This is a genomic window from Mycobacterium senriense (genome assembly GCF_019668465.1).
Lineage (GTDB): Bacteria > Actinomycetota > Actinomycetes > Mycobacteriales > Mycobacteriaceae > Mycobacterium > Mycobacterium senriense.
The window spans coordinates 4857405-4912998 of record NZ_AP024828.1 but is presented as its reverse complement, the minus strand read 5'-3'; the positions used below and the strand labels follow the sequence as shown (position 1 = coordinate 4912998).

The 55594-nt window shown below is 64.5% G+C and carries 60 protein-coding genes, 1 tRNA gene and 2 pseudogenes (2 of these 63 only partly in view); 30 read left to right on the top strand and 33 right to left on the bottom strand.

Annotated elements, in window-relative coordinates; all coding sequences use genetic code 11:
• The 3 genes in view from pyrG to xerD are tightly spaced (each overlapping or abutting the next) and all read left to right on the top strand, a layout consistent with a single transcriptional unit that may run on beyond the window.
• A protein-coding gene (pyrG, locus tag MTY59_RS22950; protein WP_221043188.1) for a CTP synthase crosses the window boundary here: on the top strand, positions 1–1018 show its 3' portion. Its footprint begins 725 nt before the window's first position; 1018 of the gene's 1743 nt are visible here — the last part of the coding sequence; its start codon lies off the left edge, out of view; the stop codon is at positions 1016–1018.
• A complete protein-coding gene (locus tag MTY59_RS22945; RefSeq protein WP_221043187.1) occupies positions 1011–1634 on the top strand; it encodes an NUDIX domain-containing protein in 624 nt (207 codons plus the stop codon). The genes pyrG and MTY59_RS22945 overlap by 8 nt, the downstream gene beginning before the upstream one ends.
• Positions 1631–2569: a site-specific tyrosine recombinase XerD gene (xerD, locus tag MTY59_RS22940; RefSeq protein WP_415822091.1), complete on the top strand. Its 939-nt coding sequence runs from the start codon at positions 1631–1633 to the stop codon at positions 2567–2569. Before MTY59_RS22945 ends, xerD begins: the two co-directional genes overlap by 4 nt.
• 4 nt (positions 2570–2573) lie before the next feature.
• Here xerD and MTY59_RS22935 read toward each other — a convergent pair whose 3' ends face one another.
• A complete protein-coding gene (locus MTY59_RS22935; RefSeq protein ID WP_221043186.1) occupies positions 2574–3329 on the bottom strand; it encodes an O-methyltransferase in 756 nt (251 codons plus the stop codon).
• Between the two features lie 223 nt (positions 3330–3552).
• Between MTY59_RS22935 and MTY59_RS22930 the strand changes: the two genes are divergently transcribed.
• The 7 genes from MTY59_RS22930 to MTY59_RS22900 all read left to right on the top strand — a co-directional run bounded on the left by MTY59_RS22930 (position 3553) and on the right by MTY59_RS22900 (position 9068).
• A complete protein-coding gene (locus tag MTY59_RS22930; protein ID WP_221043185.1) occupies positions 3553–4416 on the top strand; it encodes a ParA family protein in 864 nt (287 codons plus the stop codon).
• Positions 4413–5228 carry a segregation/condensation protein A gene (locus MTY59_RS22925; protein ID WP_221043184.1) on the top strand — a complete coding sequence of 272 codons (816 nt, stop codon included), beginning with the start codon at positions 4413–4415 and terminating at the stop codon, positions 5226–5228. Before MTY59_RS22930 ends, MTY59_RS22925 begins: the two co-directional genes overlap by 4 nt.
• Complete coding sequence (gene scpB / locus MTY59_RS22920; RefSeq protein WP_221043183.1) at positions 5225–5920, top strand: SMC-Scp complex subunit ScpB; 696 nt, start codon at positions 5225–5227, stop codon at positions 5918–5920. Before MTY59_RS22925 ends, scpB begins: the two co-directional genes overlap by 4 nt.
• Positions 5920–6663, top strand: coding sequence for a pseudouridine synthase (locus MTY59_RS22915; RefSeq protein WP_221043182.1), 744 nt, complete (start codon positions 5920–5922; stop codon positions 6661–6663). Before scpB ends, MTY59_RS22915 begins: the two co-directional genes overlap by 1 nt.
• A 56-nt stretch (positions 6664–6719) precedes the next feature.
• Positions 6720–7403, top strand: a complete 684-nt coding sequence (gene cmk, locus MTY59_RS22910) for a (d)CMP kinase (protein WP_221043181.1) — start codon at positions 6720–6722, stop codon at positions 7401–7403.
• Complete coding sequence (der, locus tag MTY59_RS22905; RefSeq protein ID WP_221043180.1) at positions 7400–8800, top strand: ribosome biogenesis GTPase Der; 1401 nt, start codon at positions 7400–7402, stop codon at positions 8798–8800. Before cmk ends, der begins: the two co-directional genes overlap by 4 nt.
• A gap of 194 nt (positions 8801–8994) precedes the next feature.
• Positions 8995–9068: transfer RNA gene (locus MTY59_RS22900), tRNA-Pro, on the top strand.
• Between the two features lie 73 nt (positions 9069–9141).
• Here MTY59_RS22900 and MTY59_RS22895 read toward each other — a convergent pair.
• Positions 9142–10284, bottom strand: a complete 1143-nt coding sequence (locus MTY59_RS22895; RefSeq protein WP_221043179.1) for a tyrosine-type recombinase/integrase — start codon at positions 10282–10284, stop codon at positions 9142–9144.
• Between the two features lie 363 nt (positions 10285–10647).
• On the opposite strand from MTY59_RS22895, the gene MTY59_RS22890 reads away from it, so the two are divergent.
• The 5 genes from MTY59_RS22890 to MTY59_RS22870 all read left to right on the top strand — a co-directional run bounded on the left by MTY59_RS22890 (position 10648) and on the right by MTY59_RS22870 (position 13440).
• Positions 10648–10857 (top strand): helix-turn-helix domain-containing protein, encoded by a 210-nt coding sequence (locus tag MTY59_RS22890; RefSeq protein WP_245843051.1) that lies wholly within the window; start codon positions 10648–10650, stop codon positions 10855–10857.
• Between the two features lie 194 nt (positions 10858–11051).
• Positions 11052–11210 (top strand): hypothetical protein, encoded by a 159-nt coding sequence (locus MTY59_RS27535; protein WP_245843052.1) that lies wholly within the window; start codon positions 11052–11054, stop codon positions 11208–11210.
• Entirely contained in the window at positions 11207–12457 is a 1251-nt protein-coding gene (locus MTY59_RS22880; RefSeq protein ID WP_221043177.1) for an AAA family ATPase, read from the top strand. Before MTY59_RS27535 ends, MTY59_RS22880 begins: the two co-directional genes overlap by 4 nt.
• Before the next feature lie 417 nt (positions 12458–12874).
• The gene (locus tag MTY59_RS22875; protein WP_221043176.1) at positions 12875–13057 is read left to right on the top strand and encodes a hypothetical protein; all 183 of its coding nucleotides are present in this window, start codon (positions 12875–12877) and stop codon (positions 13055–13057) included.
• Positions 13054–13440, top strand: a complete 387-nt coding sequence (locus MTY59_RS22870) for a helix-turn-helix domain-containing protein (RefSeq protein WP_221043175.1) — start codon at positions 13054–13056, stop codon at positions 13438–13440. Before MTY59_RS22875 ends, MTY59_RS22870 begins: the two co-directional genes overlap by 4 nt.
• Before the next feature lie 17 nt (positions 13441–13457).
• Here MTY59_RS22870 and MTY59_RS22865 read toward each other — a convergent pair whose 3' ends face one another.
• A complete protein-coding gene (locus MTY59_RS22865) occupies positions 13458–13640 on the bottom strand; it encodes a hypothetical protein (protein WP_221043174.1) in 183 nt (60 codons plus the stop codon).
• 1 nt (position 13641) lies between these two features.
• On the opposite strand from MTY59_RS22865, the gene MTY59_RS22860 reads away from it, so the two are divergent.
• The 3 genes from MTY59_RS22860 to MTY59_RS22850 all read left to right on the top strand — a co-directional run bounded on the left by MTY59_RS22860 (position 13642) and on the right by MTY59_RS22850 (position 15011).
• Positions 13642–13998 (top strand): hypothetical protein, encoded by a 357-nt coding sequence (locus tag MTY59_RS22860; RefSeq protein WP_221043173.1) that lies wholly within the window; start codon positions 13642–13644, stop codon positions 13996–13998.
• 25 nt (positions 13999–14023) lie between these two features.
• Entirely contained in the window at positions 14024–14584 is a 561-nt protein-coding gene (locus MTY59_RS22855) for a hypothetical protein (RefSeq protein ID WP_221043172.1), read from the top strand.
• Between the two features lie 103 nt (positions 14585–14687).
• Positions 14688–15011 carry a hypothetical protein gene (locus tag MTY59_RS22850; protein WP_221043171.1) on the top strand — a complete coding sequence of 108 codons (324 nt, stop codon included), beginning with the start codon at positions 14688–14690 and terminating at the stop codon, positions 15009–15011.
• Positions 15012–15184: 173 nt separating this feature from the next.
• Here MTY59_RS22850 and MTY59_RS22845 read toward each other — a convergent pair whose 3' ends face one another.
• From MTY59_RS22845 to MTY59_RS22780, 15 genes are all read right to left on the bottom strand, one after another.
• Positions 15185–16351 (bottom strand): restriction endonuclease subunit S domain-containing protein, encoded by a 1167-nt coding sequence (locus tag MTY59_RS22845; protein WP_221043170.1) that lies wholly within the window; start codon positions 16349–16351, stop codon positions 15185–15187.
• Positions 16348–17832 (bottom strand): class I SAM-dependent DNA methyltransferase, encoded by a 1485-nt coding sequence (locus MTY59_RS22840; RefSeq protein WP_250160645.1) that lies wholly within the window; start codon positions 17830–17832, stop codon positions 16348–16350. The genes MTY59_RS22845 and MTY59_RS22840 overlap by 4 nt, the downstream gene beginning before the upstream one ends.
• Before the next feature lie 3 nt (positions 17833–17835).
• Positions 17836–18699: a nucleotidyl transferase AbiEii/AbiGii toxin family protein gene (locus tag MTY59_RS22835; protein ID WP_221043169.1), complete on the bottom strand. Its 864-nt coding sequence runs from the start codon at positions 18697–18699 to the stop codon at positions 17836–17838.
• Positions 18699–19292 (bottom strand): type IV toxin-antitoxin system AbiEi family antitoxin domain-containing protein, encoded by a 594-nt coding sequence (locus MTY59_RS22830; protein ID WP_221043168.1) that lies wholly within the window; start codon positions 19290–19292, stop codon positions 18699–18701. The genes MTY59_RS22835 and MTY59_RS22830 overlap by 1 nt, the downstream gene beginning before the upstream one ends.
• 85 nt (positions 19293–19377) lie before the next feature.
• A complete protein-coding gene (gene hsdR / locus MTY59_RS22825) occupies positions 19378–22335 on the bottom strand; it encodes an EcoAI/FtnUII family type I restriction enzme subunit R (RefSeq protein ID WP_221043167.1) in 2958 nt (985 codons plus the stop codon).
• A 1-nt stretch (position 22336) separates the two neighbouring features.
• Positions 22337–22594: a hypothetical protein gene (locus tag MTY59_RS22820; protein ID WP_250160643.1), complete on the bottom strand. Its 258-nt coding sequence runs from the start codon at positions 22592–22594 to the stop codon at positions 22337–22339.
• Positions 22595–22905: 311 nt separating this feature from the next.
• Positions 22906–23949: a helix-turn-helix domain-containing protein gene (locus MTY59_RS22815; protein ID WP_221043166.1), complete on the bottom strand. Its 1044-nt coding sequence runs from the start codon at positions 23947–23949 to the stop codon at positions 22906–22908.
• Entirely contained in the window at positions 23946–24566 is a 621-nt protein-coding gene (locus tag MTY59_RS22810) for a hypothetical protein (RefSeq protein WP_221046604.1), read from the bottom strand. The genes MTY59_RS22815 and MTY59_RS22810 overlap by 4 nt, the downstream gene beginning before the upstream one ends.
• A gap of 307 nt (positions 24567–24873) precedes the next feature.
• The gene (locus MTY59_RS28085) at positions 24874–25698 is read right to left on the bottom strand and encodes a hypothetical protein (protein ID WP_488656275.1); all 825 of its coding nucleotides are present in this window, start codon (positions 25696–25698) and stop codon (positions 24874–24876) included.
• On the bottom strand, positions 25631–26968 hold the full coding sequence (locus tag MTY59_RS22805) for a low temperature requirement protein A (RefSeq protein WP_250160642.1): 1338 nt from the start codon (positions 26966–26968) through the stop codon (positions 25631–25633). The genes MTY59_RS28085 and MTY59_RS22805 overlap by 68 nt, the downstream gene beginning before the upstream one ends.
• A gap of 83 nt (positions 26969–27051) precedes the next feature.
• Positions 27052–27540 (bottom strand): Dps family protein, encoded by a 489-nt coding sequence (locus MTY59_RS22800; protein ID WP_221046602.1) that lies wholly within the window; start codon positions 27538–27540, stop codon positions 27052–27054.
• A 258-nt stretch (positions 27541–27798) separates the two neighbouring features.
• Positions 27799–28359, bottom strand: a complete 561-nt coding sequence (locus MTY59_RS22795) for a type 1 glutamine amidotransferase domain-containing protein (protein ID WP_221043165.1) — start codon at positions 28357–28359, stop codon at positions 27799–27801.
• Positions 28360–28400: 41 nt separating this feature from the next.
• On the bottom strand, positions 28401–28619 hold the full coding sequence (locus MTY59_RS27525) for an Hsp70 family protein (protein WP_250160640.1): 219 nt from the start codon (positions 28617–28619) through the stop codon (positions 28401–28403).
• A gap of 147 nt (positions 28620–28766) precedes the next feature.
• Positions 28767–29225 (bottom strand): Hsp20/alpha crystallin family protein, encoded by a 459-nt coding sequence (locus MTY59_RS22785; protein WP_221043164.1) that lies wholly within the window; start codon positions 29223–29225, stop codon positions 28767–28769.
• A gap of 445 nt (positions 29226–29670) precedes the next feature.
• Positions 29671–30063 (bottom strand): DUF2267 domain-containing protein, encoded by a 393-nt coding sequence (locus tag MTY59_RS22780; RefSeq protein ID WP_221043163.1) that lies wholly within the window; start codon positions 30061–30063, stop codon positions 29671–29673.
• 256 nt (positions 30064–30319) lie between these two features.
• Here MTY59_RS22780 and MTY59_RS22775 point away from each other — a divergent pair, with 256 nt between their 5' ends.
• The 5 genes from MTY59_RS22775 (at position 30320) to MTY59_RS22755 (ending at position 33198) form a co-directional block, all read left to right on the top strand.
• Positions 30320–31045 (top strand): type 1 glutamine amidotransferase domain-containing protein, encoded by a 726-nt coding sequence (locus tag MTY59_RS22775; RefSeq protein ID WP_221043162.1) that lies wholly within the window; start codon positions 30320–30322, stop codon positions 31043–31045.
• A gap of 17 nt (positions 31046–31062) precedes the next feature.
• Complete coding sequence (locus MTY59_RS22770; protein ID WP_221043161.1) at positions 31063–31674, top strand: hypothetical protein; 612 nt, start codon at positions 31063–31065, stop codon at positions 31672–31674.
• Positions 31675–31939: 265 nt separating this feature from the next.
• Positions 31940–32197, top strand: coding sequence for a hypothetical protein (locus MTY59_RS22765; protein WP_221043160.1), 258 nt, complete (start codon positions 31940–31942; stop codon positions 32195–32197).
• Between the two features lie 41 nt (positions 32198–32238).
• A complete protein-coding gene (locus tag MTY59_RS22760) occupies positions 32239–32499 on the top strand; it encodes a putative quinol monooxygenase (RefSeq protein ID WP_250160639.1) in 261 nt (86 codons plus the stop codon).
• Between the two features lie 216 nt (positions 32500–32715).
• Complete coding sequence (locus MTY59_RS22755) at positions 32716–33198, top strand: copper chaperone PCu(A)C domain-containing protein (RefSeq protein WP_221043159.1); 483 nt, start codon at positions 32716–32718, stop codon at positions 33196–33198.
• Positions 33199–33251: 53 nt separating this feature from the next.
• On the opposite strand, the gene MTY59_RS22750 is transcribed toward MTY59_RS22755, so the two are convergent.
• Entirely contained in the window at positions 33252–33593 is a 342-nt protein-coding gene (locus MTY59_RS22750; RefSeq protein WP_221043158.1) for a putative quinol monooxygenase, read from the bottom strand.
• 389 nt (positions 33594–33982) lie between these two features.
• Between MTY59_RS22750 and MTY59_RS22745 the strand changes: the two genes are divergently transcribed.
• The gene (locus MTY59_RS22745) at positions 33983–34792 is read left to right on the top strand and encodes an inositol monophosphatase family protein (RefSeq protein WP_221046600.1); all 810 of its coding nucleotides are present in this window, start codon (positions 33983–33985) and stop codon (positions 34790–34792) included.
• 165 nt (positions 34793–34957) lie between these two features.
• Complete coding sequence (locus tag MTY59_RS22740; protein WP_221043157.1) at positions 34958–38140, top strand: beta-phosphoglucomutase family hydrolase; 3183 nt, start codon at positions 34958–34960, stop codon at positions 38138–38140.
• A 127-nt stretch (positions 38141–38267) separates the two neighbouring features.
• Here the strand turns inward: MTY59_RS22740 and zwf are convergent, their stop codons facing one another.
• The 8 genes and pseudogenes from zwf to MTY59_RS22700 all read right to left on the bottom strand — a co-directional run bounded on the left by zwf (position 38268) and on the right by MTY59_RS22700 (position 44031).
• Entirely contained in the window at positions 38268–39833 is a 1566-nt protein-coding gene (gene zwf, locus MTY59_RS22735) for a glucose-6-phosphate dehydrogenase (protein ID WP_221043156.1), read from the bottom strand.
• Positions 39830–40960, bottom strand: a complete 1131-nt coding sequence (tal, locus tag MTY59_RS22730; RefSeq protein ID WP_221043155.1) for a transaldolase — start codon at positions 40958–40960, stop codon at positions 39830–39832. Before tal ends, zwf begins: the two co-directional genes overlap by 4 nt.
• A gap of 184 nt (positions 40961–41144) precedes the next feature.
• Positions 41145–41357, bottom strand: a pseudogene (locus MTY59_RS28030) (hypothetical protein); the annotation flags it as partial.
• Positions 41350–41616 carry a UBP-type zinc finger domain-containing protein gene (locus tag MTY59_RS22720; RefSeq protein WP_221043154.1) on the bottom strand — a complete coding sequence of 89 codons (267 nt, stop codon included), beginning with the start codon at positions 41614–41616 and terminating at the stop codon, positions 41350–41352. The gene MTY59_RS22720 and the pseudogene MTY59_RS28030, both read right to left, overlap by 8 nt.
• Positions 41613–41777: pseudogene (locus MTY59_RS22715) on the bottom strand (thiol reductase thioredoxin); the annotation flags it as partial. The pseudogene MTY59_RS22715 and the gene MTY59_RS22720, both read right to left, overlap by 4 nt.
• 164 nt (positions 41778–41941) lie before the next feature.
• Positions 41942–42400 (bottom strand): Hsp20/alpha crystallin family protein, encoded by a 459-nt coding sequence (locus MTY59_RS22710; RefSeq protein ID WP_221043152.1) that lies wholly within the window; start codon positions 42398–42400, stop codon positions 41942–41944.
• 447 nt (positions 42401–42847) lie between these two features.
• Complete coding sequence (locus MTY59_RS22705) at positions 42848–43429, bottom strand: DJ-1/PfpI family protein (RefSeq protein ID WP_221043151.1); 582 nt, start codon at positions 43427–43429, stop codon at positions 42848–42850.
• A gap of 137 nt (positions 43430–43566) precedes the next feature.
• Positions 43567–44031: a hypothetical protein gene (locus tag MTY59_RS22700; protein ID WP_221043150.1), complete on the bottom strand. Its 465-nt coding sequence runs from the start codon at positions 44029–44031 to the stop codon at positions 43567–43569.
• Between the two features lie 215 nt (positions 44032–44246).
• Here MTY59_RS22700 and MTY59_RS22695 point away from each other — a divergent pair, with 215 nt between their 5' ends.
• Positions 44247–45470 carry an MFS transporter gene (locus MTY59_RS22695; protein ID WP_221046599.1) on the top strand — a complete coding sequence of 408 codons (1224 nt, stop codon included), beginning with the start codon at positions 44247–44249 and terminating at the stop codon, positions 45468–45470.
• A 248-nt stretch (positions 45471–45718) separates the two neighbouring features.
• The gene (locus MTY59_RS22690) at positions 45719–47374 is read left to right on the top strand and encodes a PucR family transcriptional regulator (RefSeq protein WP_221043149.1); all 1656 of its coding nucleotides are present in this window, start codon (positions 45719–45721) and stop codon (positions 47372–47374) included.
• Between the two features lie 144 nt (positions 47375–47518).
• Here the strand turns inward: MTY59_RS22690 and MTY59_RS27775 are convergent, their stop codons facing one another.
• Positions 47519–47650, bottom strand: a complete 132-nt coding sequence (locus MTY59_RS27775) for a hypothetical protein (RefSeq protein ID WP_284145238.1) — start codon at positions 47648–47650, stop codon at positions 47519–47521.
• Positions 47651–47913: 263 nt separating this feature from the next.
• Positions 47914–48420: a DUF2267 domain-containing protein gene (locus MTY59_RS22685; RefSeq protein ID WP_221043148.1), complete on the bottom strand. Its 507-nt coding sequence runs from the start codon at positions 48418–48420 to the stop codon at positions 47914–47916.
• Between the two features lie 381 nt (positions 48421–48801).
• Between MTY59_RS22685 and MTY59_RS22680 the strand changes: the two genes are divergently transcribed.
• Both MTY59_RS22680 and MTY59_RS22675 read left to right on the top strand, forming a co-directional pair.
• On the top strand, positions 48802–49833 hold the full coding sequence (locus MTY59_RS22680) for a glycosyltransferase family 4 protein (RefSeq protein ID WP_221043147.1): 1032 nt from the start codon (positions 48802–48804) through the stop codon (positions 49831–49833).
• Positions 49830–52034 carry an amylo-alpha-1,6-glucosidase gene (locus MTY59_RS22675; protein ID WP_221043146.1) on the top strand — a complete coding sequence of 735 codons (2205 nt, stop codon included), beginning with the start codon at positions 49830–49832 and terminating at the stop codon, positions 52032–52034. Before MTY59_RS22680 ends, MTY59_RS22675 begins: the two co-directional genes overlap by 4 nt.
• 1 nt (position 52035) lies before the next feature.
• On the opposite strand, the gene MTY59_RS22670 is transcribed toward MTY59_RS22675, so the two are convergent.
• The 4 genes from MTY59_RS22670 to MTY59_RS22660 all read right to left on the bottom strand — a co-directional run bounded on the left by MTY59_RS22670 (position 52036) and on the right by MTY59_RS22660 (position 54423).
• Complete coding sequence (locus MTY59_RS22670) at positions 52036–52494, bottom strand: SRPBCC family protein (RefSeq protein ID WP_221046598.1); 459 nt, start codon at positions 52492–52494, stop codon at positions 52036–52038.
• 34 nt (positions 52495–52528) lie between these two features.
• A complete protein-coding gene (locus MTY59_RS27770) occupies positions 52529–52693 on the bottom strand; it encodes a hypothetical protein (protein ID WP_488656283.1) in 165 nt (54 codons plus the stop codon).
• The gene (locus MTY59_RS28080; RefSeq protein ID WP_488656274.1) at positions 52615–53391 is read right to left on the bottom strand and encodes an AI-2E family transporter; all 777 of its coding nucleotides are present in this window, start codon (positions 53389–53391) and stop codon (positions 52615–52617) included. The genes MTY59_RS27770 and MTY59_RS28080 overlap by 79 nt, the downstream gene beginning before the upstream one ends.
• Before the next feature lie 309 nt (positions 53392–53700).
• On the bottom strand, positions 53701–54423 hold the full coding sequence (locus MTY59_RS22660; protein ID WP_221043145.1) for a GAF and ANTAR domain-containing protein: 723 nt from the start codon (positions 54421–54423) through the stop codon (positions 53701–53703).
• A 332-nt stretch (positions 54424–54755) separates the two neighbouring features.
• Between MTY59_RS22660 and MTY59_RS22655 the strand changes: the two genes are divergently transcribed.
• Positions 54756–55594, top strand: the 5' portion of a protein-coding gene (locus MTY59_RS22655) for an AraC family transcriptional regulator (RefSeq protein WP_347881595.1). It continues 277 nt past the right edge of the window; 839 of the gene's 1116 nt are visible here — the first part of the coding sequence; it begins with the start codon at positions 54756–54758; the stop codon falls past the right edge of the window.

Here is a 55594-nt window from a genome sequence, read left to right as displayed (position 1 = left end):
CGACATCGACGGAGTCATCTCCACGCCGGATGCGCCGTCGATCTATGACATTCCGAAGGTGTTGCACCGCGAGGAACTCGACGCGTACGTGGTGCGCCGGCTGAGCCTGCCGTTCCGGGACGTCGACTGGACCGAGTGGGACGACCTGTTGCGCAGGGTGCACGAGCCGCACGAGACGGTGCGAATCGCGTTGGTGGGCAAGTATGTCGACCTGTCCGACGCTTACCTCTCGGTGACCGAGGCGCTGCGCGCCGGCGGGTTCAAGCATCACGCCAAGGTGGAGCTGGTGTGGGTGCCCTCCGACGACTGCGAGAGCGCGGCCGATGCCGCGTCGGCGCTGGGCGACGTGCACGGCGTGCTGATCCCGGGTGGGTTCGGCATTCGCGGCATCGAGGGCAAGATCGGCGCCATCCAGTACGCCCGCACCCGGGGGCTGCCGGTCTTCGGCCTGTGCCTCGGCCTGCAATGCATCGTGATCGAGGCCGCCCGCTCCGCCGGTCTGACCCAGGCCAACTCGGCCGAATTCGACCCCGAGACGCCCCATCCCGTCATCTCCACGATGGCCGACCAGGTTGACATCGTCGCTGGCGAAGCCGACCTGGGCGGCACCATGCGGCTGGGCGCCTACCCCGCGGTGCTGGAACCGGAATCGATTGTGGCCCAAGCCTATGGCGCAACGGAGGTGTCCGAGCGTCACCGGCACCGCTACGAGGTCAACAACTCCTACCGCGACAAGATCGCGGAGAGCGGGCTGAGGTTCTCCGGGACGTCTCCGGACGGCCATCTGGTGGAGTTCGTCGAGTACCCACCGGACGTACATCCGTTCATCGTCGGCACCCAGGCTCACCCCGAGCTGAAGAGCCGGCCCACCCGGCCGCACCCGTTGTTCGTCGCATTCGTCGGCGCGGCCATCGATTACAAGGCGGGCGAGCGGCTGCCCGTCGAGATACCCGAGCACTCGTCCAACGGCAACCAGGTCAAAGAGCGGTCGCTACCTGAACCCGCAGCCCGTGGCTGAGCACGCCTTCGAGACCACGTCGTCCGAAACCTTATACATCGGAAAGATTTTCGCGCTGCGGCGCGATCAGGTTCGGATGCCGGGCGGTAACGAAGTCACCAGGGAGGTCGTCGAGCACTTCGGCGCCGTCGCCGTGGTGGCGATGGACGACGACGACAACATCCTCATGGTCTATCAGTATCGGCACCCGCTCGGGCGCCGACTGTGGGAGCTGCCGGCCGGGCTGCTCGACGTCCACGGCGAGGCGCCGCATCTGACCGCGGCCAGGGAGCTGCAGGAAGAGGCCGGCCTAAAAGCCGGCGACTGGCGGGTGCTGGTAGATCTGGATTCCACGCCCGGCTTCAGCGACGAATCGGTGCGCGTCTACCTGGCGACCGAATTGAGCCAAGTGGATCGGCCCGAGGCGCATGACGAAGAAGCCGACATGAAGCTGCAGTGGTTTTCCCTGGAGGATGCCGCGCAGCAGGCACTCAACGGTGAGATCGTCAATTCCATTGCCGTCGCTGGGATTATGGCCGCACACGTGGTCACCAGAGAGTTCATGCACACCCGCCCGGTGGACAGCCCGTGGAAAGACAAGCCGACCGCGTTCGCGGCGCGGAAGGCCTCGCAGTGAAAGTTGCCCTGGAGTCACAGCTACAGGGCTACCTCGACCACCTCACGATCGAGCGCGGCGTTGCCGCGAACACCCTGAGCTCGTACAGCCGCGACCTGCGCCGCTACACAAAACACTTGTCGGACCGCGGAATTCACGATCTGGCCAAGGTGGGCGAGAACGACGTGAGCGAGTTCTTGGTGGCGTTGCGCCGCGGCGATCCGGACACCGGGGCCGCCGCGCTGTCCGCGGTGTCGGCGGCGCGGGCGCTGATCGCGGTGCGCGGCCTGCACCGGTTCGCCGCCGCCGAAGGGCTGGCCGAACTCGACGTGGCGCGCGCGGTCCGTCCGCCGACGCCGGGCCGGCGGCTGCCCAAAAGCCTGACCATCGATCAGGTGCTGGCGCTGCTGGAGGCCGCCGGCGGCGAGAGCCCGGCAGACGGCCCGCTGACGCTGCGTAACCGGGCGCTGCTCGAACTCCTGTACTCCACCGGCGCGCGGATCTCCGAAGCCGTCGGCCTCGACGTCGACGACGTGGACACGCACGCCCGGTCGGTGTTGTTGCGCGGCAAAGGCGGCAAGCAGCGGCTGGTGCCGATCGGGCGTCCGGCCGTGGCCGCGCTGGATGCGTATTTGGTGCGGGGCCGTTCAGAGCTGGCCCGCCGCGGGCGCGGGACGCCGGGCATTTTCCTCAATGTGCGCGGCGGGCGGCTGTCGCGGCAGAGCGCGTGGCAGGTCCTGCAGGACGCGGCCGAACGCGCCGGGATCACCTCGGGGGTGTCGCCGCACATGCTGCGGCATTCCTTCGCCACCCACCTGCTGGAGGGCGGCGCCGACGTACGCGTCGTGCAGGAGCTGCTCGGCCACGCCTCGGTGACGACGACGCAGATCTACACGATGGTCACCGTGCACGCGCTGCGCGAAGTGTGGGCCGAGGCCCACCCGCGGGCGCAGTAGCCGCTCAGTCGCCGAGGTAGTCGGACTCCAGCACCAGGTCGGACAGCATCGTCTGGTACTCGAGGTGCGCCTTGTGCTCGACGGTGTTGAATCGCTTGCCCTGCTGGCGGTGCATGTACTCGCGGTACTTCGGCGCGCCCGGCACCCGGACGTTGTCGGCGACCACGATCGAGCCCGGATGCAGCCAGCCGCGCTCCATGACGCTCTTCAGGTCTCCGAGGTAGGCGTCCTTGTCGTGGTCGAGGAACACGAAATCCAGTGTGCCTTCGGCGAACCCGTGCTCGTTGGCCAGCGCGTCCAGGGTGCGCCCGCCGTCGCCGATGGTGCCGACCACGCACGTCACCCGGTCGGCGACGCCGGCGTGCACCCAGATCTGGCGGGCGTTGGCGGCGTTGGCCTCGGCGAGTTCGACGGAGTACACCTTGGCGTTCGGGGCCGCCCTGGCGATCCGCAGCGCGCCGTATCCGACGTAGGTGCCCAACTCCAGTGCCACCGCCGGATTCGCGCGGCGCACCGCGGCGTCGAGCAGCAGCCCCTTCTCGTCGCCGACGTTGATCAGCAGCGATTTCTGGTAGGCGAACTTGTCGATGGTGGCCAGCACGTCGTCGATGTCGCCGGCTCGCGCGTTCGCCAGCACGTACTCGACGGCGGCCGCTTCGCGCCCGTCACCGATCTGGCCCGTCGTGGTGATGTTGCGATTCCCGGTGGCCATGCGCCAGACCGACCAACGCAGTAGAGGTATCCGTCGCTTCAGGCTCATGGACGCCACGATAGGCGGGTGGCGATGCCGCCGGCCCCGCCGCGAGGCCGCACAACTGTCGGAAAGTGGTGCTGCTGTGACTGGAGTGAATAGGCTGTCGGGATGTGCGTTCTACCATCGATTTTTGCCCGTATTGGCTGGTTAATTGCCTGCGGGTTGCCGAGTTTCGCGCGGCGAACCCGTTAGACTTTTCGACGATGTTCACTTCCCGAACACCCCCGCCATGACCGAGCAGCCGGACAACGGCGTCGAGCTCGGTCTGACCGGGCGGCCGCCGCGGGCGATCCCGGAGCCACAGCCGCGCACCTCGCACGGCCCGGCCAAAGTCGTCGCCATGTGCAACCAGAAGGGCGGCGTCGGGAAGACCACGTCGACCATCAACCTGGGTGCCGCGCTCGCCGAGTACGGCCGCCGCGTGCTGCTGGTGGACATGGACCCGCAGGGCGCGCTGTCCGCCGGCCTGGGCGTCCCGCACTACGAGCTGGAAAAGACGATCCATAACGTCCTGGTCGAGCCGCGGGTGTCGATGGACGACGTGCTGCTGCAGACCCGGGTCAAGCACATGGATCTGGTGCCCAGCAACATCGACCTGTCGGCCGCCGAGATCCAGCTGGTCAACGAGGTGGGGCGCGAGCAGACACTGGGCCGCGCGCTGCACCCGGTGCTGGACCGCTACGACTACGTGCTGATCGACTGCCAGCCGTCGCTGGGGCTGCTCACCGTCAACGGCCTGGCCTGCGCCGACGGCGTGGTGATCCCGACCGAGTGCGAGTATTTCTCGCTGCGCGGGCTGGCGCTGCTGACCGACACCGTCGACAAGGTGCGCGACCGGCTGAATCCGAAGCTCGAGATCAGCGGGATCCTGCTGACCCGTTACGACCCGCGCACGGTCAACTCGCGCGAGGTGATGGCCCGGGTGGTGGAGCGCTTCGGGGATCTGGTGTTCGACACCGTGATCACCCGGACCGTCCGGTTCCCGGAGACCAGCGTGGCCGGCGAACCCATCACCACGTGGGCCCCGCGATCCACCGGGGCCGTCGCCTATCGCGCGCTGGCCCGTGAGTTCATTGACCGATTCGGCGCGTGAACGCGACCGAAACCGGTGAGGCGCCACAGCAGAACGGCTTCCAGGTCCGCCTGACCAATTTCGAGGGTCCGTTCGACCTGCTGCTGCAGCTGATCTTCGCGCATCGCCTCGACGTGACCGAGGTGGCGCTCCACCAGGTCACCGACGACTTCATCGCCTACACCCGCGAAATCGGTCCACAGCTGGAGCTGGAGGAGACCACGGCGTTCCTGGTGGTCGCCGCGACCCTGCTGGACCTGAAGGCGGCGCGGCTGCTGCCCGCCGGACAAGTCGACGACGACGAAGACCTCGCGCTGCTGGAGGTGCGGGACCTGCTGTTCGCCCGGCTGCTGCAGTATCGCGCATTCAAGCACGTCGCCGAGATGTTCGCCGAACTCGAGGCCACGGCGCTGCGCAGCTACCCGCGCTCGGTGTCGCTGGAGGACCGGTTCACCGAACTGCTGCCCGAGGTGATGATCGGTGTCGACGCCGAACGGTTCGCCCAGATCGCCGCGATCGCGTTCAGCCCGCGGCCCGTCCCGACCGTGTCGGTCGCGCACCTGCACCAGGTCCAGGTCTCGGTTCCCGAGCAGGCCAAGAAGCTGCTGGCCATCCTGGAAGCGCGGGGCAGCGGGGCGTGGGCGACGTTCTCCGACCTGGTCGCCGACTGTGAGGCGTCGATGGAGGTGGTCGGGCGCTTCCTGGCGCTGCTCGAACTGTATCGGTCCCGGGCGGTAGCATTCGACCAGTCAGAGCCGCTTGGCGTGCTCCAAATCTCGTGGACCGGGGAACGTCCGGCCAGTGAAGCCTTGGTAGAAGTGCGGGACGAATGACTGAAGAACTGCCCGAGATCGACCTGGATTCAGGCATCCCGGACATCGCCGAAGTCGCGCCCATGGAGTCCGAGGAGCTCGGTTCCGTGCTCGAGGCGCTGCTGTTGGTGGTGGACACCCCGGTGACCGCGGAGGCGCTGGCGTCGGCCACCCAGCAGCCGGTGTACCGGATCGCCACCAAGCTGCAGGAGATGGCCGAGCAACTCACCGAGCGCGACAGCGGCATCGATCTGCGCCGGAACAGTGAGGGGTGGCGGATGTACACCCGCGCCCGGTTTGCGCCCTATGTCGAGAAGCTGCTGCTGGACGGCGCGCGGTCCAAGCTGACCCGGGCGGCGCTGGAGACACTGGCCGTGGTCGCCTACCGCCAGCCGGTGACGCGCGCGCGGGTGAGCGCGGTGCGCGGTGTCAACGTCGACGCCGTGATGCGCACGCTGCTGGCGCGGGGTCTGATCACCGAGGCCGGCGCCGACGAGGACACCGGCGCGGTGACGTTCGCCACCACCGACCTGTTCCTGGAGCGGCTGGGGCTGACCTCGTTGGCGGATCTTCCGGACATCGCGCCGCTGCTTCCCGACGTCGATACGATCGAGGACCTCAGCGAATCCCTGGACAGCGAGCCACGTTTCATCAAATTGTCCGGCGGTCAATCGTCCGGCCAGTCGCTGACGTTCGACGTGGACCAGGATTGATGGACGAAGATCAGGGGATCCGGCTGCAAAAAGTGTTGTCCCAAGCCGGAATTGCGTCGCGGCGGGCCGCCGAGAAGTTGATTATCGACGGCCGCGTCGAGGTGGACGGCCAGGTGGTGACCGAGCTGGGCACCCGCGTCGACCCGGACTCCGCGGTGATCCGCGTCGACGGCGCCCGGGTGGTGCTCGACGACTCGCAGGTGTATCTGGCCCTGAACAAGCCGCGCGGCGTGCACTCGACCATGTCCGACGACCGCGGGCGACCGTGCATCGGCGATCTGGTCGAGCGCAAGGTTCGCGGCAACAAGAACCTGTTTCACGTCGGGCGGTTGGACGCCGACACCGAAGGGTTGATCCTGCTGACCAACGACGGCGAGCTCGCGCACCGGCTGATGCACCCTTCCCACGAGGTGCCCAAGACATACCTGGCGACGGTGACCGGGTCGGTGCCACGTGGGCTCGGCAAGAAGTTGCGTGCCGGCATCGAGTTGGACGACGGGCCGGCCAAACTCGACGAGTTCGCGGTGGTGGACGCCATTCCGGGCAAGACGCTGGTGCGGGTGACGCTGCACGAGGGGCGCAATCGCATCGTGCGCCGGCTGTTGGCGGCCGCGGGATTCCCGGTGGAGTCGTTGGTGCGCACCGACATCGGGCCGGTCTCGCTGGGCAAGCAGCGGCCGGGCACCTTCCGGGCGCTGGCTCATCATGAGATCGGCCAGCTGTACAAAGCGGTGGGCCTGTGAGCGGAACGAGCAGAACGAGCGCAGCGAGTGATGCGAGTGCAGCGAACCATCAGCCTGTGAGCGACATCGTGGTGGCCATCGATGGCCCGGCGGGCACCGGAAAGTCCTCGGTATCAAAGGGATTGGCGCAAGAGCTCGGCGCGCGCTACTTGGACACCGGCGGGATGTACCGGATGGTGACGCTGGCCGTGCTGCGCGCCGACATCGACCCGGCCGACGCCGAGGCCGTTGCGCACACGGCGGAAACGGTGCAGATGTCGATCGACTATCGCCCCGACGGCGACCGTTATTTCCTTTGCGGAGAGGATGTTTCGACGGAGATCCGTGGCGACCGGGTGACCGGCTCGGTGTCGGCGGTGTCCTCGGTTCCGGCCGTGCGCACCCGGCTCGTCGACCTGCAGCGCGAAATGGCCGAGGGCCCGGGCAGTGTCGTCGTCGAGGGCCGCGACATCGGCACAGTCGTGCTGCCCGACGCTCCCGTGAAGATCTTCCTGACCGCGTCGGCCGAGACCCGGGCGCGGCGGCGCAACGATCAGAACGTGGCGGCCGGGCTGGCCGACGACTACGAGGCGGTGCTGGCCGACGTGCGCCGGCGCGACCATCTGGACTCCACCCGGGCGGTGTCGCCGCTGCGGGCGGCCCCGGACGCGGTGGTCGTCGATACCAGCGAGATGACCGAGGCCCAGGTGATCTCGCACCTGCGGGACCTGGTCAAGCAGCGAAGCGGAGCGGTGCGGTGAGTCAAGACGGCACGTGGAGCGACGAAAGCGACTGGGATTCCGTCGAATTCGGCCTGGACGAACTGGAGGAGGCCGGTCCGGCGCCGGTGGTGGCGGTGGTCGGCCGGCCCAACGTCGGCAAGTCGACCCTGGTGAACCGGATCCTGGGCCGACGGGAAGCGGTGGTGCAGGACATCCCGGGCGTCACCCGCGACCGGGTGTCCTATGACGCGCTGTGGACCGGGCGCCGGTTCGTCGTGCAGGACACCGGGGGATGGGAACCCGACGCCAAGGGGCTGCAGCAGCTGGTGGCCGACCAGGCCTCGGTGGCCATGCGCACCGCCGACGCGGTGATCCTGGTGGTCGACGCCGTCGTCGGCGCCACCACGGCCGACGAGGCCGCCGCCCGGATCCTGCTCCGGTCGGGCAAGCCGGTCTTCTTGGCGGCCAACAAGGTTGACAGCGACAAGGCCGAGGCGGACGCCGCGATGCTGTGGTCGCTGGGGCTCGGTGAGCCGTACGCGATCAGCGCGATGCACGGCCGCGGTGTGGCGGACCTGCTCGACGCGGTGCTGGCCGCGCTGCCCGAGGTCTCCGAGGTGGCGCCCACGTCCGGTGGCCCGCGGCGCGTGGCGCTGGTCGGCAAGCCCAACGTCGGGAAGAGCTCGCTGTTGAACAAGCTCGCCGGTGACCAGCGCTCGGTGGTGCACGACGTCGCCGGGACCACGGTGGACCCGGTGGACTCGCTGATCGAGCTGGGCGACAGGGTGTGGCGGTTCGTCGACACCGCGGGACTGCGGCGCAAGGTCGGCCAGGCCAGCGGGCACGAGTTCTACGCCTCGGTGCGCACGCGCTCGGCCATCGACGCGGCCGAGGTGGTGATCGTGCTGATCGACGGGTCGGACCCGCTCACCGAACAGGACCAGCGGGTGCTGTCGATGGTCATCGAGGCCGGCCGCGCCCTGGTGCTGGCCTTCAACAAGTGGGACCTGGTCGACGAAGACCGCCGCGAGCTGTTGGAGCGCGAGATCGACCGCGAATTGGTGCAGCTGCGGTGGGCGCCGCGGGTCAACATCTCCGCCAAGACCGGGCGGGCGCTGCAGAAGTTGGTGCCCGCGATGGAGACCGCGCTGGCGTCGTGGGACGCGCGGATCCCCACCGGCCCGCTGAATTCGTGGCTCAAAGAGGTGGTGGCCGCCACGCCGCCCCCCGTGCGTGGGGGCAAGCAGCCGCGCATCCTGTTCGCCACCCAGGCCACCGCCCGGCCCCCGACGTTCGTGCTGTTCACCACAGGTTTTCTGGAGGCCGGGTATCGGCGCTTCCTGGAGCGGCGGCTGCGCGAGACGTTCGGGTTCGAGGGCTCGCCGATCCGGATCAACGTGCGGATACGCGAAAAGCGCGGAGCCAGGCGGCGCTGAGGTGGTAAGGGTTTTCGGGACGCTGGCGGTCTCTTCGGACCGATAGGTGCTTCCCGATTCCGCTAGCGCCGCCGCTAGCGCGATTGCGCTTCACCGCATGGTCGCCTGCCGCCCGCCACCCGGAGGTCGCCTGGCGGGTCGGCCGCGCGTTTACGGTAGGCTTTCGACCTGCTGCCGGTGCACGCATCGGCACGCGGGCTGTGGCGCAGTTTGGTAGCGCACTTGACTGGGGGTCAAGTGGTCGCAGGTTCAAATCCTGTCAGCCCGACGCAGTTCAGAGGGCATTTCCGAGAGTTTGGAAGGTGACTCTTTGCATTGTGTACCGCCTTTGCATACCGCCTTCACAGTCCGAGCGCATCGCCGAGTCCCTTCACCGCGGCCCGCGCGGCGTCATCGCTGGTGTGCCCGTACAGATCGCCTGTGATGCTGATCGACGCGTGTCCGAGCAAGTCGGCCGCGGCTTTAATGTGGACGCCGGACTCCAACCAGCCGACGGCCGCCGAGTGGCGCAGCGTGTGCGCGCCGACGTTCTCGATCCCAGCCTTGCCCGCTGCAATCTCGACGGTGCGCAGTAGGTTGCGCGGGTCGAGCCACCCGCCGCCCTCGGTGGCGAACACGGCGCCCGTTTCGACCCATTGGTCGCCAGCGTGCAGGCGCTCGGCGATCTGCGTCCTGCGGTGCTTCTTCAACTCGGCGATCAGCCCGGTCGTCAACGGGATGCGCCGGCGCGAACGATCAGTCTTCGGCGCCGTCCACGCCAACGCGCCAGAGACGCGCACGACGACGCCGGCCACGGTCAACTCACCCTTAGTCAGGTCGACGTCAGCCCAGCGCAGGCCGGCGACTTCGCCGCGGCGCATTCCGGTTGCCGCGAGCACCAGCACCGCTAGCCGGTACCGAAGCCCGTCCAGATGGCTCAGGAGTCGCCGCACGTCTTCGGTGGACAGATAGCGCGCTTCTTTCGGCGTGACAGCGGGACGCTTCACCTTCGCCGTCGGATTGGCCGCCAGCAGTCCGTCGCGGACAGCGATATCGAGCGCGGCCCGCAGCACCGTGTACACCTGTCGAACGGTGCTGTCGGATAACTCCTTGCCGCGCAGACGCATTACGAGCGATTCGATGTGGGTCGGCCGAATCTGGTCGAGCCTCAGCGCGGCAAGTTTGGCGTCGCCTTCCAAGTGCTTGCGACACAGATTCGCATAAAGCTCCTGAGTGGTTGCTTTGCGCGACGACGCCGGCAGCGCCGTCGTGCGCCAGGACTCCAACCACGACCCGACCGTCTGCTTGTCGTCGCGCGGGGGAGCGCCCTCAGCGATCCGCTTGCGCGCGTCGTTTAGCTTGCCGCGCGCCTCAGCGCGGGTCTTCCCGTACACGCTGAGCCGTTTCCGCTCCCCGTCAGGTGTGGTGTACCTGGTGGACGCTTCCCACAGTCCGTTTGGCCGCTGCCGGTAAGAGCCTTCACCGTCGGCTCGTCGTGTGCCCATAACCGCCTCTCCACAGGTCAAGTGGTCGCACGCAGAAGAATAGTCACGAACACGCGCGCTCGCTCGATTACAGGGGCACGTCTAAGCGGTCTGGTACGGTCGGTGCCACGACCGAACACCGACGCTAATCGAGACTTACAGGCGACACGCTGCTACACAGGCAGATTCGACCGGCGCGCCACCCACCGGGAACCCCGGACCGGCCGAGATTGTAGGAGTCGAGACGAACGGCGCACGCCCCGAACCGGGGTCCACCCGCTGAGTCCCGCAACGCGGACTCGCTGAACCGGCAGCCGAGCACAGAGAAGGCCCAAATGGCCTATCTGTAGCTCGGCGTTCCCGTTTCAGAAGGGAATCCCCACCGTGCCGAAGAACCCGAAACTCACTCCCGCGCTGCGCAAGCTATGCACCATCCCCAACGTCTGCGAACAGCTTGACGTCGGCCGTACCACCGTTTACCAGCTGATAAACGACGGCACGCTGCGCCGCGTGAAAATTGGATCGCGAACGCTGATTCCGCAAGCTGACGTCGACGCGTTCGTTGCCGGCCTGCTCGACGCCGCCGCTGTCTGATGATCTACGAACGGAAAAGCCGCCGACCCGGGCAGGTATCGGCGGCTTCGAAGCCCCTGGAGGACTGCCAACAGCATAGCGGCGTGGCCGGCTGGGAACGCCGCCGCCGAGCGGCCCGCCGTGTCGAGCCGCGGGATTGTGGGTGCAGCGATCCGTGGACGCACCGCTGCACCGACCGGTCGCCGTCAGACAGGATGGTCGAAGCTGGCCGGGACGCCGCGTTGCACTTGCTCGCGGATGGCTACGTCCCGCTACTTAAAGCCGATGTCCTGCAATCGCTTTCGCGGCGCGGCGGTGACGATCGAAGGCTCGCCGAGCTCCTGTTCGAAGCGGCCGGCGGCAAGATCGCATGACCGAGGACCTATTGGCTCGGGGCCGCGCGATCGCCGAGCGATTGCAGTCCGAGGCCAGCCAGGTGCCCGCCGTGATTGTCGTCGGTCAGGATGCAGAGACGGTGCAGTTGCCCGAGTACGGGGTGAGCGGTGCCGAGTTCGTGCTGGACGCGCCTGCCGGCATTCCCGCGATTTGGGGCCGTGATAACTCGGTGCTTTGGTCGGCGGGTGAGGCGTTGATGCTGGCCGGCGGGCAAGGGCTGGGTAAGACAACGTTGGCGTTGGCGCTGGTGCGGGAGCTTCTTGGGCTGGGCACCGGCAGCTTGCTCGGGCTGCCGGTCAGAGCCGACGTGGGCCGGGTGCTGTATCTGGCGATGGATCGGCCCAACCAGATTGCGCGGGCCGCGGGTCGGATCTTCGGAGAGGCCGACCGCCAAGTTCTGGCCGAGCGTCTACAAGTGTGGCGCGGCCCGCCGACACGCGACCTCGCGGCCAACCCCGGCACGTTGGCGCGGATGGTCGAGTACTACGACGCGGGCGTGGTGGTGGTCGACAGCCTGAAGGATGCGGCCGTGAGCCTGAGTGAGGATCGAGTTGGCGCGCAGTGGAATCGGGCGCGGCAAAACGTGCTAGCTCTGGGCTGTCAGATGTTGGAGTTGCACCACCCCAAGAAGCGCAACCCTCTCACGCCCCGGGCCGCTCCGTCGGTCGACGACGTGTACGGCTCGACATGGCTGACGTCGGGCTGCGGATCAGTGGTGCTGCTCGCAGGCGAACCCGGCGACCCGATCGTCAGCTTCCGGCACGTGAAGCAGCCGGCCGACGAGGTCGGGCCGTACCGGCTGCTGCACGACCAAACGGCTGGCGTGATGACCGTCGACCACGCCGTCGATCTGGTCGCGCTGGTGCGCGCGGCGGGCGTCGATGGCCTGACGGCTAAGGGCGCCGCGCAGGCTATCACGGAGAAGCAGGCGCCCACGCGGGCCGATGTCGAGAAGGCCCGTCGCAAGCTCGACCAGCTTGCCGCAGGGGGTGTGCTGGTGTGCATCGAGGGCAGCCGGGGCGGTGGCGAGCTGCGTCAGAGCACTGCGTGGTTTCTGGCCGAGAACCAATCACGCCCCATTCACGAATCCGAAGAAACCGCTGGTAGAGACGTCACGCAGCCGTTCGCCGATTCTGAATATCACGCATCAATCACCCCCATCACGAGGAACAGAACGGTGCAGGACGAGCCGTCACGCAAGCAATCACGGCAATCACGCCATTAGCAATCACGCTCCCACCCACCCCTTATAGGGGTGGTGGGTGGGAAGCGGTGAACGGACGAAAGGAATCCGCATGACGGAGCACCCCGGAGCGCTGATCGACCACGAACGGACGGTCCGCTTATGTGCGGCCGGCCGGCCCGACTACTGGGCCGCGTTCTGCGTCACTGCATCCGGTGACGAGCACCTGGTCCTCGCCAAGCACTCCGCAATCGGCGACCCCGCCGAACGATACGACAGCACTTGCCGCGGCGTCGCTCACGAACAGCTTGGCCCGCTTCCATTGGAGTTCGTGCGCCGGCTCACGATCAGCCGGCGCACACACCGATGCGGCCGGTCAACACAAGCAGGCCGGCCCTGCCGAATCCGGGTAGCGGCAGAAGGCCAAGCCTGTGAATGGCATCGTGCGAAGGCTGCGACGTGAGCGTCTGTGCCGCGCTGGTCTGTCACCGCAGCACCGACACTGGGCCCGTCACCGTCGAAGCGACGTACTGGCCCAACGCCGGGCAGGCACGATTGGCCGAAGCCGAACTCACTCCGTGCGGCCCGCTGTGCATCGGCGTGCACAGCCTCGTCGTCGTCCGCGTTGAGGTAGGCCGATGAGCGACACGGAACCGATCGTGGTCGGTCTCACAGCGACCGAAGTGACATTGCTGCTCTTTGGCACGCGCGACCTGATGGCTCGCTGTGTCTTCGGTGGCAGACCTCTGCCGCGTCTTCCGCGCGGGTTCGACACTGTGCATGCCCGCCTCGTTAGTTCCGTCCGCGGAACCAAAACTTGTGCGCCGCAGCCACAATCGTCACGATCGGCAGCAGAAGATCTCATCGACAGCACAGACGCCGCCGAAATCCTGCACTGCTCGGAAAGGTGGGTCCGTGATGATCGTTTCCGAGACAGGATCGGCGGTCGCAACGTCGGCGGTCGATGGGTCTTCCCGCGACAGACAGTCGTCCAGTACGCCGAACGAAAGGTAGACCAGCGCTAATGAACCCGACCGATTGGCTACGGCTCGGAGTCGAGCAGTACCTCCGCGACCTGCCCGACGAAGAACTCGAAGAACTCATGCAGCTGGTCCGGCCACCCGGCGGCAAGGCAGCCGACGACGGCCGAGCTGCGTTCGCGCGCAACTTGTTCGGAGGTGGTAACGATTAGCGGGGCGGACAGCCGGTTCGGTGGGCTGACCATCGTGGAACGGGTCGCCAGGAACGTCGACCGCGCCGCGGTGGAACACGCCGAGAAAAAGCAAGCCGCCCGAGCAACCGCGGAACGCATCGAATTCCTGTACCGCCGACTGTTCGGAAAAGTCTCTGTCGGTACGCAAGTCGCGGCGCTGCGCACCGAAAACGCGGCGCTCCAAGACTTCGGTCGCGCCGTTGACCAAGCCAACAACCGTCTGCAAGTCGCGATCCTACGCGTCGCCATCGACAACCGATGGGCCACCGTCGTCAACGCATTCATCAACCTCTGGGACGGCGAACACCCCATCGCAGACACCGCCAAAGAACTCTGGCACCTGACCACCACAGGCCGAGCCTCAGCCTGACCCACACGAAAGGAAAACACACGCAATGTCTCTCACACAGCTCGAATCCCAGATCGACGACCTACGCAAGCAGGCCGAGCGCATTCAGAGCCGGTGGGCCAGCACCACCGACCGGCTCGACGCCGACCGCACGCTAACCGACATCGGGAAGCGCGCCAAGCTCGACACCGAACACGCACAGGTGAGCGCCAAGCTCATCGACCTCCGCAAGAAGGAAAACGAACTCATCACCGCCAAGAGGCAGTCGCTTGAGAAGCGGTTATTCGGACTGTCGAGTGTGGCCAGCACCGATCCCAGTCAACTCATCGCGTACCGCGACGCTCAAGACCGAGCAGCGCGGCTCGCCCAAAGCGACGACGCAGCAGAGCTATTCGCGTCAGCCATGCGTTCCGACGACGCGACTCTCGCCGCCGCGATACTGGCGCGAGCGCTCGCCAACGGATGGAACGGCATCGTCACCGAATACGTCAAGCAACACCCGGCCGCAGCCGAAGACCTCATAGACCTAGCCCAGCTCCAGCAGTACGACTCGTTCGGAGCCGGTCTGTCGTACGCCACCATCGGCCCGTCGCTCGGGCGCATGTAACCCCGCCAGGGCCCGAAGACCACTCCGAAGACGACGAAACCACCACAACATGACCAAGCAAGTAGTTCCGATAGAACTAGCAGCACGTGAAAGGAACACAAGGATGAACAGCACCCCGACCGAAATGCAAGTTGGCCGTGAAAGCTTGATGTTTCACGACTCCAACGATCCGCGAGTCGGCGGGGAGAGTATCTGGCTCCGAGACGACACCGAAGTGGCGGTCATCCTGCGCTCGTCTTCCAGAGGCTGCACCGAGATAGCTATCGCGCACGCTAACTACTATCCGGAGTTCAACGACCTCGTCACGGGTGGGGACTTTGAACTCAGCTCAGAGCAAGCCCGCTGGCTCGCTACCTACTTGCTACGTGCTGCCGAAGCCTGCGGCGCCGGCTCCCGACCAGACCTACCCGGGGTGACCCGGGGGTAGCCCCCGCGTCGCCCCCCATGGCATTGGCGCGGCCCCCCCTTGCCCTCAGAAAAAAATATCGAGAGATACCGGGCGATTTGGAGCCTCGCTCGGGCGTACCCACACCGCGCGCTGGACTTTGGGGCCCGGCCGCGGCGCGGCGGCGAGCTGGGCTTATCCGGTGCGTGGTCTGGTCACGGGCCGAACGCCGTATTAAGCAGAGCCGGCAAGAGGGCTGACAGACGTGGCGAACGGTTTTCACGAGCGGTTTTGATCGCGTCGAGGGAGGCGATCGATCGCAGTACCGCCCGCTGTTCGTCTAGCGGCGGCACCTCTATCTCACGCTCTAGCAGCTTCGCTGCGTTTACTCGTTCGCGCCGGGCGCCGATACCTTTTGACGCGCCCTTGAGCTGCGCCCAAAACGGCTCGGTGGAAACAACCAACCCCACGAAATCTCGTTCGACGGCATTGTCATGAACTGTAAAAGTTGGAAATTCGGGTGAAACATAGAATCCGTTCATGGCCGCGGGAACGGCGGCGATCGCTCCCTCCCATGCCTTGAGCCGGCTCATGACGATCTGCCCCGCGCTTATTTGGTTCAAGGTCTTGTAGCTGGTTTGGTTTCCCTCGATGCACCCACGCGAGAACACTCCGCGGCCAAAGGAGTAGACGCCCGCAATGTTGTATGAAGCAGTCGGCTTCACGGCCACCTCGTGAACATCGAGGGTAAGGAGCTCACCCAGCTGCATTTTGCGCCAACCCGCGTGTGCCTTCTGCGACGCTGACAGATCTGGGCGAGACATCAGCGAAACCACGGCCGCTTCTGTCAGTGCGGTCGCCCGCGCGGCTAGATCGACGATATGTGCCCCCCGTCGCTGGACGGCATCGAGGTGCGCAGCAATTCGTCGTTGCACATCGATTGCCGGGAGCGGGATTTCGAGGGACTCGAAGCGGTCAATCGCCAGCGTTCGGTTCCGGTCAGCCGAGCCGGGGGACGCTCGTCGTATCTGCTCAATCCCTGGCTCACTGAGGAAATACCAGCGCGCCCAGCTGACGTCGATCTGCGCGTCGATCGGGGTGTAGGAGAGAAATCGATTTGAAGCAACGCAGTGCGCATCGGCCTCGGTCGAGACCGCAATCGCTCCTTCCCATCCCTTTATGTTGCTGATAACGAGACGATTTGGACGCAATGCGAAGAATCGGAGGCTTCCCAGCTGATCGCCCGGTGTGGGCTCATAGTGGAAGATCCCTTTGCCGAAGGATCGTATGCCGATCTTCACGTACTCGATCTGCGGATCGGGGTCGACCGGAATTCGTTCATGCTGCAGGACGTCGCCGACGCGGCGGAGTGCGGCGGTCACGGGTGAAACCCTGAAACTTCATGCTGCAGCTCCTCCAGAAGGGCAAGTATCGACCGTTCCGTTTCGACAATCTCAGCGAGCAATTCGGTCGGCGGGCGGTGCGCGAGATCGTCGGCGCGGTTGGGATTGCGCAGGTCTAGGTTGTAGTCGTCGCTTGACTCCAGATCAGCGACAGGCACTCGCCAGGCCCGTTCGTTTTCCGCGCGATTCGTCCACCATGCTTGGCAATCGGCAAACTCCTCGAAGCGCATCGGCTTGGTCTTCGAATACTTCTTGCGGCCCTCCGGAGGCTGAATCTCGTAGTACCAGACCTCTTTCGTCCTGCCGGCCTTGTCGAAAAACAAGAGGTTCGTGGGGATATCGGTGTACGGCGAGAACACGCCGTCCGGCAGCCGCACGATCGTGTGTAGATTGCACTCTTCGAGAAGCTGCTTCCTGATTCGAGCCCCGACGCCGCCACCGAAGAGTAGGCCGTTTGGTACGACGATGCCGCAGCGTCCGCCGTCCTTAAGCATGCGGATCACCAGCTGAAGAAATAGCCAGGCGGTTTCGGCCGTCTGTTTGTCAGCGGGGAAGTTGGCCTGGATACTTCTCTCCTCCTCGCCGCCGAACGGCGGATTCGTCAGCACGACATCGACCCGGCGTGCCTTACCGATTTGAGTGATGGATTCGGCGAGCGCGTTGCCGCGGACGATGTTCGGCTGGCCGACGCCGTGCAATACCAGATTCATCATTCCTAGCAGGAATGGCAGGGGTTTCTTCTCGATGCCTCGCAGGTTGCTATGCAGAGTGCGTAGCTGGCTCGTCGTTGTCACCATCGGCATTTGGTGCTCGAGCGACTCCACGAGGAAGCCGCCTGTGCCCTCGGCCGGGTCCAGTACGACCTCACCTAGCTTAGGGTCGACTTGCTGCACGATAAACCGGATGATCGGCCTCGGAGTGTAGAACTCTCCCGAATCGCCTGCAGCGTCACGCATTTCCCGCAGCATCGACTCGTACAAATGCGCCATCGTGTGAATGTCGTCGGACGATGCGAAGTTGATCTCATTGACCTTGTTCACGACGTCCCGCAGCAAGTATCCGGAAAGCATGCGGTTGTAGGTCTCCTTGAACACGGCGGCAAGCGTGTCGCGTGGGTCATGCGTTCCGGTGCCGGAGAGTCCGCGAAGATATGGGAGTAGTTCCCCATTCACGAAGGTGAGCAGCGCTTCGCCTGTGCGACCATTCGGGTCGGCGGCCCAGTCACGCCAACGATAGGGCGCCTCGATCGCGGGACGGAAATTCTCGTCGGTGACCTCTCGGCTCTCCTCGAGGCCGTCGAACGCTTTCAGGAACAGCAGCCAAGCGAGTTGTGGGATTCGGTCAAGGTCGCCGTTCAGCCCGGCGTCCTTCCGCATGTGGTCGCGCGCAGACTTGATGACCGCAGCAAGCTTTGCTTGCGGCGACGTTGCCGTTGGCGGCGTCTTCTTCCCTGCTGCCACCGGCTACTCCTTACTCTCGGGAAACATCTGTATCCATAGGGCTTGAACCAGGCCTGCTCCGCGAGGAAACGTGCGGGCGTCAACGTCGTAATCGGCTGCGAGCTCCTCATATCGATGCGGCCACGACGATGGGAATGGAGGTAGCTGACTAGGGGGATCAGCGGCGTCGCGCTCGGCCCACACCGCACGTGCAGCGACTGCAACGCCCCCCGGGGCGATTAGTCCGTACTCGATCAAGATGACCAGGTCGAGTAGATCACGCACTCGCGAGTTGTCGCGATCCCCGTAGTCGCGCGTCATCGCGTGAAACTTCTCGGCGGCATGACGTTCGACATCAATTATCTCGACCTCTGTCGTCGGAATCCCCGCGAATGCAAGCGAATTGGGAAGGGGCAGCCGGTCGGTATTGTTCAGCTCGTGCGCTCGCGGCGACACGTCTAGCTTGATCGCCCCGAAATGCCGGTCGGCCAGCAATGCGGTTACCGGCACCCGCCAGGTGAGATGGCCACCACCATCCTCGCGGAGCTGTGCCGGCTCACCGACCTCCAGTACAAAACGATCGCCAACAATATCGACTGACAGATCCGCGATGAGTCTGTCGCGGAGATCCGCGGCATCCGAAACGCCTTCCCGGAACCCGACGTCGATGTCTTTCGTCGCGCGCGCTGAGCCACCGAGCCGAACCTCGAGTGCCATACCGCCTTTGAGGACCCAGAGCCCCGGTTCAGCTCGATGCAGCCTCGTCACAATGCGCTCGAATAGAACACGGCGCCGGAGCCGGTCGAGGCCAATACCCGCTTCAACTGAGATGGCTTGGAGTCGGTACTCAAGTGCAGTTCGCAGTGCGCGCGGGGTCTCGTACGTCACTATGCGTTTGTCTGCTGTAGTGCGCGCTCGAGGTAAAGCGCAGCGCGCGCATTAACCACCTCAGCACGCGATCTCAGCGCGCGAACGCTGACGAGTCCACGCTGCCTAGCCTCCCCGACCGCCCGGGCCAATTGATCTTCGTCCGGAGCTGTGGCGGCGATGTCGATCAGCGAGCGGGTCGGCGTCGTGACACGAAACCCAGTTCGCACCTCTATGTCGACGTCCGACAGCTCCTCGTGGTGCAAGACAACGACTTCGTCCCGCATCGTGAATTCCAGCGGCACGGTGAGGTGCACCCGGCCTGACTCAAACTCGCCGATGTCATGTACGGCAAGCGCCGTCTCATGTGACACGACTCCTTTGCCGCGCGACCACAGCGACCAACGCACGAGATCGTCATGGACATCAGGGAGCCACTCGAGCAGCCGGAACAGCCCTCGGTCAATCCGAATCCAGTTGCCCGCAGCAACATGGTGAGCCTGTGCCTGGTATGAGTAGCCAACCTCCTTCGCCTGAGCGGCCGTAAAGTAGCCGGCCTGTTCGCTGGCGATCTTGAACAGATGTCGGCGAAGATCGCGGCGGTCGACAGGCACCAGGCAATCCTAGCATGAACTGAAACTATATCGTAGCTTGAGTTTCAGTGCTCAGCATGATCTCAAACTAAAGTTTATCTAGAGATCAAGCCACATAAACTAGTTCTCCAAGCTTGGCCTGTGCATCCCGAAGCTCAGCGACCGACCCAAAGCGGCGGGCTATCTCCACGGGCGTGCCAAGGTTCGAGAACGGCTGCACCTGGAGCACTGCGGGATCCTCCAGCTCGGAAATGCCGTACTCGGCGTACTTTTCGAGCAGGAAGTCGAGCACCTCGCGGGCGGCGGGCTGGAACGCCGCGAAAAAGTCCGCATGCTCCTTGCGGACTCGGCGCGCGCGGTCAACTCGGGTGGCCAATGGCTGGTTCCAGGCAAGGTGGACAAGGACATCAATGGGATCCGCGGCGGCGAGGCCTGCACGCTCCGCCAACTCCTCCGCGTCAACCCCGCGCGCGGCGAGCGCATTGACAACTTCGCGGCGGCTAACCCGGTTCGCCCATTTGGCCCGCAGCTCGTTCGCGCTGGGAAATAGGGATCGAACCGTCTGAGTCACGAGGTCGCGGTACTCGACGAGCCGGAGCCGATTCGTCTGCGGGTCAAGTTCGTATGCGGCTTCCGCCGTCACATACACCTCGACGTCGTCGACGTAGAACCTCGCACGTGGCTCTGGTAGATCATCGGGATCGACGTCGGCTTCTTGGTCTACCGGTGGCGACTCGACCAGCAGCTTAGGCTTCTCGATAACGACGTCCTCCACGACACTTCCCTCGTCGTCGATCTCCTCGCGGACGACTTGTTCAGGTGGGCCGTCGAATTCCGGGTCACTGAACAGTGCGCTCGCCCCCGAGTAGTCGATGATGTCGAAGGAAAGCTTGTCGTCGTCCGGAAACAACCGGGTGCCACGGCCAATCATCTGCTTGAACAGCGCCATCGACCCGATTGGCCGAAACAGCACGACGTTGCGCACAGTGGGCGCATCGACGCCCGTCGACAGAAGCTCTGATGTTGTCGCAATGACCGGGAATTGAGAATCGGTGTCGGTGAACCTGCTGAGGTGACCTTGACCCACCTTCTTCTCGTCGCTGACGATTCGCACGACGTAGTCCTGGTGTTGCGGTGTGATGTCGGAGTTAGCGTTGTGCAGGGCTCGACGCATTTGGTCGGCATGCACTTGGTTGGCGCAGAAGACAATCGTCTTGGCGAAACGGTCCGTTCCGCGCAGGTAGTTCGTCAGGTGCTTGGCCGCGGCCTCAGTGCGACTTAGCAGCGAGACAACCCTCTCGAAGTCCTTGGTGGTGTAGAGCCCCGCTGGGATCTCCTTACCGAAAAGGTCTAGCTGGCCTGGTTCAGGAGACCATCCATGTGCGTCCGGGCTGAGCACCACACGGCGCACGCTGTATGGAGCAAGGAAACCGTCCTCGATGCCCTGCGCGAGGGAGTACTGGAAAAGCGGGGCGCCGCCGAAATAGGCATATGTGTCGGCGGTCTCGTCCCGCTTCGGAGTGGCAGTCATTCCCAGCTGAGTCGCCGGACGGAAATGGTTAAGGATTGCCCGCCAGGACGACTCCGCCCGGGCGCTGCCCCGGTGGCACTCATCGACGATGATCAGGTCGAAGAAGTCAGGCGCGAACTGCCGGAACATCCCGTTCGGCTCAACACCGCCGTCGGCAAGCTGCTGGTATAGGCCGAAGTAGATCTCGCGCCCCGCCTTTGCGGAGCCGCGCAGCTTCCAGATTGGCGATCCCGCGTCCGCGCCGAATGCGGGCTTGAACTCCCGCTCAATCGGCTGGTCGATAAGGACATTTCGATCTGCCAAGTACAGAATCCGCGGGCGCCGGCCACGAATCCACCCGCTATTCCACAGCTTCCAGACGATCTGCATTGACACGAAAGTCTTGCCAGTACCAGTCGCCATTGTGAGCAAGAGGCGCTTCCGACCGCCGAGGATCGCTTCGATGGAGCGGTTGATTGCAACCCGCTGGTAGTAGCGCGGCTCCTTGATGGTCCCGTCGGAGTTGTGAAGCGCTCGGTTAAATGGGAACAGAAGACCATCGGAAACCGTATCGTCGCGGATGCCCTTCCACTCCCGGTAGCGCCCCCACAAAGTATCCGGCGACGGGAACGAGGGGAGGTTTGCCCTCTCTATGCCGGTATTGGAGTCGTTTTCGACGATAGACAAGCCATTCGTCGCATAGGCGAATGGTACGTCGAGCAGTTGCGCGTAGTTCTTCGCCTGTTGCATGCCCTGACCCGGCGTCGAGTATTCGCGTTTGGCCTCAACTACGCCGATCGGGACTCCAGGCCGATACTCAAGGACATAGTCCGCGCGCAGCGCTTCGGCACGCCGGTGCTTGGAACCGACTTTGATGATCCGGCCGTCGGTGACGCGGTATTGCTCGATGATCTGGTCATCGCTCCAACCGGCCTCTTTCAACTTCGGCACGACGTAATCGCGGCAAGTGTCCGCCTCGGTGGGTCCCCAAACGCGAGGCCGCGCCGGCGCCGCAGGCGGCGGGTCAGGGTCCGGGTCGCCAAGTATCGCCCGAAGAGCCGCGCGAACGATTTCGCTTACCGAGGTCGCCTCGGCCTCGGCCCGCGACTCCAATGCCACCTTGAGTTCGGGCGGCACGCGCACAGGCACGACCTCCGCCCGAGGCCGAGCGCGCGGTTTGCGGCTTATCGCGGAGACTGGGTACCCGGCTTCGGCTTCATCTGCAAGCGCCTCGAGATCCACCGAGCTGACGAACGCTGGCGTCGATACCTCTCTCTTCAGATAGAGCCTTACCGCCTCACGCACGAGCTCACTGACCGAGGTGCGCTCAATCGCCGCTCGGCGTTTGACCGCCGCGTCGAGATCCGGATGCAGCCGAACAGGCAGCACGGCTGCAGGTGCCGAGCCCATTCGCGGGCGGCCAGGGCGGCCAGGGCTCCGGGCGAACTGAGCGGGGTCGTAACCACGCTCGGCCTCGTTGGCCAACGCCTCGAGGTCCGCGTCGGTTAGTACGCGTCCGCCTTTCATTTCGTGCGTCTGTTCGTCGTGTTCCATCTCACCTCCCGACACCCGGGAGCAGGGCTAGGTATTGCGGCCGGCATTTCATCGCATGCCAGACCTTGTGGTCGCCGTTGGACTGCTCACCGCCGACCAGCTCGAGGATGTTGCCAGCGGCATCGGGTCCGATGGTGAGGATCTTTGGTGGTTCGGAATCGGGATCAATCACGTCTTCGTACTGGTAAAGGTCGTAGGCGTGCGAGATCGCCTCCCGCGAACAGCCGTGCTTCAACGCAGTCTTTTCGATTCGAAGCACGCCGACAAGTGTAATACGAAATTGCTAGGTGTCTAGGCCCGGCCAATACAAGGCGGTCGAAGGGCACGTCGCATAAGCAAGCTCACGCGCCGCACGGTGCTCATATCGGGCTCCGATCCACGCGATCCCCGTAGGTTGCGAAACCGACCGGAGTTCTGGGGGTGTTTGCCCGTCTCGTCCTGTCGCTGCGCTCCTCAGAATGTCGGCGCCGTCAGCCCGGTTATCTCGACGATGGACTGCGGGAAGCGAGCAGCAGTGAACGCCAGGTATGAGCGACGTGCGTCCATCGTGATCCGGCCGATTCCGGCGCTTTACAACGCGCGAAGTCGGCTGGTCGGTGCAGCCCTGAACGGATTGTCCGCCGGCGTCGCCGCGCCGGCGATCTCGGCGATCCGCTCCTCGGAGAAGCCTTTGGCCGTGAGCGCATCGCCAATCCGCGTTGGGAACTCGGGTCTTTCGTCGGGGATGAACTCGCTGCCCGGTTCCTTCGTCTTCCACCCTTTCGCGTTCATCATCTTGTAGAAGCGCGTCCGGGCTTCCGGCGTGACCGTCTTCAAGCCGTGCGCCCGCTCAAGGAGCGCCTGCATCGACACACCCCATTCGCGCTTGAGCGCGGCAAGAGTTCCCAGGTCCACCTTGCGAAGCTCTGGCCGAATCTCGTCGAGCGGCATCAACAGCTCGGCCGCGAAGCGGTTGGCTTCAGCTTCCATATCCTCGGTAGCGATATTCGAGTGCAGCACCAAATGGCCAAGCTCATGAGCTTTGGTGAGCCGCTTGCGGTCTGGCGCAGCATTGGCATTGATCAACATCACGGGATGGTCGCCGACCCATTGGGAAAGACCGTCGATCCGGTGAGTGCCGAAGTCCTCCTCGAACACCAGCACGCCGGCGCTCTCAAGCCATCGCGTGAGGTTGACGACGGGGCCCAAGGGCATCCTCCACTGTGCGCGAATCAGTCGCGCGGCATGCTGCGCGGGCACATCGTCTGGGTCGAACGTTGGTACGTGCTGATCGCTCATCATCGAGATTTCCTCGAACAGAAACGACGCGTGAACCCGAAGCAGGTTCAGCCGTGCTTCCATCTGGCGCCACAGAGACGCCTTCGTGGTTTTCTGCCGACGCATATGGGCGTCCACGGCCAAGGCTCCGCGAAAGCGGTTGCCATGTATAAGGAGTTGCTCCGTAACTCCCAGCGCCTGCGCCAATGCTGCCACCGTCTCTGGCTCTGGGGCGCGGTCACCGGCCTCGTAGCGATTGATGGTGGGTTGCGTGGTACCCACCATGTCTGCCAGCTCCGCTTGGGTGAGTCCCCGCGCCTTCCGAGCGATCGCGAGCACATCTCCCAGCCCGCTCATGACGTACTCGCTTCTCCCTCATCGTCCTCAGCATCGCTCGCGAGGTCACCCAGGTCGATGGTCGGCAACGTCGGTTCGATCGGCTTCCACGACACCTTCTCGCCCTCGGCGGGTTCGCTCAGCTCGATGGCCCAGATGACGTTATCTTTTCCGTCCCGGAGCGACACCACGGGTGCTTCGATCTCGCGGAGTTCCCGATCCCAGCGGTAGCCGACGGCGATGCGTACCTCTTCGAGGCCAGGCAGCGTGTCGGTGTTCTGCCGCCAGAACTCGATGGCCGTCCGGGTCGGGTACGTGCTGATGCGGTCGCCGGCAAGATGTCGCTTGATCCTCAGCCGAAGGTGGATGCCGAGCGCGATTTCGCGGGTAGGGCCCACCTCGATGATGTTGGCGTCGGCGTCGCTGTCGATGAGAGTGACCAGATGCGCCCACATCCGATCATGGATGAGGTTGGAGAGGCAGCGCGCATGCATGGTGGGAAACCATCCTGGACGCCACCCGCGCATGTCGTTGAGGTCGTTACGGGCACCACGCACGGCGGCGACCAGAGAATCGAGGAATTTGTCGCCAAGTTCGGCAACAACTTCGTCGTCGGTGGGATAGGGGGCTGAAAACATACCGGAAAATATACCGGCCGGATCCGACAAGATGCCTTAGTTTCGGTCCATAGGACACCCGTGTCGTACCGACGGGGCCGTCACTCGTTAACGCGGGCCGTCTGGCTCGGGCGGGAAGGGAATGCGCGGTCCGTACCGCCATTCATACCGTCATTAGGTCGATTTGACCGCGGCTTTCCGTGTTCGTCCGCGGCTGTGTCTACGTGTGGTAACTCGCTGTGCCACAAGGGATATAGCACACATTCGCGGACGCCTGCGTATACCGCCGTTAAGCCTGGGGGTCAAGTGGTCGCAGGTTCAAATCCTGTCAGCCCGACAACAGGTCATTTCTCGGGACATCGTTGACAGGTGTTCCCGAGACGTGGTCTACACCTAGCCGGTTTTCGGGGCTTTTCCAATCATGTGTGACTTTGCGGATGAGCTGGTCGGTGTCGCAGTTCAGGACGCGGATTCGAGGTTGTTGGTCAGCATGATGACATGGGTGCCGCTGCGGTGTTTGGACAGTCCGGTGGTGCAGGCGGCGGTTGTAGCGCGCGGTGATGACGTTGGCGGCGTCGATTGTGTCGTGGCGGACCCGGTAGTGCGGCGGCCGTGGTTGGGTGTGCGTCTGTCCACGGCGCGGTGGGGCCGGGTGGTTGTGTAGTAGGTGGCGAATTCGTCGAGCAGAGCCTGCAGTTAAGTCGACTCGCGCTGCAACGGTGGCGACGACGGCATCGGTGCGTGCGCGGAGTGCAGCGGCGAGGGTCGGGCCCGGGCCGCGTTGATTGTGTAGGAATCGGTAGCGTCGGCGCCTGGGCTCGACTCGGGCTAGCAGGACCGTGACATGGCGGCCCCGGTGTATCAGTACTTCAACGAAACTAACCGTAGCTTCGATGAGATTGCGGTGCGGGCTTGGCAGCACCTTTAGTGCAACGCCGGGATCCCACTGTCTCCATTGCTGACAGAGCCGTTGGGTCGCAGCGGGGTCTATGTCCACCGCGCGCGCGGCGACTTTCTCTGCGCCGCGGGTGCAGACTCGACCCGCCGGGCGGTCGATCGCCCCCTGGCGGGACTTAGACAGTGCGTCACGGGTTCCCCTGACGGGCAACGCGATGCGGATCGGAGAGTCCTCGGCGACGTCGTCGTCGGCCACCTGGGCCCCCGCGGCGCCACCTGGAAGCCAGACCGGGCGGGCCGTGACGAACAGCCCACGTGGCGGCGCGGCTGCGCCCTCCCGTCCGGATCCCGGCGTGACCGGGCCGAAGGCGCCAACTGAGAGGCACCCCCAGCGGGTCGTTCCCGCCCCGGACCTCCCAGATGACGCGCACGGCGGAGACGAGCAGCAAGACGGTCAGCGTGGTCAGTGCGTGAATTTGGACGGTGAGTGGGACGGTCGCAGCCATAACGCCCCCGGCCACGAGCCGGTCGACCATGATCCTGCGGTGGTCGCGCCACCGGTAGGCGACGTCGCCGAGGTAGAACAATGCGACGCCGCCGCTGAGGGCGACACCGGGCAGCGGGTCCATCGGCGCGTCCGGGTGTCCCACGGCCTCGTACACGCCGAGGGCGAAGAAGACGATGCCAGTGACCAGCACCAGGTGGAGATAGCTGTAGGCGTCGCGGGCGTGACGGGCCCGGCGAGCCGGGCTCAGCCGCCGCAGCCGCGCGGCGGCGCGGGGGCTCGGCTCGAAGTACGTCCACCACATCCCGGCGGCGATAAGCACCGCCGTCACCACCGCGACGGCGGTCAGCGGCCGGCCGATGCTGTCCTTCGCACCCCCACCCGCACTCACGATCGACTCGCCGAGGGCGATGATCACGATGAGACCGTGCCGCTCGACGAAGTAACTTGGGGACACCCGCCACCCGGCGCGCCCGGCTATGAGCGGCCCGCTGAGGTCGACTATCGCGGACACTAGCCATAGCAGCTCCCGGTAAGGCGACGTCATGAAGGCTCCCACGACAATGAGCCCGGAGCCGGCCAGCAGGTAGGGCACCAGCTGGAGGGTGGGTGTGCGGAGCTGCTCGTCTCCGCGCGTCGTGCGGAGTAGCAGCACCACATGAAGCAGCCGGACGAACACGTAGGCGGTCGCGAAGACCAGCGCCATTTTCCCAAAGGCGTTCGGCAGCGCCGTCGCCGCGATGAGCATCGCAGCCATCGCGAAGTAGATCAGGATGCGCGCGGGCGGGTCCGCGTGCTCGAAGGTGTTGGTCAGCCAGGCGTAGTTCTCCCAGGCCCACCAGATCGCCGCCAGTGCCAGCGCCCCTTGACCGAATCCGGTCCACGAGACATTCGCCAGCATCAGGGTCGTGACCTCCGACATCGCGTAGACGTAGACGAGGTCGAAGAACAGCTCAAGCGTGCCGACCGTACGGTCCTCGTGGTAGGCCGTCCGCTGGTGCTGTGTTGCCCTGTCGATCACCGACCCCTCCCATCCACCCGGGACGTCGGCCGCCGGGCGGCGAAGGCACCAGTCGTCACGGGTCGGCTGGTCACCAAAACTCTTTAAAGTTTGCAGTTTTCGGACTTGAGCATCCACGCTTCCTTTTCGAGGGCGTCGATGATGGCATGCAGCAGGTCAGCAGTTGACGGATCGGCGGCATCGACCTCGTCATGCACAGTCCGGACGGTGTCGACAACGGCGTAGACCCGAGCGGCCATCATGTCCACCGTTTCGGTGGTGCTGAGTTCGGTTGGCGGCGCGGCGGGGACGGTGGTCGTGCGCGCGACCGTATCTGAGCGCCCGTCGGGAACTGCGTCAAGGGCGCGCATACGTTCGGCGATCGTGTCACTGGCTTCGCGCACGGTGTCGACGATGCTGTCGAGTTGCAGGTGCAAGTCTCGGAAGTTTGTTCCGACGACATTCCAGTGCGCTTGCTTGCCTTGGAGGTGCAGCTCGATCAAGTCGACGAGTACTTTCTGCAGGTTTTGCGGCAAGCTATCCGGGGCGACGAACCTGCGCACCTGGTCGACGTCACGACGGTTCGTCTGGATTGAAGGTGTCACGGCAATCCCTTTCGTGGTATCCGCGGCGATGTGTCGTTGTCTGACAAGGTTTGTTGCCTAGGGCCGACCATGCACGCTGCCGTTTCGGCGGAGGTCGCGGCTGGGCAGGGCTGACGTTAGCGTTCACGCGTCGGCGCAGTGGCAGGACTGGATGTTGACGGCTAAGCATGATTTCTGGTCCAGCCGTCGTCGCGAGCTTCGAAGTGTCAGTGGGCGTTCGCGGCCTCCGACAGCCGCAGTCCAGTGTCATGATGCTGCTGCCGGGGTTTTGGCGAACGCCTTCACGACGGCGGCGCAGAACGCCGGCAGATCGTCCGGCGAGCGACTCGAGATGAGGTTTCCGTCGACGACGACTTCCTCGTCGACAACGTTGGCGCCCGCGTTGCGCAGGTCGGTCCGGACGCTGGGATACGACGTGAGGGTTCGCCCCGCGACGACGCCTGCCTCGATGAGCGTCCATGGGCCGTGACAGATCACCCCGACCGGTTTGCCCGACTCCACGAAGTCCCGCACGAATGCGACTGCACGTTCGTCAATGCGCAGCTTGTCGGGATTCACGGTCCCGCCCGGCAGCAGCAGGCCGCCGTAGTCCTCGATCGACGCGTCGGCGACAACCCTATCGACAGTGAACGTGCCCGCTGGATCGAGGTCGTTGTTGCGCATCTGAATCCACCCTTTACGCAAAGACAACAGTTCGGTCTGCCCACCGGCCTGGTGCACCGCCGCGGACGGATGCACAAGCTCGACCCGTTCCACACCATCGGCTGCTAGGATTGCAAAACTTTTGCCCTGCAACATATTTGACATTACTTACACTCCTCACGCCGCCGCCAGTTGTGGTCTGAGTACTACGATGTTGCGACAGAATCGAGCTCGTTGCGGGCCTCGACCGCGCGCCGCAGTTCCTCCTCTGCGCGGCGGTGCGTCTCGGCCTCGGCAACCATCCGCTCTTCCTCGCTGTTGTAGAGGGTGGACTGTTCGCTGATCGTGATGCTCTGCTCCGCGTTGGTGTCCTTGTCGCGTGCGGTCACGTTGAGGATGCCGTTGGCGTCGATGTCGAATGTCACCTCGACGTGCGGTTCACCGCGCGTCGCCGGCCGGATGTTGCCTAACTTTGGACCGGCCCAATACCCGGTTGTCGCTGGCCATTTCGCGTACCGCCTGGTTAGGCCGGACCGTCGAGATCATCGTCGCGGGATTAGCCAGGACCACACCTACGCGTTCACCGTTTGCTGAGACTCAGACGTGGTTGGAATGGCTTGCGCGCCACCTTTCGCCGCGCCGATTGCGATCTTGCGCGGCTTGCTGGCCTCCGACACCGGAACCGTTAAAGTCAGCACGCCATGGTCGACTTGGGCGGTCATCTTGCTCGGATCGAGGTTCTCGCCAAGAAAGAGCTGCCGGCGGAACTCGCCCTGCGGTCGTTCGTCAATGATCACCTGGTCGCCCTCCTGGCGCAGCGGTTGGCGACGGGCGCTGACCTCGACGACATTGCGTTCGACGGTGACGTCCACATCGTTTTCTGTGATGCCGGGCACGTCAATAGCGATGATGAATTGGTCACCCCGGCGAAAGGCCTCTATGGGCAGGGTATGCGCCGTCCAGGCGCCTCCTACTGCCTGATTGGCCAGCCGGTCAAGGTCAGGGAACGGGTCGAATCGCATCACTGTCATGGCGGTCTCCTAGGTTGGCCACGTTCGCGGCGGTCGCGCGTCGACGCCACGTAGAATCCGTACCGAAAGCGCGGTAATACGCTCCCAGAGCAGGAGTCTGGCATCTGGCCGCGGTAGTCGCGTGCACCCAGTGGGTCCGAAATCTGGACCGGGATTCGTCCTCCCAGGACGAGCACCAGAGTGTTGGACGGGCAATGTTGAGCGTCACGCTCACCACTGGGATCGTGTCACTGGTATCGCCGGGGGAGTTCCAAAATTATTCGTTAGACAAGCGTGTCGTGACCGTGTACTTCGGTGTCGTGACCGCTGTTCGTAGCCCTAGACGAATGGCGTTGCAGGAGGGGACGATCCGTTGTACTCACAGCACGAATCGCGCGTGACGCACGAGTACAACCACCATCGCCGGCATTCATCTACTGGGCTACCAGGCGCCAGCCCGCAGGCTCTATACCGCCCGTGGTGGATTAGGCGACGGGAGCAGCCTGGTGAACTCCATAGGGAGCTGCGACATGAAGTCGTTGAACTCCTTCCGGTCAACCGCCTCCCGCAAGGTCAGCAGCACCGCCTCCACACCGGTCATAGTCTCGGTCTTGGTCAGCCCAGTGCGACTGCTGACGCGCACAATCAGGTCATCCAGGGCGAATCGCTCCGGACCTTTGCCGTTCCATCGGACTGAGTCGCCAAGCTCCTCGGGGAGCTGTCGGATCAGGTGCCGTACCTCTCCGGCGCTGACTCGCATCGCCAAGACCTCGAGTACCGCGCGGGTCAGATCGGCTGCCTCCCCCTTCGACAGCATGGCGCGCTCGGCGACGTCGCGATAAAACTCGTGAGCATTCATCGGCTCATCTCCAACTGTCTGTTCCACAGAGCGGCGGTTTTTTCTCGGACAATGCCCGCTTCAGCGTTGCGGCGCACCAACCTGTGGTTAGTAAGAGTCGATGGACAACCTGTTCTGGCAGATCGAGACCGCTGCAAAGGGGCGGGCCCTCAGGTCTAGCGAAGCCGACAGTTTTCGCACCTGTGTGTCCAAGACCGCAGGCAGCGTCAGCGGCATCATGTCGACGAAGACCGTCGGATCGACAAGGAGGTACTCAATGGCTCGAATACTGATCGTGCTCTCTGGCAGCGACCACTGGACGTTGTCCGACGGCACCCGCCATCCCACTGGATTCTGGGCCGAAGAATTCGTCGAACCCCACCGCACCTTCCGCCACGCCGAGGTCGATGTCGACATCGCCACTCCTGGCGGTGTCCGGCCGACCGTCGATCAGGTCAGCCTGGCGCCCGATCGCGCCGGTGGCGAAGAACGCGCCGCCGAGCTTCGTAGCTATTTGGAATCGCTGCAGCACGAGCTCGCCGCCCCAATGTCGGTGGAGCACGCCGCCGAAAACCTGGGCAACTACGACGCCGTCTTCATTCCGGGCGGCCACGGGCCGATGGAGGATCTGCCGGACTGTCGACCGCTCGGCCGAATTCTGGCCGGTCTGTTCGACACGGGACGAGTCGTGGCTGCGGTATGCCACGGGCCGGCCGGACTGCTGGCGGCCCGCCGCGAGGACGGCACCTGGCTGTTCGCCGGCCGAAGGCTGACCGGCTTTACGAATGAGGAAGAGCGCCAAGGAGGTCTGGCGGACCGTGCCAAGTGGCTACTGGAGACCCGACTGCGCGAGGAGGGAGCGGACTTCGACCAGGGGCAGCCCCGGAGTTCACATGTGGTGGTGGACGGGCGCCTTGTCACCGGCCAGAATCCGGCGTCCTCGAAGCAGGCGGCCGAACGCACGCTTGCGGTCCTCATGGCGGCACAGTCCCCGCAGTCGTGACGAGGAAGGAGCCAAGGATGCATGTTCGGTACACGCTGATAACCGCCGACCCTGAACGGATTGACGACGCCATCGCATACCTCGCTTCTGATGGCCGATTGCGCCTTGAGTCAGAACCCGGCGAGAAAGGAATGTCGCTGCAGGTATCCCCCGACCTGGCCGTCGCGGTTCTCGAGTCGTTCTGGGTCTCACACGACGCCATGCGAGAAAGCGAAGGCGTAGAGGCCGGTGTCCGCGACGAGGCGATCCGTCTTGCGCTCGGCACCGCCTCGGTCGAACGTTTCAGGCGGGCGAGCGTGACTCGGGTGGGGCGAGAAGAGGGCGGAGCGGGCGTGCGCCACACCGTCTATCAGACGAATCCGGCCGCACTCGACGAGGCGATCGCCGGATATGAAGACACAGCGGTGCCTTGGCTGACGGAAACCGACGGGTTCGTCAGTGCAGCCCTGCTAGTCGATCACCGGTCTGGGAGACAACTCAGCCAAACCATTTGGCGCGACATCGACGCGTTGGTAAAAAGCCGTAGTTCTGCCGCAGCGATCCGGGTGGACGCCGTCGCGGCGACCGACAGCGCCGTAGTCGCACTCGACGAGTACGGGCTCGTGTTTCGGTCGGTCCGGACGGAATGATCGACATCGCAAACGCGACAGCATTAGGTCCCAGGAAGGCATTGATTCGTACCATCGGGCGAGGGCCGCTCCGAGGAAGCAAACCCCCTGTGTCGGTTACCGATCAGGAGGCCTGTCGTCAACTGGCCCACCCTTCGTCGGGTCGGCGGCACAACGCCGGTTCATCACGTGCATGGTCGAAGTGACTCCTCATGACCAAGTCGGGGGCCAAGAATCGACCTGCCGGATCGTCTACTGCCGGCGAACGAGTGAATACCTTTGACTCATGGCTAAAGACACAGAAAACCAACACACCACCGACACCCAAACCATCACCGAAAACCAAGGCACCACCGGAAACGACTCCGCAGATCTACAGGCGCCCGGAGGCAACCCGGACAACCGCGAAACCGTTCAGAATTTGGGCGCACCCGAACTCCGCAATGCCGTGATAGAGCTGTTGACGATCATTGACGATTCCGATGATATGAACGTGGTCGTCACCATCTCCGACGACGGCACTGTCGTCGTCGAGGCTGCCTAGTCCGACGAGCACTGGAGAATCCGAGGACTGCTGAATGGCGTGTGTTCGGTGAACCGCACGCAGTCGAGCAGTTTCATCTGTCGGCGCTGCCCCTCGTCGAGCAAGAACCAGGCACGAAATCATGGCTTGCGGTTCGGTTCAGTCCGTCGACATTCGGCATTATCGACGCTTTCCCCGACGAGGCGGCACGAGAGGCACATCTTGGCGGCCCAGTTGGAAAGGCCCTCGCGGAGAAGGCCGACGAGCTGTTCGCCTTGCCACCCGCCATCAGCAATCTGGACGTTCTCGCCAACAAGCTCTGAGGCCGTTGGTGACGCCGCTGTATCAGGGTGACCCCAGGATAGGGCAGCGAATCAATCCGGACGCGATCTGTTAGACACCGCGGACGACGCCCTGATCGCCTTGGGCAAAGGAGAATTGAGGTGTGACACGGATGGACGACGGTCTGGCCGCCCATTTCTAGCCGATCGGACAACATCGTGAACTCGTCGATACCACGCGCACGCGCTGCGGCGGCGATGTCCGTGCTGATTGCCGCCGCCGCGGTAAGCGGCTGCAGCGCCGGACAACAGTCGCAAACCGCCAGGATGGAACCAGCCGTCAACGGCTCCATGGCCACCCTCAATAACATCGCGCTGCGCAACATCCGGATCCGTGCCAAGCAGACCGGCTATGCAGTGCGGCCGGGTAAGACCGTCGACCTGGCGCTCGTGGCCACCAATCAATCACCGGACACCGCGGACGCCCTCGTCGCGGTCACCTCCGACGTCGGTGCGGTCACTGTGGCCGGAAACACCGCGATACCGGCCGGTGGCATACTGATCGTCGACAGCCCGGATCGGGTGGACGCCGCCGCGCTGGCAGCGGTTGAACCCGCCAACACTGCCACCGCAACCCTGATACTGACCAAGCCGATCAGCAGCGGGCTGACTTACGAGTTCACGTTCCAGTTCGCACACGTCGGCGAGATATCCGTCCGAGTGCCGGTCTCGGCTGACTAGCGCAATCGGCGTCACGGCCACAGAGACACCCAGATGCCGTCGCTGGACACGGGTCAGCGCGATGCGGTCGGGTTGCCCTCGCGCCGGGGGGCACCGGCCGGAAGCTTTGCGGCGAGAACATCGGCTGTTTCGAATACCGGAGTTTCCTCAAAGAGATGAGCATTGGCTTTGAGCGCTGCGGCTACCTTGCCGGTAAGATGAGTCTGCCTGCCGACCTCATCGGGAAACACCATATACAAACCAAATTCGAGCAACCCGAAGCGAACAGCGAACCACGCAGTAGTGCCGGGTTCTTCCTCGACATCCCCGAGGTTACTGGACAGCAAATCCGCAACCTCTTGCGCCTTCGTAGGCTTAGCCTCGAGCCGCGCAGCCAACGCATATGTGGCCTTCATGATGTGCTCCTGAAATGTGAACTACGTAGGGGCCGTGCCCGTTGTTCAGGCTAGGGTGGGCCGGCCTTGGGGAAATCGCACCGGCAGCAGCAACTGATCGCGTCCAATTCGGCCTGCCAGGTCGAACCAGGCTGTGAACGCCTGCTGCACAACGAATTCCACCGCTATGTACTGCTCGCGGCGGATCTGCCAGACCCAGGGGCACCCCGTCACGTAGTCGCTGTTCATGGCACACGAGGTCGATTCGGCGCCCAAAATTCACCGCGCCAGACGGAGGCATCCGGCTTCTCAGCGAGGCACCATGTCGTTCTGCGATAAGAGGCAACGCTTCTAGCGGGCTGGGCGCCATCCGAGCAGCGCAAACCCATTTCCCAGAGGTGAGGACTGACATGAATAACACCGCAGATGACGTCGCTCTCGCGCTGTCACTGGCAGACGAGGCCGAATCGATGACCATGCCTCGGTTCACCGCCGTCGATCTCTACGCAAAAACGAGGCTGGAGGACACGCCGTTGATGGATGCTTACCGCGACGTAGATGTCGCCCTCCGCAGAAGACTGGCCATGAAGCGACCGCAAGATACAATCTTCGACGAAACGCTCCGCGGCCCAAAGATGTTCGCCGGACGAATCTGGGTCATCGATCCGCTGGACGGCCGGAAGAATTTTATCCGCGGCGTACCTATTTGGGCGACGCTTATCGCGCTGATGGTCGACGGCGTGCCAACTGTGGGTGTCGTCAGCGCCCCAGCTCTGCATCGGCGTTGGTGGGCAGGCGCCGGGGATGGCGCGTGCGCGACCCGGTCGACCGAGCCGGCGCGACGGCTGTCTGTCTCGGCGATCGATGACTTGGAGGCAGCCAGCCTCTGCTTCTCCAGCCTGTCCAGCTGGGGGGTACTCGGTCTGCGTGAGCGGTTCATCGTCCTTGCCGACGACGTATGGCGGGCGCGCGGTTACGGCGACTTCTATTCGTACTGCCTGGTGGCCGAGGGGGTCGCCGACATCGCGTTAGCAGCGCAGGTGTCGGTCCGGCAGCTGGCGGCCGTCGATATCTTGATACGTGAGGCTGGTGGCACTTTCACAGACCTGGGGGGTTTCCCGGGACCGCACGGCAAGACCGTCGCAGCAACCAATGGCCCACTCCACAATGCGGTCCTTGGCCGCTTCTCCGGCACCGCGGCGGTGCATCAGACGATTTGAGCACGGTGGCGGTGTCGGCGTCGGCGTCGGCCGGACATGCGCAGTCATCGCCGTTTCGTTTGGTGCACCGAAAAGTACCCCGGCAGACCAGAAGCATCCGAGACGGCGTTTCTTGCCCTGGCGGGTCGAGGTTGCCCCGGCACGCCGTCAATACACTCGACACATATGGCGACGACGCCACGCGACAAACGGGGCTACCACGCGTTCGTCTTCGACATGGACGGCGTGGTCACCGACACCGCAAAGGTCCACGCCGCGGCGTGGAAAGCGCTGTTCGACGAGGTGCTGGCGCGCATCGGAAGGCCGGGTCAGCCGCCATTCGATCCGGTGCGCGACTACCTCGTCTACATCGACGGACGCACGCGCGAGGACGGTATTCGGGCCTTCCTGACCGCTCGCGGCATCATACTGCCGGAGGGCAGCCCGGACGACGGCCCGGAGCGGTTGACCGTTCACGGGCTCGCCGAACGTAAGCAGCGGCTGTTTGCCGACGCCATCGCCCGCGCCGGGGTCGCGGTGTTTCCCGATGCCGCCGATCTACTCGCCAAACTTCTCGACCGCGGCATTCCCGCCGCGCTGGTCACCGCGAGCCGCAACAGTCAGGCCGTGCTCGACGGGATCAGCCTGTCGGGCATGTTCACCACCATCGTTGACGGGTCCGACGCCGCGCGGCTCGGGTTGCACGGCAAACCCGACCCGGCGATGTTCCTCGAGGCCGTCGACCGCCTTGGTGTGGAACCGGCCGACGCCGTCGTCCTCGATGACGCCGTCGCAGGGGTAAATGCCGGCGTCGCAGGCGGTTTCGGGCTAGTCGTCGGAGTGGACCGGACGGGACACGGCGTGGAACTGGCCGACGCCGGGGCACATCTTGTGCTCACCAGCCTCGCGCAGCTCGATGCGGTGCTGCCCGACGGCGGGTACGCCGGCAAGTGGATCGGCGGCGCGAATAAGGGCAGTTCGGACCATTGGCACCTGGTATACGAGGACTTCAACCCGCTGCTCGAAGGGACACGCGAGGCGCTCTGCACGCTCGGCAACGGGTACTGGGCCGCGCGTGGCTCGGTTCCGGGCACCACCGCCGACGGCGTGCACTACCCGGGTAGCTACATTGCACGGGTATACAACCGGGTCACCAGCGCCATCGGCAGGCGGGCGATCGAAACCGAACACCTGGTCAACACGCCGGACTGGACGTTTCTGACGGTCCAGTTGGCCGGCGGGCCCGCTCTGCGTCCGGGTATACCGGAAATGCTTTCCCACCACCAAGACCTTGATCTGCGCGCCGGGATGCTGACTCGCATCAACAGGTACCGAGATCATGCCGGACGAACGACGAAGATCACCACGCGACAACTGGTCTCGGTGTGCGAAACACATATCGCCGCACTGGAAGTCACGATCGAGGCCGAGGACTGGTCCGGTGAGACGACTGTTGAGTCGATCATCAACGGCGCCGTCGCGAACCGCAACGTCGCTGCCGATCTTCGACTCGTGTCGCAGCATCTCGAGCCGGTCGGCTCGAGCGTCGTCAACGACAAGACGGCGCGCGTCGAAGTACGGACCAACCAATCGGGCATCGAGATCGCGATGGCGGCGCGGCATCACGTCGCTCCGGCCGCATCCGTCGCCGACCGGCGGCCGATCGCCGACGAAAGCCGTGCCGGCCACACGTTCACCCTTCATCTCCGGCCCGGCGTGCCGGTGACTGTCGAAAAGACCGTGGCCGTGGCGACCTCGCGCGACAGCGCGATCTCCTCCGCTGCCCTGGATGTCGACAAGCGGATCGCACGCGCGGGGAGGTTCGATGACCTTCTGGAAGGGCAGCGCACGGTGTGGCGGGACTTGTGGCAGCGGTTCGGCATCGGCCTGGAGGTCGGGTTCGAGCAGGCGCTGGCGCTGAACCTGCACATCTTCCACGTGCTGCAGGTGGTCGTCGCCGCTGACACCGACCTCGATGCGGGCCTGCCCGCGCGTGGGTTGCACGGCGAGGGCTATCGCGGACACATCTTCTGGGATGAACTGTACGTTTATCCGCTGCTAACCATGCGCAGGCCGGAACTGACCCGCTGCTTCCTGCTGTACCGGTATCGTCGGCTACCCGACGCGCGGGATTTGGCGTGGGCCAACGGTTTTGACGGTGCAATGTTCCCTTGGCAGTCGGGCAGCGATGGCCGCGACGAGACCCCGGCCGAGCTGTTGAATCTCCGCAATGGTCAGTGGATGCCGGACAATTCCCATCGACAGCGTCATGTGGGCCTGGCGGTGGCCTACAGCGCCTGGCAGTACTACCAGGCGACCGGTGACAAGGGCTTCCTCGAGGACTACGGGGCCGAGCTCATCGTGCAGGTCGCCCGGCTGTTCGCCAGCATGGCAGTTCATGATCCGGTCGATGACCGGTTCAACATCAGCGGCGTGATGGGACCTGACGAGTACCACGACGGCTATCCGGATGCCCCGGGCCTGGGTGTTCGCAACAACGCCTACACAAATGTGTTGGCGGCCTGGGTATTAGCACGGGCAGCCGACACGGTCGACCTGCTGACCGGCCGCGACTGTGTCCCGCTGTGGCGCCGCCTGGACATCAGGCCGGGGGAGCGCGAGCACTGGCAGCGGGTGAGCCGACGGATGCGGGTGCCGTTCCACGAAGGCGTGATCAGTCAGTTCGAGGGATACGAGGCGTTACAGGAGCTCGACTGGGACGGCTACCGCGAACGCTACGGAAACATCGGGCGGATGGACCTGATCCTGCAGGCTGAGGGCGACTCCACGAACAGGTACAAGCTGTCCAAGCAGGCCGATGTCCTGATGCTGTTCTGTTTGTTCTCCATCGAAGAACTGCGCGATTTGTTCGACCAGATGGGTTATTCACTTGACCCGGATGTCGTGCAGCGGACCGTGAAGTACTACGAGGCGCGGACGACTCACGGCTCTACCCTGAGCAGGGTTACCCACAGCTGGGTGTTGGCCCAGAGCGACTGCGCCCAGTCGTGGTCGTTGTTCAAGGAGGCTCTCAAGGCAGACCTTCAGGACACTCAGGGCGGAACGACTCGCGAAGGGATCCACCTCGGGGCGATGGCCGGAACGGCCGACATGGTGCTGCGCTGCTACGCCGGGGTCGAAACACGGGGCGACGTCCTTCACCTTCACCCGGTGCTGCCGAGCGAGATCGGCCGGGCGTCGTTCGAGATCATCTACCGCGGTCAGCCGGTCGACGTCGAGTTGACCCAGCGGTACGCCCGGATTCGGTTATTGCCGTGCGCGGCCGACCCGATCCAGGTCTGTGTCGAGGGCAGCACAAAGACCCTAGGCCCGGGTCAATCGTGGGCGGTGCATCTTCCCGCCCGCTAGCCACCTCGCCCAGCATCGTGTCGGCTGGCGTCAGCATCGGTCCGAGCCCGATTGCGCCGTCCTCGTTGCGCAGGGCTGGTGATCCGCTTGTTGATGTCGTTGGTTGTGGTGTTGGGAAGCTTGACGATCATGGCCGCCGCCATTCCCGGCCCATGCGCCGCAGCATCTCGAACGCCGACGAGGGGCCCCACGTGCCGGGCTCATATGACTCGGGCCGACCGTGCGCGGCCCAGTAGTCGAGGACCGGATCGAGTATTTGCCAGGACAATTCGACCTCCTCGTTGACCGGGAACAGCGAAGCCTCACCGAGTAGCACGTCGAGGATCAGTCGTTCGTACGCCTCGGGCGAGTCCTCGGCGAACGCGGACCTGTAAGAGAAGTCCATGTTGACGTCGCGGACCTCCATCGCGGTGCCGGGCACCTTGGAGCCGAACCGCAGCGTGATGCCCTCGTCTGGCTGGATCCGGATCACCAACGCGTTGTGGCTGAGCTCCTCGGTCATGATCTGGTCGAACGGCAGATGCGGTGCGCATTTGAAGATCAGCGCGGCCTCGGACACCCTGCGGGCCAGGCGTTTTCCGGTTCTCAGGAAGAACGGCACTCCGGCCCAGCGGCGGGTGTCGATCTCTAGCGTGATCGCCGCGAACGTCTCGGTGGTGGACTCCTTGGAAAAACCCTCCTCATCGAGCAGGCCGAGGACGTGTTCGCTGCCTTGCCAGCCAGCGCTGTACTGGCCGCGGGCCGTGGTCTTGTCGAGCGGCTGGGCCAGCCGGACCGCCGAGAGGATCTTGATCTTCTCATCTTTCAGTTCGCGCGCACTGAAGGTGATCGGCTCTTCCATTGTGGTGAGCGTTAGCAGCTGCAGCAGGTGGTTCTGGATCACGTCGCGGGCGGCGCCGATGCCGTCGTAATAGCCCGCGCGTCCGGCGAGACCGATGTCCTCCGCCATGGTGATCTGCACGTTGTCAACGTAATTCGCGTTCCAGATCGGTTCGTACAGCTCGTTGGCGAACCGCAGCGCCAGGATGTTTTGGACTGTTTCCTTACCGAGGTAGTGGTCGATGCGGAACACCGACTCCTCTGGAAAAACACGGTTGACGATAGCGTTGAGTTCGCGGGCGCTCTGCAGGTCATGGCCGAACGGCTTCTCGATCGCCACCCGGCTCCAGGTGCCCTCCCGAGGACGCGCCAGCCCTGACTTCTGCAGCTGCTCGCACACCACCGGAAACCCATTCGGCGGGATCGCCAGGTAGAACGCGCGATTGCCGCCGGTGCCGCGCTCCGCATGGAGCTTCTCCAGGCATTCAGCCAGTCGGCCGAACGCCGCCTCGTCATCGAACGTGCCGTGCACAAACCGGAAGCCCTCGGCCAGCCGGTCCCACACCTCCTGCCGGAACGGCGTGCGCGCATGTTGCTTAACGGCGTCGTAGACGACAGTGGCGAAATCCTCGTCGGCCCAATCCCGCCGGGCGAAACCGACGAGTCCGAATGTCGGCGCCAGCAGCCCGCTATTAGCCAGGTCGTAGACCGCCGGCATCAGCTTCTTGCGGGCCAGATCCCCGGTGATCCCGAAGATCACCATCGCGCAGGGACCGGCGATACGTGGCAGCCGCTTATCGCGCTTGTCCCGCAGCGGGTTAACCCAGGCGGCCGCAGCGGCCGGTGTGGACTTGGTCGACTGGACGGTCGTCATTTCGCCGCGGCGTCCAGCTGAGCCTGCATTTCCTTCAGCAGTTCGTTCCACGACGCCTCGAACTTTTCGACGCCCTCGTTCTCGAGCACGATGAACACATCGCGCAGATCCACCCCCACCGCCGAGAGCTTGTCGAACACCGCTTGCGCCTCGCCCGCCCGGCCGGTGACGGTGTCACCCGTAATCACTCCGTGGTCGGCCACCGCGTCGATCGTCTTCTCCGGCATCGTGTTTACGGTGTCAGGCGCGACAAGCTCCGTGACGTACAGCGTGTCGGAGTAGTCCGGGTTCTTGACCCCGGTCGATGCCCAGAGCGGACGCTGCACCCGCGCCCCGTCGACCTTCAGCGCCTCAAATCGCTGACCACCGAGGAACACCTCCTGGTAGGCGGCATACGCCAACCGCGCGTTGGCGACGCCGGCCTGGCCGTGCAGCGCGAGCGCCTCGTCGGTGCCGACCTTCTCCAGCCGCTTGTCGATCTCGGTGTCCACCCGCGAGACGAAAAATGAAGCGACGGAATGGATCTTCGACAGATCGTGGCCGGCGTGCTTGGCCGCTTCTAGCCCAGCCAGATAGCCATCCATCACCGCGCGGTGGCGCTCGACCGAGAAGATCAGCGTCACGTTGACCGAAACGCCTTCGGCGAGAACAGCGGTGATCGCCGGCAGACTCGGCCGTGTGGCGGGAATCTTGATCAGCACGTTGGGCCGGTCGACGACCTTGCACAGCTCGATCGCCTGCAGGATCGTCTTGTCGGGGTCGTGGGCGAGCCGCGGATCAACCTCGAGCGAAACCCGGCCGTCGACGCCGTCGGACGCCTCCCACTGCGGCCGCAACACATCACAGGCTTCGCGGACGTCGTCGGTCGTAACAGTCCGGACGGCGGCGTCCACGTCGGCGCCACGCTTGGCCAGCTCCGCGATCTGCTCGTCATACGCGTGGCCTTCCGACAACGCCTTTTGGAAGATCGTTGGGTTGGTGGTGACGCCGGTGACGCACCTGGTGTCGATGAGCTCCTGCAAATTGCCGGTGCGCAAGCGGTCGCGCGACAGGTCGTCCAGCCAGACAGATACGCCGGCGGCCGACAGCGCCGCCAGGTTGGGATTCTGTGACTTTGCTTGAGTCATCCGGGTATTCGCTTCCTCAGTTGTGCAGTGATCGTTCGGCGGCGGCCGCGACTTCCTCATCGCCCAGGGCGGCGCGGTGCGCCTTATCGGTGTTCACCTGGTCGGGGCCAGCGCGATCTTGGTGTCGTCCTCGATCGAGATGCGGTTGTGGTCGTAGAAGACGATCAGGTTCGCCCAGTTGCTGGGTGCCGGCCAGCGGCGCCAGGCTCATCGCGGTGCCGGGATGGCCGTTGCCGCCCTTTTGCACGGCGCCGGCAGCGAGCACCCGGATCGTGTCGACCGCACGCCCCCCACGTTCTTGTAAACCTGATCGCCGATCAGAATGGCGCCGTGGCGGCGGTAGGAACCGATAGAGCGCCGGCCCCGACGTGTGTGGGCCGAGCTGGGCGCTAGACATAGTTCTGATGCACGTAGCACCAGCGCCACGTCTCTCCGGACTCCATGGACTGCACAATCGGGTGGTCAGTGGCACGGAAGTGCGCGTCCGCGTGGCGCATCGGTGACGAATCGCAACAGCCGACGTATCCACAGGTGAGGCATAACCGCAAATGCACCCACTGCGTGCCGTGCCGCAGGCATTCTTGGCAGCCCTTGTGGGTGCGCGGGCTCACTGGGTTGATGGCGACGACATCGGGATCCATGTGCGTCGAGGTCATTGACGTGCCTCCTTGAGGGTTTGTTCTGCGAGTGATTTATCGAACCTTTTTCCTTGCGCCGCAACGGAAGCGCCGAGCAGCATGGTGGGTATCGCGCGAATGGTGAAGCGCTGGCAGGTAGCCGGCGCCTCGTCCACGTCGAATTCGACCAACTTCAGCGTGGCGGCGCGTTCGGCGGCAACTCATTGCAACGCGGGGCTGACTTTGTTGGTTCCATGGCGTTACCTCGTCAGTTACGACTTTCGCGCAGAACTGCTGGTATCCATCCGGAGGTTCTCCTCGAGCGGTAATCAAGCCGACGACTGCCACTTCGGATGGTGCGAACCTACGCGTCAACCGTCTCGCCTGGCCCGGAACCCGTTTCAACGGCTTGCTGTCCGCCGTTGGAGTGCCCGATCTCGACCTTGCGTGGCTTGCTCGCCTCTGAGAGGGGGATCGTCAGGGTCAGCACACCCCGGTCGCATGCGGCGCTGAGGTTGTCGGGATCGAGATTCTCACCAAGGAACAGTTGCCTGCGGAACTCACCCTGCGGCCTTTCGTCCACGATGACCTCGTCGCCCTCCTGCCGGATGGGTCGGCGCTGTGCAGTGATCTCGACGACGTTGCGTTCGACGGTCACATCGATATCGTTCGGGTCGCTGCCCGGAACGTCGATCGCCACGATGAATTGGTCGCCGCGTCGCAGCGCCTCCATCGGCAGCGTTCGCGCGGAGCGCGCTCCGGTCAGAGCCTGGTCGGCTAGTCGGTCGAGTTCGCGGAAAGGGTCAAATCGGATTAGAGTCATGTTTTTCCTCAGTTGGGTGTTCGCGGCTGCGGAACCCCGGACCGGTGGATGTCCTATCGCACCTGGTGAGGTCCGGAACCCACTCTGTCAACGTTGCGTCGACAGCGCGTGCGCCCAGCGGGTGGAAATTGTTGGCCCCAATTCGTTACGCCAGCACGAACATTCGGATCGTGACGCGGCTTTGCGCGAAGGGCCGCGGTGTTCCTTTGAAAGCGTTCGTTGCAGGCTGGTTCGGCAGCTGTCCGCGGGTGCGCGTGCTCTGGCCGAGACGTGCCAGCTCTTGCCGACAGCCTTTCGCAGGGTCCTTCTGCACGCCAATGCGTTTCCCGAGAGCGCCTTTCGGAATCGAATGATGTCACGGCACCCGGCGGAACGTGCCGGGTGACGGCTGCTCACAAGCCGGCCAGTCCTATCGCAGCGCTGCCAACCTCGCGACGCCGCCGCGCTTCAATCACAAGCCAGCCAAGCGCTGGAATCTGCGCTCTCGCCGCACGACGCGGGAGCTAACTGCTTGGAAAGGCGAGCAAATTCTTCGACAATGGTGCTGTAGAACGCGCGCAGCGCGTGCGGCGAGGGCGGCTCGCCATCCAATATGGAGGCGCCGGTCTGTCGCAGGGACCGGATCGTCAGATAGGACGGGAGACTTTGGCCCCGGGCCACACCCGCCTCAAGCAGGGTCCAGGTGCCGTGGCAGACGACCCCGACCGGCTTCCCCAAGCTAATGAAGTCACCGACGAATGAGACCACGCTGTCGTGGCTGGAAAGCTGGTGGGATCTCACCATCCCGGGCAGCAGTAGCAACGCCTCGTACTCGTCGGCCGACGCGTCGGCCACCGCCCGGTCGACGGTGTACACGCGGCTTGGGTCGAGGTCTTCATCGAGCGATTCGATCTGCCCGGTTCGCAGCGACAACAGCTGCGTCTGAGCGCCCGCTCGTCGCACCGCATCGCCCGACCAGTCCAATTCGGTCTGTCCGACGCCGTCCGCCGCAAGCAGTGCGATCCTCAAACCTTGGAGGCATTCGGTCATCTCGGACTCCGCTCGGCAATGAGGTGTAAACGGGGATTTCCCGTTGACAAGCATCGCCTTTGCGGACGTCCGTATCCTGCTCCCGCCGGAGCGAATATGTCAGTCGCTATTCGCCCCGCCGTGACAGGACGGCCGGATCACCGCGGATTACTTCCCCTTCTGGCAGTCATGTACCGCACGACTTCGCTGCGGGTCAGCCCCATGTAGGCACCCTTTTCGAGAATTTCCTCCACCGCGAAACCCTGGCTCTGCAGGGCTTGAACAAACTTAATCCTGTTCGACGAGTACTTCTGCACCCTTGGCTTGCGAAACTCGCCTTTCGGAACATCGAATTGCGCGTGCTGGCGTTCTCGCTTCACCACAACGGGATCACGTCGGTACTTGCCTTCTCTCATGTCCCGAAGGGCTTTTTGCCCGGCTTCACCCCGGAGGATGACATACTCGGCATTCGTCTTATGCTGAGCAATCTCCGCCACCAGCAGGCCTGCGGCGTTGGCACGAACACACGCTCGCTTGGTGCAGTACGTGAACCCCAATTCGGTTCGCTCTCGGAGGATTTCGTCTCCGCAGGTTACGCATCTCATTTGTTGTCCTTCGTCCATCGCGCGCCACCGACGAGATTGGCGGCCCATAGAGTAACGATCGGTTACGCCCACTAGTTCCCGCTCAACTGTGATGACACCGTCGTCTGGGAGGTAGACGAAACGATCACGCGCACAGCGTATTTCGTTCGCGTATCTCTCTCGGGGGTCTCGTCCGCACCCGCAGGTGTGGGGGAGTGGCGGCGGCCACACCAACGTGGCGGAACAATCGAGGGATGTCGAGTGAGTACCCATCGGCGCCAACGGTGTCGAAGCGAGACCGGGTCGCCCTTTATGCGGTTAGTTTCTTCATGGCCGACATGGAGGCCGGTATGGGTCCCTTCCTGGGCGTGCTACTGCAGAGCCGTGGCTGGAGCACCGGCACCATCGGCGCGGTCATCACCTTGGGCGCTGTTGTTGGCATGCTCGCTGTCACTCCGGCGGGTGCGCTGGTCGACGCCACCAGCCACAAGCGCGCCTGCGTCATCGTCGTCGGGCTTGGCGCCGTGGCGGGCGCGGCGGTCATCCTGACGTCGCAGCACTTCTGGGTGATCGCCGGGGCCCAGGCGGTGATGTGCATTTCCGGGGCAACGATCGCACCCGCGATGATCGGCATCACCCTCGGCGTCGTTGGGCAAGCAAGGTTCACGGGTCAAAACGGCCGCAACCAGGCCTTCAATCATGCCGGCAACATGACTGGAGCGGCCATCGCCGGCCTGCTGGGCTGGCATTTCGGGTACGCCGCGGTGTTCTGGCTGGCGGCAGGGTTTGCGGTCCTCACTGTCGTCGCCGTGCTGGCGATCCCGGCTGGTCACATCGACCATCACCTCGCCCGTGGGGAGGCGCTCGCCACCGACCAGCCGCGTATCAAGTCGTTGCGCGTCCTCCTCAGGTGCCGGCCGCTGCTGGCGGTAGCAGCAGCGGTGATGCTTTTCCACCTGGGCAACGCCGCGATGCTGCCGCTCTATGGGTTGGCAGTGGTGGCCAAAAACGGCAACCCGTTCATCACCGTGGCCGGTACCGTCGTCATCGCCCAGGCCGTGATGGTCCCCGCCTCGCTGGCAGCCATGAGAATCGCCGAAGTCCGTGGGTACTGGCCGGCCATCTTGATCGCGTTCACCGCGCTGCCGGCGCGCGCCCTCATTGCCAGCCATGTGATCACCAGCTGGGGTGTGATACCGGTGGAAGTCCTCGATGGCGTCGGTGCCGGCATCCTGTCAGTCGCGGTGCCGGGACTGGTAGCCCGCATACTCAACGGCACAGGCCACATCAACGTCGGTCAGGGCGCCGTGATGGCTGCGCAAGGGCTTGGTGGTGCGCTGAGTCCGGTGCTTGCCGGATTTGCTGCCCAGACAATGGGATTCGCAACCTCATTCACCATGCTCGGCGGCATTTCTCTGGGATCACTGATTATCTGGCTGGGTTCCGCCTCGATGCTGCGCCGCGCCGGCGACAGGTAGCCCGCCCCGGTCGGCCGGTTTGTCAGGACTGACATGGGCCGGTGCGAAATGCTAATATGGCGGGGACTTCGGCAGTGAAGCTGCCGGTATTGCACCCAGGAACCCTGGTCTCGCCGGACCAGGCCTCTAGTCCTTCGAAGCGTGGCAGTCCGGTGGCCGACCCGGGCGCGGGGGGAGGTGCGCGACGCGCGACAGGATCCCGTTTCCCCGCGCCATCCATTGCTAGTTCGATCGAAACGCGTACGGCCATGAACGCCAATTCGACGATCGCTGACGATCTCGAGCCAACCGGCCCCCCGGAAGGCCTGGCGGCGCTGGCCCGGATTAACTTCCATTCGTTGGATTCCGAGGGCATCCTCGCGGTAGCTGTTGAAGGGGCTGCGTCCCTATGCACATGCCGAGTCGAGGCGAGTTACTGCACCGTCGGCGAGGAGATGAAGCTGTGTCCATCCTCTCAAACCGAGCGCCCAGAGCTGACAGACCTGCTTCAGCGATCGAGCTGGGAGGGAAGGGTCGAGCTGCCCCGGGGAGATTGGGGGTGGGCGTTGCCTCTATGCCATCGGGATGTCGTACACGGTTGCCTTGTGATCGGCGCCAGTGCCGAGCCCACACCGCATCAGCTTTTGCTGCTGCAGCTGCTCGCACAAAACGCCGGTGCCGCGCTGGCGTGCGCCGAGCTGCATCAGCGGGAAGTTGGACGCGCCAGCCAACTCGCGGAGACGAATGAGGTTCTCGCCGTCGCGGTGAACCGGCTGAAGACCCGGACGCATACGCATGAGCTGCTGGAGGCGGCGTTGGCCGCTGGCGAGGGCCTGGAAGGCATCGTCAATGCACTTCATCGATTGACGGGACGTCCGGTCTGCCTTGAAGACAGGTTCGGCAACCTCTCCGCATGGGCAGGGCCCGGACGGCCACTCGAGTACCCGAAGCCGAAGCCCGGGCGGCGCGACCGGTTCTTGCGTTCGCTCTCTACGCAGGCTTGTCCGGTGCGCTCCGGGGATCGCCTGTGCGTCCTGATAAAGCCGCGCGCGGAGATGCTCGGTGTTGTCGCGCTCATTGTCCGCGACGACGAGGTCGACGAGGACATGTTGTTCGCGCTCAGGTACTGCTGCAATGTGCTGGGCCTCGAGTTATCCCATCAACGCACCCTCGCGGAGCTGCACCTGAATCTGCGCCGCGAACTGGTCGATGACCTGCTGGCGGGCACCGACGAGCACGGGGCCTACGCCCGCGCCGAGGCGCTGGTTCATGATTTGCGCCGGCCGCACTATGTCGTGGTGATTCGCAGCGGGCGCGGCGCCGACAGCGCCGCCATCGCCGCCGCGGGCCGTGCCGCAGCCAGCCTCCACATGAACTACCTGTCGGGCCGCCAAGGAAGTCTGATCGTCTTACTCGTCGACAGTCATCCGGATCCCGATGCACTGCTCCGGGAAGTCAACAGACAGCTTGGCGACTCCGCGAGTGCAATTGGCATTGGATCGCGCTGTGATGTGCCGGCCGATTTTCCGCGGTCTTTGCTCAGAGCCCGGCGCGCGCTCAACGTCCGGCTGAACTCGGCCCATCCCCGGGGAGCGTCTGACTACCGCGAGCTGGGGTTCTACCATTTGGTCGATGCGGCGCATACCGCCGGCGTCGTCGACGAGTACGTCCGCCAATGGCTGGGGGCGCTGATGGATTACGACGCCGCGAAAAGCTCCGATCTGGTACACACCTTGAGTCACTATGTCGAGTGCGGCGGTAACTACGACGAATCGGCTGCCGCTTTGCATATTCACCGGAGCACGTTGCGGTACCGGCTCGGCCGCATCGCGGACCTGACGCATTTGGACCTTCGCGATGTTGATACTCGCTTTAACCTGCATGCCGCTACGCGAGCGTGGCGCTTCCTTAACGCGAGTACGTGATCGCACTGTAGTCGAAGCCAATGCGTCGCTTAACTATTCAGCGAGCGGGGCGCATCGCCCGAGCGCCGCTCCTGCTCCGCAAGGGCGAATTCGCCGCTCATTTTCGGATCTCTGGGGCCAGTTTCCGGTCGCGCAGCGCCTCCCTCAGCCCGGGCTGGGGGAGTTCCAGCGATATTGGGTGACCGACTGACATTCGTTGCAGCTGTTGATGATTCGCGACACCGTGCCGGCGTAGCGCTGAAGTTCTGGGGGCGCCGCCAGGTTGAGCCCGCCCACGACTGCACCTCCGGCGTCATGGCGAACTGCTGGGCGGCCCGGAGATCTTCCGCGTTGAGCTCCGCCACGATTTGCTGGAAACTGCACGTCGTGTTGACAATCGTGTCCTCATCGAATTCGGGTCTGCGGACGCGGGATCGCCCGCGCCGGTCAACGACAACGCTGCACCGCCCGCCGCAAGAGCCGGTCCCACCGACCAACGCTTGACCGCCGTTTGCTACCCCTAGTCCGTCCCTTGCACCGGGATCCGAGCGTCGGCTGGATCATCGCGCGCCCAGCCGCTGAAACTCCGTGGGCAGCTGGCTTAAGACGTCATCGAACTCAGCTTGTGTCACCGCGTCGTGAATCGTTGCCATCACCGCGTCCACGGCAGTCTCGGCGGTCTCCGCGTCACGCCCGCTCCGTTCAGCCACTCGGTCGATGAACTCGTCGAAACTGAACGCTTCGGCCTCTTCTTCCGTTGGGAGCAAAGCATCTTGCAGCGGTGAGGGCAGTTCAGCGGCCAGATCGCGCGCCTCGCCACCGCTGATGCGCTCCGCGAGGGTGGTCAAGGTGGCGCGGGTGACCGCCACCGCGTCTCCTGCGAACAGGCCGCTACGCTCGGCCACTGACGAAATGAATTCCTCATATCGCATTTTTCCTCCATTGGTTTCGGTTTCCCATATCGTGCCGAGCCTCGAGCGCCGGTGCATCGTTCTCGGGAGTCGGATTCCGGCGCTGGTAATCAGCCTGGCGGGTGAGCTCACGTCACGGTGCAGGACGGCACTCATCGGCCCGGCATGCTCTCCGGCTTTAAAAATCGACGCCCCACGGGGCCGCGATCGGCACACCTGGTGCTGCACAGTAATGGGGTTCGATGTCGCCAACGGAACCTTGCCGACGCAGGGCGCTCCTGGCGCCGCCGCGCAGCCGGGGGCGCGGATCACAATTGCTCTCTGCTTCAGTCGTGTTGTCGGACAGCACTGTTCGACGCTTCCTGGCCCACGCTCTGATCGGCGAACCGCCATACGTTCCCGATCGTCGGGCATGCGCGTAGCTAAATCGCAATGCCCCCAGACTGTTACGGCTTAGTCTGGCGGGACGAGCGTTACCACCCTTTCCCGTCCCGTCGGGCCGGTGCGGTTGCGACGGCCAATTCGCACCATGAAGTCATGACGCAGGAGCCTTTGAAGATTGGTCTGTTGGCGCCGCCATGGGCCGCCGTGCCCCCACCCGGTTATGGCGGAACCGAGTCAGTGGTGTGCCAGCTTGCGCAAGGCTTGACCGCGGCCGGACATGAGGTCGTGCTGTTTGCCACCGGTGACAGCACCGCACGGGTCCCCATCGTCTATGCCATGGCCAACGCGAACTGGGACCGCATCGGGCACGGCGAGGTGGAACTGCCCCACGTGATGCGCGGCTACGAGGCGCTTGCCGGTTGCGACATAATCCACGACCACACCCTGTTGGGGCCGGCCTGGGCCTTAGCGACCGGCTATGACCGAGTGGTCACCACCTGCCACGGCCCGTTCAGCGGTGAGCTACGGGCGATCTACCGCCGCTACGGCAAGCGGCTACCGGTCGTTGCGATCTCACACGACCAGGCTTCTCACGCGCCCGAGATCGCGGTGGATCGGGTCATTCACCACGGCCTCGACCCCGACGAATACCCGCAAGGCAGCGGCGAGGGGGACTACCTGTTGTTCCTCGGGCGGATGACGCCCGACAAGGGTGTGCGCGAGGCCGTATTGGCCGCACGGGCCGCGGGCGAGCCGCTGATCATCGCGGCCAAGAACCGAGAACCAGCCGAACGCGCATATTTCGCCGAAGAAATCGAGCCGCTGCTCACCGACGATGTCGACGTCAGGGGGGAGGTCACCGGTGACGCGAAGTTGGCGTTACTGGGTGCCGCCAAGGCCCTTCTGAATCCCATCCAATGGGCCGAACCGTTCGGGTTGGTGATGATCGAGGCGATGGCCTGCGGCACGCCGGTCATCACCTGTCCCAACGGCGCCGCACCCGAGATCGTGGATACCGGCAGGACGGGGTTCCTCTGCTTCGATTCCGCCGACCTGGTGAGCGCGATCCACCACGTCGATGAGTTGGACCGTGCTGTCTGCCGCGGCGCCGTCATCCAGCGTTTCTCCACCGCTCGGATGATCGACGACCACCTCGCCTTGTACCGGCAGATGGTCGCACGGTGACCTTCGTCGATGGGGAAGAATGCGCGGCCGGAGCTTGGGCGTCCGGAACGGGCCCGCCCGTGACCGGCGGCGACGGCGACGTCACGCTGCTGGAAGGTTCGACGTTTTGCATTTCGGCCGTATCGGGCGACGTCCATCGCGACCAGCCACACGGACTGTTCGTGGCCGACACCCGAATGCTGTCCTGCTGGCGCCTTGCCATCGACGGCGAGCCAGTGCAAAACCTGTCCACGATCCAGGAACCCACCGAACCGTACCGCGCGACTTTCGTCGGCCGGGCTCCGCCGCGTCGATGGCTGGCGGACAGCACGATGCTGGTCCTGCGCGACAGGCTGGTCGGTGACGGGTTGCGCGAGGACCTGATATTGCGCAACCTCGGCGCCGAGCCGGTGGGGGTCACCGTGACACTGACCGTCGACACGGACTTCGCGGATCTCTTCGCCGTCAAAGAGGGGAGGGTTCAGCCACCGCACGGCCTCGCCGTCGACATCGGAACGGCGTCAATGACTTTCACGCTCGCTGGTCCGGACGACACCCGCAGCGCTCAGATCACGGCCACCGGAGACCCGAGCGTCACGCCAGGCAGATTCACCTTCCGGATCGTGGTCCCAGAACGCTCCCAGTGGTCAACCTGTTTCGCCGTGGAAGCCACGACCGGCGGCAGGCGAGTTCAGCTTCGGCACCGCTGTGGCGAACCGATAGATACCAGCGCGCCCGCGCAACGGCTGCACGCATGGCGGCTGTCGAATCCACTGATAGCGACTGGCGATTCGGCGCTGGATCGTTCACTGGAGGTGGGCACCCGCGACTTGGGTTCACTCCAGATCGAAGACCCGGCACAGCCGGGCTGTCCGATCCTTGCCGCCGGTGCACCATGGTTCATGGCGCTATTCGGCCGAGATTCCCTGTTGACCGCATGGATGGCCTTGGGCCTGGACTCGCGCTTGGCGTTGAACACCTTGCGCACTCTGGCCCGGCTGCAGGGGACCCGGGTGGACCCACTGACGGAGGAGGAGCCGGGCCGCGTCCTGCATGAGGTTCGTTTGGGCAGGGAGGCGGCGTTGACGCTGGGCGGGGGAACCACCTACTACGGCACCGCTGACGCCACACCACTTTTCGTCATGCTGCTCGCGGAGCTCGATCGGTGGGGGGCCCTTCCCGAGGCTGACCGGCCCGCCCTGCTCGCCGCGGCAGACCGCGCCATGGCATGGATCATCGAGTACGGCGACGCCGATGGAGACGGTTACGTGGAGTACCGCCGACACACCGACCGCGGCTTGGTCAACCAGGGCTGGAAGGATTCCTTCGACGGCGTCAACCATGCCGACGGGCATCTGGCCGCCCCACCTATAGCGCTGTGCGAGGTGCAGGGCTATGTGTACGCAGCGTTTCAGGCCCGGGCGTGCCTCGCCGAGGGAGACGGTGACCCAGTCTGCGCCCAACAGTGGCGCAGCAGGGCGGCGCGCTTAAAAGCGGCGTTCAACTTGGCCTTCTGGATGCCCGAACAGCAGGCGTTCGCGCTTGCGCTCGACGGCGCCAAACATCAAGTCGACGCTATCGCGTCGAACATGGGGCACTGCCTGTGGACGGGGATCGTCGACGACGACAAGGCCGCCGCGGTGGCCGCGCATCTTGTTGGGCCTGCGCTGAACTCGGGCTTCGGTGTGCGGACTCTCGCCACCGAGATGAACGCCTACAACCCGATGAGCTATCACAACGGCTCCGTGTGGCCGCACGACACCGCCGTCGCCGTCGCCGGGCTCGCGAACTACGGTTTTGTCCAAGAGGCTCAACAGATTGCGTTGGGGCTTCTCGACGCTTCCGAATACTTCGGGGGTCGGCTGCCCGAGCTGTTCTGCGGCTTTCCCCGTGCCGAGTTCTCGCGTCCCGTGCCGTATCCGACGTCATGTTCGCCGCAAGCCTGGGCCGCTGCGTCCTCACGCCTGGTGCTGCGCAGCCTACTCCGCTTCAACCCCGACATTCCGCACGGCCAGGTTCAGGTGTGTCCGATGGCTCCGGGTCGGTTCTTGCCTGTGCGCCTGCACAACGTCCCCCTCGCCGGCACACGGATCAGCCTCACCGTCGACGCAGAGGGCGGCGTCGACGTGTGCGACCTCCCCCCGGGAGTCCGGCTGGTTACAGCCCAGCCCAGGCATTCGCCCGGTCGCGCTTCGGCGCAGCAGCACGATCAAAGTCACTGAGTTAAGTCGCCTTCGTTGGCAGCTCGTCGGCATCCCGGCGCTCGGCAATTTGCGCTAGCCGCCAAAGGCATTCACGATTCCGCGGTGCGAATGCCGCGGCTTGCAGGGACTCGGGCAACCAGCTCGAGGGGCCCGACACCGCTAATTCTGACATTGCGACCCGACAGCCCGCGCCATTATTGCTCAACCGTAACGTGATGCGCGCCTCCGTTGCCGGCCTCACCCGGGCGAACAAGACGAGTTCCTTGCGCGGATAGCAGGATTCGACGACGGTCTCGTCGTTGATCACCGCCGGCCAAGCTCCGATGGAGTGCAAGATCCGGGTGCCCGGCGAAGGCCATCTCCTACTCACGGCGCGCGTTCGGCTGTTTCCTACCACCCAGCTGGAATAGGTCCAACCGTCGGCCAAAACATCCCAGACGCGCTCGCATGTGGCGTCGACATCTCGAGTGACCGTCATGTCGCCCTCCGGTTCGAACATCCGATGGCCTTATTCAGAGTCTGTCTAACGTGGGGAAAAGAAGTTCTCGAGCGGCCAGTTGAACGGCTGCCGCTATCGGGATGGCAACGAGCGCACCAACTATTCCGAGCAGCTCCCCGCCGACGAGTACGGCCAACAATGTGGCGACCGCCGGCACGTTGACCGCGGGCCCGATGATCTTGGGTACCAACAGATAGTCCTCGGCGAAGCGGAAGCACGTGTAGAACAACAGAGTTGTGATGCTACCGGAATGGAGACGGTGAGTGCGACTGCGGCGACGATGACACCGGCGACGCTCGACCCGAACGGGATGAGGTCCAGCAAAGCTACGAATATGCCGAGCAGCAGCGGATAGGGCACATCGAAGATGACGGGCCAGACGAAGCTGGCCACCCCGGCGATGGCCGATATGACGATGTTGCCGAACACATATGCGCCCACTTTCGCGAACACCTGATCCCCGAGGAGGATCGCACGGGGACGGCGGGAGCGCGGCACGAAGCGGTATAAGGTCGCGCGGATCCGGGGAAAATCGGCCAGAAAGTAGACCGTCAGCACGGCGACGACGACAACGTCGGCTACGGCCCCGAAGACCGCCTTTCCCGCCTTGACGGCCTGCCCGACGACCGGCCCTCCGGAGCCGTTGACTGTCTCGGTGATTCGTTGTTGGAGGCGGAAGCGGTCATTGAGCCGGCCGATCCAGGACGAATGGTCCCCGATGTGCTGGATGTAATGGGGCGCCTGGTCGGTGAACTCCCGCGCCTGCTGCACCAGCGGGGGAATGGCCGCGGCCAGCGATCCGCCACCACCGCGATCACTGCGAACAGCACCACGGTGACCGCCGCCCAGCGAGCCACCTTCTTCCCGACCAACCACCACACGGCAGGCTCGAGCCCCAAGGCTACAAAGAAAGCTACGCCAATCAAGAGAAGCATCGACGACACCGCCGCAAGACCGCGTACCGCGCTGTACGTCACCGCGACACCGGCCGACGCGGTCAGGCCGACGAAGAACGGTGAGTGCCAGTCGAATCGGCGCCGGGGAGGCCCCACGGGCTGATCTGGTGTACTGAGCTGCGCCGCAACGTCTTCGGCATCAGCAATGGGCCCTCCGTCTGTGTCGCCGGGCCCCCGGGTGAGGCTACTTGCTGCAGCCGCGCTCAGCTCCGTCGTGTTGCTCATCGCGTCATTGCTTCGCGCAGTGGACAAGCCGGGAGGCCAATTCCCGCAGCGGGGTATTGGTCTCTTGCGAGATCGCTCTCAGCATCGCGAAGGCGCGAGCGGCATCGACACTAAAGCGTTCCATGATCATGCCTTTGGCTTGCCCGATGACGTCGCGGGTGGCAAGCGCGGCCTTGAATTGACGCTCCTGCTCGTCCTGCATAAGTGCGATCGCGGCATGGTTGGCGAGCATCGCGCCAACCACCTCGCAGTCGGGCCCGAAGGCTTCGGCTCGGAACCCGAAAAGAGTCAACGTTGCCCAAGTGTCACCGGAAATGTCTATCGGAGAGGACAAGACGCTGTGCACCCCGGCGGTGGTGGCGGAAGGCGCAAATCGCGGCCATCGGGTATCGGTGCGCAGATCGTTGCAGCGAGTCGCTTTCTTTGCGGTGATCGCCTCAAGGCATGGACCGTGGCCGGCCGCTTGCTGAGCGCTGTCGAGTGCTGAGGTCAGCTGCGATGTCGCGGTGATCGATCGCAGATGGCCGTTTTCGATTATCGAAATTTTTGCGCAGTCGGCGCCCGGTATCAATGCCAATGAGGCACCGGTCAGCTTGCTGAGGGCGTCCTCGATGCCCGCTGTGCCGACCATCGCACCGGCCAGTTTTGCGGTCGTCGACTGAACCGCTTTACCGCGGCGCCCGTGGCGAGGTTGCTCGGGATCCGCGAAGTGCCCTACCGCGACCACAGCGAAACCATTTCGGGAGAAGCGTGGTGACTCATCGCAAACCATTGCCGCATAGCCGGTTTCGTTGTTCCCATTCCTCCCCCAAACTCCCGACGGGTATTGCGCGACTGCCGTACCACTATGCCAACCGGATTGGAGTTCAGGCGTCGACCCAACAGATCAATAAATCGGAAGCGTCGTCGACCTCGCGGAGCCATTAGTGTCCGAGTCTTGGCGACCCGAGGCGTTAGAAACCCCTCATGCGTCGTGTCGGCACCGCTCACCTGGAAAGGGGGACCCGACGTGCCGTGGGGCGCTTCATGAGTTAAGAATGTTAACTAAATCCCAGAGGCGTGGACGGGCCGACGCGGGAAACCGTGAGATGCCCACGATTGGGAAATGCAATACGGGCCCGACAACTTCGCAGGTGGAGGGCGGATGCGGCGGTGAACCAGGACGGTCAGCGACTTGTCGCGAACCACCTCGACGCGTTGACGTCCCATTGGGCGCAACTAACGGACACGACGGATATCGACGAAGCGACGGAGGTCCTGCGGCCCGCGTTTTTCCCTGTCGCGATCACTCCGAGCGCTACGGGCTCGTTACACATTCGCGTCATGGCCGAGCAGCTGCCGCTGCTCAGTATCGGCTACCTCGACCTCGGTGGTGAGGCGACGATGCGGGTAGCGGACATGCCCGGCTATCAGATCGCTGTCGCAGTGTCGGGTCACAGCCTGACGAATTGGCCCGATGGTCACGCAACCACCGTCACTTCGCCCGGGTCGGCGACGGTCTTCAGACCCGGCACCGACGTCGAACATCTATGGTCACGCGATTGCGGCCAGCTCGGCATCAAGATCGCCCCGGCCGAGCTGACTCGCGAGCTGGAACAGTTGCTCGACCGGTCGATTGGTAAGGCCGTGGAGTTCGCTCGTCGGCTGGACCTGACGGACAGGTCATCGCAAAGTTGGCTGAGCCTGGTAGCGGTTCTGGCGCGAGAGGCCGGCAACCATGCCGGAATCCTCGCCCATCGACTCGCCGCCGCGAATTTGCAGCATTTGCTCCTCGAGGGTCTACTGCTCACGCAGCCGCACAACTACACGCACGCACTCCATGAGGATGGTCGGCCTACCTCTGCAGCGACGGTGCAGCAGTCAATCGACTTGATGCGCAGTTATCCGGAATCGGAGTG

Coding starts and splice junctions, on each gene's coding strand:
- MTY59_RS22700 (WP_221043150.1), bottom strand. CDS start 44,031: ATGGACGAAGGACAACAAATGAGATGCGTAACCTGCGGAGACGAAATC.
- MTY59_RS22755 (WP_221043159.1), top strand. CDS start 32,716: ATGTCCGTGCTGATTGCCGCCGCCGCGGTAAGCGGCTGCAGCGCCGGA.
- MTY59_RS22690 (WP_221043149.1), top strand. CDS start 45,719: ATGAACGCCAATTCGACGATCGCTGACGATCTCGAGCCAACCGGCCCC.
- MTY59_RS22850 (WP_221043171.1), top strand. CDS start 14,688: ATGAACAGCACCCCGACCGAAATGCAAGTTGGCCGTGAAAGCTTGATG.
- MTY59_RS22680 (WP_221043147.1), top strand. CDS start 48,802: ATGACGCAGGAGCCTTTGAAGATTGGTCTGTTGGCGCCGCCATGGGCC.
- scpB (WP_221043183.1), top strand. CDS start 5,225: ATGACTGAAGAACTGCCCGAGATCGACCTGGATTCAGGCATCCCGGAC.
- MTY59_RS22750 (WP_221043158.1), bottom strand. CDS start 33,593: ATGAAGGCCACATATGCGTTGGCTGCGCGGCTCGAGGCTAAGCCTACG.
- MTY59_RS22685 (WP_221043148.1), bottom strand. CDS start 48,420: ATGAGTGCCGTCCTGCACCGTGACGTGAGCTCACCCGCCAGGCTGATT.
- MTY59_RS22815 (WP_221043166.1), bottom strand. CDS start 23,949: ATGAGCGGGCTGGGAGATGTGCTCGCGATCGCTCGGAAGGCGCGGGGA.
- MTY59_RS22795 (WP_221043165.1), bottom strand. CDS start 28,359: ATGTCAAATATGTTGCAGGGCAAAAGTTTTGCAATCCTAGCAGCCGAT.
- MTY59_RS22895 (WP_221043179.1), bottom strand. CDS start 10,284: ATGGGCACACGACGAGCCGACGGTGAAGGCTCTTACCGGCAGCGGCCA.
- hsdR (WP_221043167.1), bottom strand. CDS start 22,335: ATGGAACACGACGAACAGACGCACGAAATGAAAGGCGGACGCGTACTA.
- MTY59_RS22765 (WP_221043160.1), top strand. CDS start 31,940: ATGGCTAAAGACACAGAAAACCAACACACCACCGACACCCAAACCATC.
- zwf (WP_221043156.1), bottom strand. CDS start 39,833: ATGACGACCGTCCAGTCGACCAAGTCCACACCGGCCGCTGCGGCCGCC.
- MTY59_RS22810 (WP_221046604.1), bottom strand. CDS start 24,566: ATGTTTTCAGCCCCCTATCCCACCGACGACGAAGTTGTTGCCGAACTT.
- tal (WP_221043155.1), bottom strand. CDS start 40,960: ATGACTCAAGCAAAGTCACAGAATCCCAACCTGGCGGCGCTGTCGGCC.
- MTY59_RS22745 (WP_221046600.1), top strand. CDS start 33,983: ATGAATAACACCGCAGATGACGTCGCTCTCGCGCTGTCACTGGCAGAC.
- MTY59_RS22865 (WP_221043174.1), bottom strand. CDS start 13,640: ATGGTCAGCCCACCGAACCGGCTGTCCGCCCCGCTAATCGTTACCACC.
- MTY59_RS22740 (WP_221043157.1), top strand. CDS start 34,958: ATGGCGACGACGCCACGCGACAAACGGGGCTACCACGCGTTCGTCTTC.
- MTY59_RS27535 (WP_245843052.1), top strand. CDS start 11,052: ATGGTCGAAGCTGGCCGGGACGCCGCGTTGCACTTGCTCGCGGATGGC.
- MTY59_RS22785 (WP_221043164.1), bottom strand. CDS start 29,225: ATGACAGTGATGCGATTCGACCCGTTCCCTGACCTTGACCGGCTGGCC.
- MTY59_RS22915 (WP_221043182.1), top strand. CDS start 5,920: ATGGACGAAGATCAGGGGATCCGGCTGCAAAAAGTGTTGTCCCAAGCC.
- MTY59_RS22775 (WP_221043162.1), top strand. CDS start 30,320: ATGGCTCGAATACTGATCGTGCTCTCTGGCAGCGACCACTGGACGTTG.
- MTY59_RS22720 (WP_221043154.1), bottom strand. CDS start 41,616: ATGACCTCGACGCACATGGATCCCGATGTCGTCGCCATCAACCCAGTG.
- MTY59_RS22870 (WP_221043175.1), top strand. CDS start 13,054: ATGAGCGACACGGAACCGATCGTGGTCGGTCTCACAGCGACCGAAGTG.
- MTY59_RS22935 (WP_221043186.1), bottom strand. CDS start 3,329: ATGAGCCTGAAGCGACGGATACCTCTACTGCGTTGGTCGGTCTGGCGC.
- MTY59_RS22880 (WP_221043177.1), top strand. CDS start 11,207: ATGACCGAGGACCTATTGGCTCGGGGCCGCGCGATCGCCGAGCGATTG.
- MTY59_RS22780 (WP_221043163.1), bottom strand. CDS start 30,063: ATGAATGCTCACGAGTTTTATCGCGACGTCGCCGAGCGCGCCATGCTG.
- MTY59_RS22695 (WP_221046599.1), top strand. CDS start 44,247: ATGTCGAGTGAGTACCCATCGGCGCCAACGGTGTCGAAGCGAGACCGG.
- MTY59_RS22770 (WP_221043161.1), top strand. CDS start 31,063: ATGCATGTTCGGTACACGCTGATAACCGCCGACCCTGAACGGATTGAC.
- MTY59_RS22670 (WP_221046598.1), bottom strand. CDS start 52,494: ATGACGGTCACTCGAGATGTCGACGCCACATGCGAGCGCGTCTGGGAT.
- MTY59_RS22855 (WP_221043172.1), top strand. CDS start 14,024: ATGTCTCTCACACAGCTCGAATCCCAGATCGACGACCTACGCAAGCAG.
- MTY59_RS22710 (WP_221043152.1), bottom strand. CDS start 42,400: ATGACTCTAATCCGATTTGACCCTTTCCGCGAACTCGACCGACTAGCC.
- MTY59_RS22705 (WP_221043151.1), bottom strand. CDS start 43,429: ATGACCGAATGCCTCCAAGGTTTGAGGATCGCACTGCTTGCGGCGGAC.
- MTY59_RS22930 (WP_221043185.1), top strand. CDS start 3,553: ATGACCGAGCAGCCGGACAACGGCGTCGAGCTCGGTCTGACCGGGCGG.